This window comes from Collinsella aerofaciens, assembly GCF_015546965.1.
GTDB classification, from domain to species: Bacteria; Actinomycetota; Coriobacteriia; order Coriobacteriales; family Coriobacteriaceae; genus Collinsella; species Collinsella aerofaciens_X.
The window spans coordinates 1-57,671 of the sequence record NZ_JADMUF010000012.1 but is presented as its reverse complement, the minus strand read 5'-3'; the positions used below and the strand labels follow the sequence as shown (position 1 = coordinate 57,671).

The 57,671-nt window shown below is 58.7% G+C and carries 49 protein-coding genes and 7 tRNA genes (1 of these 56 running past the window's edge); 27 read left to right on the top strand and 29 right to left on the bottom strand.

Annotated elements, in window-relative coordinates; genetic code table 11:
• From carA to rpsF, 11 genes are all read right to left on the bottom strand, one after another.
• On the bottom strand, positions 1-131 hold the start of the coding sequence (gene carA, locus I1M21_RS08550) for a glutamine-hydrolyzing carbamoyl-phosphate synthase small subunit (RefSeq protein WP_195193235.1). 1,309 nt of this gene lie to the left of the window's left edge; the window shows 131 of its 1,440 coding nt (coding positions 1-131); the start codon lies at positions 129-131; its stop codon lies beyond the left edge, outside the window.
• 208 nt (positions 132-339) lie between these two features.
• Positions 340-1,305, bottom strand: coding sequence for a hypothetical protein (locus I1M21_RS08545; RefSeq protein WP_138341271.1), 966 nt, complete (start codon positions 1,303-1,305; stop codon positions 340-342).
• Positions 1,306-1,324: 19 nt separating this feature from the next.
• Positions 1,325-3,097: an ABC transporter ATP-binding protein gene (locus tag I1M21_RS08540; protein ID WP_195193234.1), complete on the bottom strand. Its 1,773-nt coding sequence runs from the start codon at positions 3,095-3,097 to the stop codon at positions 1,325-1,327.
• 82 nt (positions 3,098-3,179) lie between these two features.
• Entirely contained in the window at positions 3,180-3,875 is a 696-nt protein-coding gene (locus I1M21_RS08535; RefSeq protein ID WP_171025269.1) for an NUDIX domain-containing protein, read from the bottom strand.
• 21 nt (positions 3,876-3,896) lie between these two features.
• Positions 3,897-5,201, bottom strand: a complete 1,305-nt coding sequence (purD, locus tag I1M21_RS08530) for a phosphoribosylamine--glycine ligase (protein WP_195193233.1) — start codon at positions 5,199-5,201, stop codon at positions 3,897-3,899.
• Between the two features lie 117 nt (positions 5,202-5,318).
• Positions 5,319-6,605 (bottom strand): adenylosuccinate synthase, encoded by a 1,287-nt coding sequence (locus tag I1M21_RS08525; RefSeq protein WP_089572585.1) that lies wholly within the window; start codon positions 6,603-6,605, stop codon positions 5,319-5,321.
• 93 nt (positions 6,606-6,698) lie between these two features.
• The gene (gene dnaB / locus I1M21_RS08520) at positions 6,699-8,096 is read right to left on the bottom strand and encodes a replicative DNA helicase (RefSeq protein WP_006235827.1); all 1,398 of its coding nucleotides are present in this window, start codon (positions 8,094-8,096) and stop codon (positions 6,699-6,701) included.
• Between the two features lie 218 nt (positions 8,097-8,314).
• On the bottom strand, positions 8,315-8,854 hold the full coding sequence (rplI, locus tag I1M21_RS08515; protein WP_022094073.1) for a 50S ribosomal protein L9: 540 nt from the start codon (positions 8,852-8,854) through the stop codon (positions 8,315-8,317).
• 15 nt (positions 8,855-8,869) lie between these two features.
• Complete coding sequence (gene rpsR / locus I1M21_RS08510) at positions 8,870-9,136, bottom strand: 30S ribosomal protein S18 (RefSeq protein WP_006235829.1); 267 nt, start codon at positions 9,134-9,136, stop codon at positions 8,870-8,872.
• A 72-nt stretch (positions 9,137-9,208) separates the two neighbouring features.
• Complete coding sequence (locus tag I1M21_RS08505; protein ID WP_006235830.1) at positions 9,209-9,661, bottom strand: single-stranded DNA-binding protein; 453 nt, start codon at positions 9,659-9,661, stop codon at positions 9,209-9,211.
• Between the two features lie 48 nt (positions 9,662-9,709).
• A complete protein-coding gene (rpsF, locus tag I1M21_RS08500; protein ID WP_006235831.1) occupies positions 9,710-10,003 on the bottom strand; it encodes a 30S ribosomal protein S6 in 294 nt (97 codons plus the stop codon).
• Between the two features lie 504 nt (positions 10,004-10,507).
• Here rpsF and I1M21_RS08495 point away from each other — a divergent pair.
• The 4 genes from I1M21_RS08495 (at position 10,508) to I1M21_RS08480 (ending at position 13,049) form a co-directional block, all read left to right on the top strand.
• Positions 10,508-10,598: transfer RNA gene (locus I1M21_RS08495), tRNA-Ser, on the top strand.
• A 48-nt stretch (positions 10,599-10,646) separates the two neighbouring features.
• Positions 10,647-10,737, top strand: a tRNA-Ser gene (locus I1M21_RS08490).
• Positions 10,738-11,106: 369 nt separating this feature from the next.
• A complete protein-coding gene (locus tag I1M21_RS08485; protein WP_229025710.1) occupies positions 11,107-11,796 on the top strand; it encodes a trimeric intracellular cation channel family protein in 690 nt (229 codons plus the stop codon).
• Positions 11,797-11,903: 107 nt separating this feature from the next.
• Positions 11,904-13,049 carry a DUF8173 domain-containing protein gene (locus I1M21_RS08480; RefSeq protein WP_195193232.1) on the top strand — a complete coding sequence of 382 codons (1,146 nt, stop codon included), beginning with the start codon at positions 11,904-11,906 and terminating at the stop codon, positions 13,047-13,049.
• A gap of 127 nt (positions 13,050-13,176) precedes the next feature.
• Here I1M21_RS08480 and typA read toward each other — a convergent pair whose 3' ends face one another.
• The 14 genes from typA to I1M21_RS08410 form a co-directional block, all read right to left on the bottom strand.
• Positions 13,177-15,015, bottom strand: a complete 1,839-nt coding sequence (typA, locus tag I1M21_RS08475; RefSeq protein ID WP_055287536.1) for a translational GTPase TypA — start codon at positions 15,013-15,015, stop codon at positions 13,177-13,179.
• 117 nt (positions 15,016-15,132) lie between these two features.
• Positions 15,133-15,582 carry a hypothetical protein gene (locus I1M21_RS08470; RefSeq protein WP_089572580.1) on the bottom strand — a complete coding sequence of 150 codons (450 nt, stop codon included), beginning with the start codon at positions 15,580-15,582 and terminating at the stop codon, positions 15,133-15,135.
• Positions 15,583-15,612: 30 nt separating this feature from the next.
• A complete protein-coding gene (locus I1M21_RS08465; RefSeq protein ID WP_195193231.1) occupies positions 15,613-15,969 on the bottom strand; it encodes a hypothetical protein in 357 nt (118 codons plus the stop codon).
• 33 nt (positions 15,970-16,002) lie between these two features.
• Positions 16,003-16,503 carry a bifunctional nuclease family protein gene (locus tag I1M21_RS08460; protein ID WP_195193230.1) on the bottom strand — a complete coding sequence of 167 codons (501 nt, stop codon included), beginning with the start codon at positions 16,501-16,503 and terminating at the stop codon, positions 16,003-16,005.
• 159 nt (positions 16,504-16,662) lie between these two features.
• Positions 16,663-16,739: transfer RNA gene (locus I1M21_RS08455), tRNA-Ile, on the bottom strand.
• Between the two features lie 4 nt (positions 16,740-16,743).
• A tRNA-Ala gene (locus I1M21_RS08450) sits at positions 16,744-16,819 on the bottom strand.
• 67 nt (positions 16,820-16,886) lie between these two features.
• Positions 16,887-16,963, bottom strand: a tRNA-Ile gene (locus I1M21_RS08445).
• Positions 16,964-17,263: 300 nt separating this feature from the next.
• Positions 17,264-19,975 (bottom strand): DNA gyrase subunit A, encoded by a 2,712-nt coding sequence (gene gyrA, locus I1M21_RS08440; RefSeq protein WP_195193241.1) that lies wholly within the window; start codon positions 19,973-19,975, stop codon positions 17,264-17,266.
• A 41-nt stretch (positions 19,976-20,016) separates the two neighbouring features.
• Positions 20,017-22,047 (bottom strand): DNA topoisomerase (ATP-hydrolyzing) subunit B, encoded by a 2,031-nt coding sequence (gene gyrB / locus I1M21_RS08435; protein WP_195193229.1) that lies wholly within the window; start codon positions 22,045-22,047, stop codon positions 20,017-20,019.
• A gap of 105 nt (positions 22,048-22,152) precedes the next feature.
• Complete coding sequence (locus I1M21_RS08430) at positions 22,153-22,716, bottom strand: DciA family protein (protein ID WP_271763342.1); 564 nt, start codon at positions 22,714-22,716, stop codon at positions 22,153-22,155.
• Positions 22,703-23,809: a DNA replication/repair protein RecF gene (gene recF, locus I1M21_RS08425; RefSeq protein WP_195193228.1), complete on the bottom strand. Its 1,107-nt coding sequence runs from the start codon at positions 23,807-23,809 to the stop codon at positions 22,703-22,705. The genes I1M21_RS08430 and recF overlap by 14 nt, the downstream gene beginning before the upstream one ends.
• Before the next feature lie 9 nt (positions 23,810-23,818).
• Positions 23,819-24,922, bottom strand: a complete 1,104-nt coding sequence (dnaN, locus tag I1M21_RS08420; protein WP_006236186.1) for a DNA polymerase III subunit beta — start codon at positions 24,920-24,922, stop codon at positions 23,819-23,821.
• A gap of 238 nt (positions 24,923-25,160) precedes the next feature.
• Complete coding sequence (locus I1M21_RS08415; RefSeq protein WP_324248735.1) at positions 25,161-26,885, bottom strand: DnaA ATPase domain-containing protein; 1,725 nt, start codon at positions 26,883-26,885, stop codon at positions 25,161-25,163.
• A gap of 15 nt (positions 26,886-26,900) precedes the next feature.
• On the bottom strand, positions 26,901-28,325 hold the full coding sequence (locus I1M21_RS08410) for an ATP-binding protein (RefSeq protein WP_229025708.1): 1,425 nt from the start codon (positions 28,323-28,325) through the stop codon (positions 26,901-26,903).
• Positions 28,326-28,598: 273 nt separating this feature from the next.
• Here I1M21_RS08410 and rpmH point away from each other — a divergent pair, with 273 nt between their 5' ends.
• The 9 genes from rpmH (at position 28,599) to I1M21_RS08365 (ending at position 33,638) form a co-directional block, all read left to right on the top strand.
• A complete protein-coding gene (rpmH, locus tag I1M21_RS08405; RefSeq protein WP_019127408.1) occupies positions 28,599-28,733 on the top strand; it encodes a 50S ribosomal protein L34 in 135 nt (44 codons plus the stop codon).
• A gap of 20 nt (positions 28,734-28,753) precedes the next feature.
• On the top strand, positions 28,754-29,092 hold the full coding sequence (rnpA, locus tag I1M21_RS08400) for a ribonuclease P protein component (RefSeq protein WP_195193227.1): 339 nt from the start codon (positions 28,754-28,756) through the stop codon (positions 29,090-29,092).
• A complete protein-coding gene (yidD, locus tag I1M21_RS08395) occupies positions 29,089-29,313 on the top strand; it encodes a membrane protein insertion efficiency factor YidD (protein ID WP_022093804.1) in 225 nt (74 codons plus the stop codon). The genes rnpA and yidD overlap by 4 nt, the downstream gene beginning before the upstream one ends.
• 29 nt (positions 29,314-29,342) lie before the next feature.
• Entirely contained in the window at positions 29,343-30,113 is a 771-nt protein-coding gene (locus I1M21_RS08390; RefSeq protein ID WP_124786671.1) for a YidC/Oxa1 family membrane protein insertase, read from the top strand.
• A gap of 44 nt (positions 30,114-30,157) precedes the next feature.
• Entirely contained in the window at positions 30,158-30,727 is a 570-nt protein-coding gene (locus I1M21_RS08385; protein WP_022093802.1) for a Jag family protein, read from the top strand.
• Positions 30,728-30,823: 96 nt separating this feature from the next.
• Complete coding sequence (rsmG, locus tag I1M21_RS08380) at positions 30,824-31,561, top strand: 16S rRNA (guanine(527)-N(7))-methyltransferase RsmG (RefSeq protein ID WP_229025707.1); 738 nt, start codon at positions 30,824-30,826, stop codon at positions 31,559-31,561.
• Between the two features lie 134 nt (positions 31,562-31,695).
• The gene (locus I1M21_RS08375; protein WP_195193225.1) at positions 31,696-32,496 is read left to right on the top strand and encodes a ParA family protein; all 801 of its coding nucleotides are present in this window, start codon (positions 31,696-31,698) and stop codon (positions 32,494-32,496) included.
• Positions 32,489-33,394 carry a ParB/RepB/Spo0J family partition protein gene (locus tag I1M21_RS08370; protein WP_195193224.1) on the top strand — a complete coding sequence of 302 codons (906 nt, stop codon included), beginning with the start codon at positions 32,489-32,491 and terminating at the stop codon, positions 33,392-33,394. The genes I1M21_RS08375 and I1M21_RS08370 overlap by 8 nt, the downstream gene beginning before the upstream one ends.
• Complete coding sequence (locus I1M21_RS08365) at positions 33,384-33,638, top strand: hypothetical protein (RefSeq protein ID WP_195193223.1); 255 nt, start codon at positions 33,384-33,386, stop codon at positions 33,636-33,638. The genes I1M21_RS08370 and I1M21_RS08365 overlap by 11 nt, the downstream gene beginning before the upstream one ends.
• A gap of 199 nt (positions 33,639-33,837) precedes the next feature.
• On the opposite strand, the gene rlmN is transcribed toward I1M21_RS08365, so the two are convergent.
• Positions 33,838-34,890, bottom strand: a complete 1,053-nt coding sequence (gene rlmN, locus I1M21_RS08360; RefSeq protein ID WP_055287295.1) for a dual-specificity RNA methyltransferase RlmN — start codon at positions 34,888-34,890, stop codon at positions 33,838-33,840.
• Between the two features lie 85 nt (positions 34,891-34,975).
• Here rlmN and I1M21_RS08355 point away from each other — a divergent pair, with 85 nt between their 5' ends.
• Together I1M21_RS08355 and I1M21_RS08350 are read left to right on the top strand one after the other, a co-directional pair.
• The gene (locus I1M21_RS08355) at positions 34,976-35,941 is read left to right on the top strand and encodes a D-alanine--D-alanine ligase family protein (protein WP_195193222.1); all 966 of its coding nucleotides are present in this window, start codon (positions 34,976-34,978) and stop codon (positions 35,939-35,941) included.
• The gene (locus tag I1M21_RS08350) at positions 35,935-38,829 is read left to right on the top strand and encodes a helicase C-terminal domain-containing protein (RefSeq protein ID WP_195193221.1); all 2,895 of its coding nucleotides are present in this window, start codon (positions 35,935-35,937) and stop codon (positions 38,827-38,829) included. Before I1M21_RS08355 ends, I1M21_RS08350 begins: the two co-directional genes overlap by 7 nt.
• On the opposite strand, the gene I1M21_RS08345 is transcribed toward I1M21_RS08350, so the two are convergent.
• Both I1M21_RS08345 and I1M21_RS08340 read right to left on the bottom strand, forming a co-directional pair.
• The gene (locus I1M21_RS08345; protein ID WP_195193220.1) at positions 38,826-39,743 is read right to left on the bottom strand and encodes a helix-turn-helix transcriptional regulator; all 918 of its coding nucleotides are present in this window, start codon (positions 39,741-39,743) and stop codon (positions 38,826-38,828) included. The genes I1M21_RS08350 and I1M21_RS08345 overlap by 4 nt on opposite strands.
• Positions 39,730-40,752 carry a helix-turn-helix transcriptional regulator gene (locus I1M21_RS08340; RefSeq protein WP_195193219.1) on the bottom strand — a complete coding sequence of 341 codons (1,023 nt, stop codon included), beginning with the start codon at positions 40,750-40,752 and terminating at the stop codon, positions 39,730-39,732. The genes I1M21_RS08345 and I1M21_RS08340 overlap by 14 nt, the downstream gene beginning before the upstream one ends.
• A gap of 198 nt (positions 40,753-40,950) precedes the next feature.
• Between I1M21_RS08340 and I1M21_RS08335 the strand changes: the two genes are divergently transcribed.
• Together I1M21_RS08335 and I1M21_RS09860 are read left to right on the top strand one after the other, a co-directional pair.
• A complete protein-coding gene (locus tag I1M21_RS08335) occupies positions 40,951-44,142 on the top strand; it encodes a hypothetical protein (RefSeq protein WP_195193218.1) in 3,192 nt (1,063 codons plus the stop codon).
• Positions 44,143-44,163: 21 nt separating this feature from the next.
• Entirely contained in the window at positions 44,164-44,382 is a 219-nt protein-coding gene (locus tag I1M21_RS09860) for a hypothetical protein (RefSeq protein ID WP_022094153.1), read from the top strand.
• Positions 44,383-44,449: 67 nt separating this feature from the next.
• On the opposite strand, the gene I1M21_RS08330 is transcribed toward I1M21_RS09860, so the two are convergent.
• Positions 44,450-47,881: a SpaA isopeptide-forming pilin-related protein gene (locus I1M21_RS08330; protein WP_195193217.1), complete on the bottom strand. Its 3,432-nt coding sequence runs from the start codon at positions 47,879-47,881 to the stop codon at positions 44,450-44,452.
• Between the two features lie 297 nt (positions 47,882-48,178).
• Here I1M21_RS08330 and I1M21_RS08325 point away from each other — a divergent pair.
• The 10 genes from I1M21_RS08325 to I1M21_RS08280 all read left to right on the top strand — a co-directional run bounded on the left by I1M21_RS08325 (position 48,179) and on the right by I1M21_RS08280 (position 57,127).
• A tRNA-Gly gene (locus I1M21_RS08325) sits at positions 48,179-48,253 on the top strand.
• 424 nt (positions 48,254-48,677) lie between these two features.
• Positions 48,678-50,024, top strand: a complete 1,347-nt coding sequence (gene purB / locus I1M21_RS08320; protein WP_055251306.1) for an adenylosuccinate lyase — start codon at positions 48,678-48,680, stop codon at positions 50,022-50,024.
• A gap of 128 nt (positions 50,025-50,152) precedes the next feature.
• Positions 50,153-50,416 (top strand): TIGR03905 family TSCPD domain-containing protein, encoded by a 264-nt coding sequence (locus I1M21_RS08315; protein ID WP_117848466.1) that lies wholly within the window; start codon positions 50,153-50,155, stop codon positions 50,414-50,416.
• The gene (locus I1M21_RS08310) at positions 50,416-51,627 is read left to right on the top strand and encodes a twin-arginine translocation signal domain-containing protein (RefSeq protein ID WP_195193216.1); all 1,212 of its coding nucleotides are present in this window, start codon (positions 50,416-50,418) and stop codon (positions 51,625-51,627) included. Before I1M21_RS08315 ends, I1M21_RS08310 begins: the two co-directional genes overlap by 1 nt.
• A 153-nt stretch (positions 51,628-51,780) precedes the next feature.
• Positions 51,781-52,503 (top strand): response regulator, encoded by a 723-nt coding sequence (locus tag I1M21_RS08305; RefSeq protein ID WP_006236208.1) that lies wholly within the window; start codon positions 51,781-51,783, stop codon positions 52,501-52,503.
• An 11-nt stretch (positions 52,504-52,514) separates the two neighbouring features.
• Positions 52,515-54,080 (top strand): sensor histidine kinase, encoded by a 1,566-nt coding sequence (locus tag I1M21_RS08300; RefSeq protein ID WP_195193215.1) that lies wholly within the window; start codon positions 52,515-52,517, stop codon positions 54,078-54,080.
• A gap of 118 nt (positions 54,081-54,198) precedes the next feature.
• A complete protein-coding gene (locus I1M21_RS08295) occupies positions 54,199-55,077 on the top strand; it encodes a phosphoribosylaminoimidazolesuccinocarboxamide synthase (protein ID WP_195193237.1) in 879 nt (292 codons plus the stop codon).
• Positions 55,078-55,653, top strand: coding sequence for a hypothetical protein (locus I1M21_RS08290; RefSeq protein ID WP_195193214.1), 576 nt, complete (start codon positions 55,078-55,080; stop codon positions 55,651-55,653). It begins immediately after the preceding gene.
• Positions 55,654-55,742: 89 nt separating this feature from the next.
• Positions 55,743-57,023 (top strand): aminopeptidase, encoded by a 1,281-nt coding sequence (locus I1M21_RS08285; protein ID WP_195193213.1) that lies wholly within the window; start codon positions 55,743-55,745, stop codon positions 57,021-57,023.
• Between the two features lie 28 nt (positions 57,024-57,051).
• Positions 57,052-57,127, top strand: a tRNA-Lys gene (locus I1M21_RS08280).
• Positions 57,128-57,671 lie beyond the last annotated feature (544 nt).

The following is a 57,671-nucleotide window of genomic DNA, read 5'->3' as shown; positions in this document are numbered from 1 at the left end:
ATGGTCCCATCCTCAAGATACAGGATGCAGGGACCGCAGGTGCCCTTGCTGGTTTTGGCCAGCATGCGCTGGCAAAGCTCGCTGGGCGCGAAGGTGCGGGCGGCAGCGCCCGCGGTATGGTTGTTCGCCATAATTCTCCTTCCCGGTCTCACAGGACCGGCTTAAAGGTGTGTAGTTAGGCCTCGCGGTATTGTAACCGCAAGCATGCCTCATGGCGTTAATTTCATCGAAATGTTTACGAAATGATAATTATGACTTTCTATGCATAATGATTTTTTAATCCCCGTCCCAGAAAAATCATCCCGCGTGGGCCTGTGGCTCACGCGGGATGATGGCCTCTTACTTTTTCTTGTCCTGTTCCAGCAGATCGGACGGTGAGCGATCGGGCTTGCCGCCGCGGAAAATCTCGCGGCCATGCAGACGATGTTCCAGGTCACGTTCGTCCTTTTCCTCGTCAATCTTGGTCTGGCTCACCACCTGGTCCTCAATCAACGACGACACCGAGTTCACCTGTTTTTGAATGCGCTCGGCGATGGTGTCATCCATACTCACGATGCGCATCTTCCAGTCGATATTCGTGGCGTTGGATGAGCTCTTGGTCCACACGAACGTCAGGATGGCGCTCTGGTGGCCCTGGGCGGGAAACATGCCAAAGAAGGAATCGTGCTGAATGTTGCTATCCTCGTCGATATAGGCGTGAACGTTATACACCACGCGGTCGATTTTATCGTTAAGCAGCGCGTTGGTCGCAAGCGCCGCGGCCTGAATCTGCCCGTTGGACAGCAGCTCGAGCTCGTTGGCAGACGATGTGTCCAACACCGTCACCTCGACCGTGCCCGTACGCTCATCGGCTTCATCGACGGTAAAGTCGAGCGGGAACTGCGTAAAGCCGTTGCCCCACTCAAGGCCGCCCTTCAGCGCCGTCGAAACGGTATCGACCGAAACGCTCTCGGACAGGTTGGCGGTGTTCAGACGACGCATCACGCCGTAGCCAACCTGCATGCCCACGATCAGCACCAAAATACCAATGACCACGGCCATCGCGGTCTTCGTAATGGTATGGCTCACCTGCGAACCCGAAGGATCGTCCTCGGACAGCGGGTCGATATGTTTTGCCTGGCTCGCGCGGTCCTCGCTGCGCAGCTGCGCTAGCGCAGCTTTGTCACCGCGCTTGGCCGCAGCCTCCTTCTCACGCATGCGCTCGGTTCGCTTTTTGGCAAGCGTGGGATCCAAGACACCGGATGCATCGATTTCGGAGAATAACTCCGTCACTTCTTCCGGAGTCAAAGGGTTCTTGTCAGCCATAAACTTCCTGTCATATCAATCAGTCGAGCTCGTGCGCACGCGCACCTTCGAACTGCATTCGATAGTAACGGGCATAGGTGCCGCCACGGGCGAGAAGCTGTTCATGCGTGCCACGTTCCACAACGCGACCATGCTCAACGGTCGCAATCTCGTCAGCATGCTTAATGGTCGAAAGACGGTGGGCGATGATGATTGTGGTACGGCCGCGTGCCAGCTCTTCGAGCGACTCCTGGACCGCCTCCTCGCTCTCGTTATCCAAAGCACTCGTCGCCTCGTCCAAGATCAGGATCTTGGGGTTCTTGAGAAACACGCGCGCGATGGCAACACGCTGCTTCTGTCCGCCCGAAAGACGGCCGCCACGCTCGCCCACCACGGTGTCGTAGCCCTGTGGAAGCGACTCGATAAAGGCATCGATGTTGGCGCGACGGGCGGCCTCGGCGATCTCTTCCGCTGTGGCGCCCGGCTTGCCGTAGGCGATGTTCTCGCCAATCGTACCGTCAAACAGATAGACATCCTGCTGCACCAGGCCGATGGCGCGGCGCAAGCTCTGCTGCGTCACATCGCGCACGTCCTGACCGTCGATGCTAATGGATCCGGCAGCCACGTCATAAAAGCGCGGCAGCAGCGAACAGGTCGTGGACTTGCCACCGCCCGAAGGGCCAACCAAAGCGATGGTCTGCCCGGGCTTGATGGACAGGTCCATATGGTCGATAACGGGACGCTCGTCGGCATCGCCCTCGCCCAGCTCAACATCCTCGTAGTTAAAGCACACGTCGTGATACTCCACGGCGCCGGCAGTCACCTGCAGATCCGTGGCGCCCGGCTTGTCCTGGATATCCGGCGCGGTCGAGAGCACCTCGTCCATACGCTTAAAGCCGGCGATAGCCTTCTGATACGTTTCGGCCGAATTGACGAGTGTCTCGAGCGGCGTGCAGAACAGCGAAATGTAGAGCGCGAAGGTCGCCATATCGACCGCCTGCAGCTGTCCCTGGGCGACCAGCCAGCCGCCCAGCAGCACCACGATCACATAGAGCACACCCGAGAGCAGGCCATACGTCGCGGTATAGACGCCCATGGCGTGATACATGTTCTCCTTGGACGAAAGATAGCGATTGTTGGAGGCGCGGAACTTGAAGCGTTCGGTCTCCTCATTGGCAAAGCTCTTGACCACGCGCATGCCCGCCAGCGAATCCTGCAGCTGCGCATTGATGCCGCTGATTTTTTTGCGGTTGTCGCTAAAGACCTCGCGCATGCGCATGTTCTGCCAAAACATGATGACCGCAAACGCCGCCGTCACCACGGCCATGGCGAGCGCCAGCACCGGGGCGATGGTAAAGAGAATCACAAACGAGCCGATAATCTCGATGCCGCAGATGATGATCCACTCGGGCACGTGGTGCGCCGCCTCGCAGATATCGAACAGGTCGTTGACCACGCGGCTCATCATGTCGCCCGAGCTGTTGCGGTCGAAGTACGCAAAGCTAAAGCGCTCATACTGGTCGAACAGGTCCTCGCGCATCTTGGACTCCATGCGCGCGCCCATCACGTGACCCCAATAGCTCACAAAGTAGCGGCAGGCGCAGCGGACGGCATACATCAACACCAAGCCCACCGCGATCATGCCGAGCGCCTGCATAATGGCAGCCTGACCCTGAGTAAACAGCCCACCGGTCAAATTGCGCAGAATAATGGGAAACGCAAGGTCAATGGCAGCAAGCACCAGAGCACAAACAGTATCAGCAACAAAAAGCCCCATCTGGGGCTTGTAATAAGACAAAAACCTTTTCAGCATGTGATCCTCAAAGAAATATCAGCAACGTAAGGCCCTGGGACAAAGCAATCAGTAGTACTTGTCCCAGGGCTATCCCCACTCGTTACAGCTCGGCTCCGCCCAAGCGGTGCGCGATGCTATCGCAGGCCAAGGCGCCTACGACGGTCTTGGCGTCTTCGATCTTGCCGTCGAGCACGGCGTCGATCAGCTCGTGCAGCGGCACCAGGTCCACGTTGACAAACTCGTCATCATCGGGGTTGGGCGCGTCGAACTCGAGCTTGGTGGCCAGGTAGATATGAATGATCTCATCGCAAAAACCGCAGGACGTGACAATCGACGTCAAAAAGCGAATACGACCAGCCCTAAAGCCCGTCTCCTCGTGCAGCTCGCGCTTAGCGCAATCGAGCGGATCTTCGCCCGGATCAAGCTTGCCGGCGGGAATCTCGACCGTCACGCGGTCGATGGCGGTGCGGTACTGACGCACCAGTACGATCTTGCCGCTCTCGGTCAGCGCCACAACGGCCGCCGCACCCGGATGGCGAACGATATCGCGGGCGCTGCGGTGACCGTTGGGCAGCTCAACCTCAAGACGGTGGACGTCGAGGATCTTGCCCTTCCAGGCGCACTCCTCCGAAAGAATCTTCTCGTGCAGCTCGGCATCGTGCGGGTCATCGTCGCCCAGCACCAGTGCCGGCTCGTCAGCGACCTCGCCACCAGGCTCGCCCTCGGCGTGCCCATACACGCGGCTGTCCTCTTCGACGATCTGCGCGTCCACGAGCTCTTCGTTCTTCTCGTCCATCCGTCTCATTCCTCTCGGATTTTAGGCATCCCAGGCGTCGCGACCGCGCAGCGCGCGCAGGCCGATGTCGCGACGCAGGGTCTTGCCCTCAAAATCAATCTTCTCGCAGGCCTCGTAGGCAAGGTTGCGAGCGTTCTCGAACGTGTCGCCCAGAGCGGTCACGGCAAGCACGCGGCCACCATTGGTCACGAGCTGGCCGTCCACCACGGCAGTGCCCGCGTGGTACACGGTCACGTTCTCCATGGCCTCGGCATCCTCAATACCGGTGATGACCTTGCCCTTCTCGTAGCTGCCGGGATAGCCCGCGCTCGTCAGGACAACGGCCACGGCCCACTCGTCACGCCAGTCGAGCTCAATCTGATCGAGCTCGCAGTTGGCGCAGGCAAGCATGACCTCAACCAGGTCGTTCTTAAGGCGCGGGAGCACGACCTGCGTCTCGGGGTCGCCAAAGCGGGCGTTGAACTCCAGTACCTTGGGGCCGGCGGGGGTGAGCATAAAGCCGCCATACAGGCATCCGCGGTAGTCGATACCCTCGGCAGCGAGCTCGGCCACGGTCTGCTCCATGACCTTCACCATGGTGGCGTGCTCCTCGTCAGTCACGATGGGCACCGGGCTGTAGACGCCCATGCCGCCGGTGTTGGGGCCCTTGTCGCCCTCGAGCGCGCGCTTGTGGTCCTGCGAGGTAGCCATGGGGCGCACGGTCTTGCCGTCAGTAAAGGCCAGCAGCGAGCACTCGGGACCAACGAGCATCTCCTCGATAACCACGGTGTTGCCGGCATCGCCAAAGGTGCCGCCAAAGCACTCACGCACAGCCTCCTCAGCCTGCGAAAGCTCGGTTGCCACAATAACGCCCTTGCCTGCGGCAAGGCCGTCAGCCTTCACGACCAGCGGAGCGCCCTGCTCGCGCACGTAGGCGAGAGCCGAAGCCTCATCGGTAAACGAGCCGTAGGCGGCCGTCGGGATGTTCGCACGCTCCATGAGCTGCTTGGAGAACAGCTTGGAGCCCTCCATCTGGGCACCCTCGGCGCCCGGGCCAAAGCACGGGATACCCGCCGCGCGGACGGCGTCGGCCACGCCCGCCACGAGCGGAGCCTCGGGGCCAATCACCACGAGTCCGCATCCATGGCTCTGGGCAAACGCCGCCACGGCCGCAGGATCGCAATCGTCGAGAACCACGTTCTCGCCGCAGCTCGCGGTGCCGCCGTTACCCGGCGCGATGTAGAGCTTGCCGGCGCGCGGTGATGCTGCGAGCTTGGCTGCCAAAGCATGCTCGCGGCCGCCGCTGCCCAACAACAGGATGTCGATGGTTTGAGTGTCCGCCTTCAAGGGTGCCTCCTCTATGGATGAATGGCCCGCTCCACGCGAGCCCTTTGCAAGCAAATATGCCCCTCGGCCTCCCGTCTGGGCTGCAAAGGGGTATATCGCAATAACCGTATAAACCGATTACTTCCAGAATCGGTTGATGATCTGCTCGCGACCGGCGCCAACGCCGATGAACGTCACGCGGGTGTGTGCCAGATCCTCGATAAACGCCACGTAATCCTGAGCCTCCTGCGGCAGCTCGTCAAAGCTGCGGCAACCGGTGATGTCGCACTTCCAGCCAGGGAGCTCCTCGTAGATGGGCTTGGCATGCTCAAAGCGCACCTGATGCTCGGGCACGCTCGTGTAGCGCTCGCCATCGACGTCGTAGGCCACGCACACTTTGATGGTGTCGAAGGCCGAAAGCACGTCGAGCTTGGTCACGGCGATGTCGGTGAGGCCGTTGACGCGCGAGGCATAGTTGGCGATAGGGCCGTCAAACCAGCCGCAACGACGACGGCGACCGGTGGTCACGCCGTACTCATAGCCCTCCTCGGTCAGCGTGTGGCCAGCCTCGGACTCATAGGAAAGCTCGGTGGGCATGGGGCCCGAACCGACGCGGGTGATATAGGCCTTCATGACGCCCAGCACGCGGTCGACATTCTTCATACCGACGCCGGAGCCGGTGATGGCGCCGCCGGCGGTACAGTTGGAAGACGTCACGTACGGATAGGTGCCGTGGTCGATGTCGAGCAGCGTCGCCTGGGCACCCTCAAACAGCAGGTTCTTGCCCTCATCGATCATGTTGTTGAGCAGCAGGCTCGTCTCGGTGATGTAGGGACGCAGGCGCTCGGCCATCGGCAGGTACTCGTCGCAAATCTGGTCCACGGTGTAGGTGGGCAGGTTGTAGATGAGCTCGAGCTCGGGGTTCACGCGGGCGAGAGCGGTCTCCAACTTGTCGCGGAACAGCGTCTCGTCCAGCATGTCCTGCATGCGCAGGCCAATGCGGGCCATCTTATCCTGATAGCACGGACCAATGCCGCGCTTGGTGGTACCGATGTTCTTCTTGCCGAGCTTCTGCTCAAAGGCGCCATCCAGATCGATGTGGTACGGCATGATGACATGCGCGTTACCGCTAATCTTGAGGTTCTTGGTGGTGATGCCGTCGGCCTCGAACATGTCGATCTCCTCAAGGACAACCTTGGGGTTGACGACGCAGCCGTTACCGATCACCGACACGTGGTCGGAATACATGATGCCGGAAGGCACCTGGTGCAGGCCGTACTTCTTGCCGTTGACGACGATGGTGTGACCGGCGTTGTTGCCGCCCGAGTAGCGCACGACGGCATCGAAGTCGCCGGCGACCAGGTCGCAAATCTTACCCTTGCCCTCATCGCCCCACTGGGCACCGACCAAAACGGTTGACGGCATGTTTACTCCTTACATTCATGGCCTGTCTACGCGCCATGCCGGCACGCAGAAGCACAAAACATTCCTAGTATACCCGTGCAACGGGCGCCTGTCCTACTCCTCGGCATGTGCCCCATCAAGCTCATAGAACTTGGTGGATGCCGGCAGGAACATCAGGTCGACGTCGCCGATCGGGCCCGAACGGTTCTTGGCCACGACGATACGCGTAACGCCCTCGTCGGGTCGATCGTCGCGCGAGGCTTCGGCCTCGTCGGCGGAGCGGTCCAAGAACATAACAATATCGGCGTCCTGCTCGATGGAGCCCGATTCACGAAGGTCGGAAAGCTGCGGGCGCTTGCCGGTACGGGATTCGACCTGACGCGAGAGCTGTGACAGCGCGATGAGCGGGATCTTGAGCTCCTTGGCCATGATCTTCAGACCACGCGACATCTCCGAAACCTCGACGGTACGGCTCTCGGAGCGGCGTCCCGGCGGAGGACTCACCAGCTGCAGGTAGTCCAGGATGATGATTGCCTTCTCCTTGTTATGGAGCATACGGCGGCTCTTGGCGCGAATCTCGGTCACTGTGGTGCCGGGCGTATCGTCAATCAGAATATCGAGCTTGGACAAGGTCTGCGTGGCCTCATTGATATTGGCCCACTGCTCGGGGCTAATGCGGCCCATGCGGAAGTCACTGATCGAGATCATGGCGTAGGCGCAAATCAGACGCTGGGCAATTTCCTTGCCCGACATCTCCAGCGAGAAGAAGCCGACGGTATAACCGGCAGCGGCAGCGTTAAGTGCCAGGTTCAGAGCGAACGACGTCTTACCTACAGCAGGACGGGCGCCGATGATGATGAGCTGGCCCTCGCGAAAACCCATGAGCATGCGGTCGAGCGACGGAAAGCCCGTGGGCACGCCCGCAGCCTGGCCACCGGCCTGGCACACTTCCTCGGCCTCGTTATAGGCCTCGACCATAAACTCGGTCAACGTCTTGTAGCTCGACTTGACCTCGCGCGCCGTAACCTTGAGCAGCTTGCTCTCGGCTAGCTCCACGACCTCTTTGGTGTCGGTGGGGGCGTTATATGCCAGCGCGTTGATCTCGTTGGTGGCGCCGATCAGCTCACGCAGCATTGAATCGCGGCGAACGATGGCGGCATGGTGCTGCCAGTTCACGAGCGACAGAGTCTGACCCATCAACTCCAAAATGTACGCTTCGCCGCCCACGGCATCGAGTTTGTTGATGCTTCGCAGGTAATCGATCAGCGAGATGGAGTCGATGGGAATGCGGCTGTTGTACATATCGACCATCGCGGTATAGATGGTCTTATGAATGGGCCGGTAGAAGTCATCGGGCTGCAGCTCGACCTGGGCTTCTTCGACCACCTCGGGCGATAGCAGCATAGCGGCCAGTACATTGGCCTCTGCATCTTGGTTTTGGGGAAGACCCAACTTTGAGCCGCGGTCCTCAACCGTCAGCCCGGTCTCCCTATCGTCATATGCCATGAGCATCCTCATTCATATCGCTTGCGAGCATCCATAGTATCAGCCACGGTCCCAAAACGCGCCGCGCGCCGCCAATCATCACCGAACCAAACGGATGAACGGTCCTGTATATAGGACTTCGACGCAACGTTCACCATGACACTCACTCAGCGCAAAAAACAAAAGGGCGCCCTGGTTTCCCAGAGCGCCCTTCTTAGAACAAGATTGTTGCGTTGCAGCAAATGCTACTCGGCAGCAGCCTCAGTCTCGACCTCGGCGGTCTCGGCCTCGGCGACCTCAGCGGCCTCCTCGACCTCAGCCTCGGCAGCGAGCTCCTCGGCGGTAACGCCGACGAGAACGACAACCTCAGCCTTGATCTCGCGGTACAGCGAGATGGCAACGGTGTGGGCACCGGCAACCTTGATGGGCTTACCGAGCTCGACGCGCTTGCGGTCGATGTCCATACCGAGCTGAGCCTTGATGGCGTCAGCGATCATAGCGGCGGTAACGGAGCCAAAGAGGATGCCCTCGTCGCCGACCTTGACGTCAACGGTGACCGTCTTGCCCTCGAAGGCAGCCTTGGTCTCGTTGGCGGTAGCCAGACGGACGGCCTCGCGCTTGGCGATGTTGTTGCGACGCTCGTCAAGCTGCTTGAGGTTGCCCTTGGTGGCGGCAACAGCGAGCTTCTTGGGGAACAGGAAGTTCTCAGCGTAACCCTGAGCGACCTCTACGACGTCACCCTCGCCGCCCTTGCCCTTGATCTCATCGAGAAGAATAACCTTCATGATGCGTCTCCCTTCTTAGCCGCGGTCGCGGTTGCCACGAGAGGAAACCACGGGGACGGTGTACGGCAGGAGAGCCATCTCGCGGGCGCGCTTGATGGCGTTGGCGATGTCATGCTGATGCTGCGTGCAAGCGCCAGTGACGCGACGGGGCTTGATCTTGCCACGGTCGGTCATGTACTTACGGAGAAGCTGAGTGTCCTTATAGTCGATGAACTCAGTGTTCTCCTTGCAGAACTGGCAGTACTTACGACGCGGCTGACGTGCAGAAAAATCATTAGCCATGTCAAAATACCTTTCATTTGGCAACTTCGGCGAACCGAAGCCGCCTCTCACTCAAAAATAGGTGAACAACCCTTAGAACGGGATGTCCTCATCGTAGACGTCGACCGCGGGCGGCGTAGCCACCGGTGCGGCAGGACGTGCTGCGGGCGCGGGAGCTGCGGGGGCGTAACCGCCCTGATCGTAGCCACCCTGGCCACCACGGGAGCTCATAAACTCGATCTCATCGACGATGACCTCAAGCTTGCTCCGGCGCTGGCCGTCGCGCTCCCAAGAGCTGTAGCGCAGCTTGCCCTCGATCGCGACCTTGTTTCCCTTTGCCAGGAAACGGCTCACGGCCTCGGCGCGGGTGCCGAACATGGTGCAGTCGACAAAGTTGGGATAGTCCTCCCACTCGCCAGTCTGCGCGTTGCGGCGACGATCGTTCACGGCGACGCCAAAGGACAGAACCTGGGTTCCGCCGGCGGTGGCGCGCAGCTCGGGATCGCGGGTGAGGTTACCGGTGATGTTCACTCGATTGATGCTCATAACTCACTACTTCCTCTTGGGGCACAAGCCCAGTCCAAAACGACAGTCTTACTCCTGGTCGTCGCGACGGACGATCATGTGGCGGACCACAGCGTCGGTGATGCGCAGGACGCGATCAAGCTCGGCAATCTGGGTAGGATCTGCGTGGAAGTTGATGAGGGTGTAGTCACCATCGGTGAGGTCGTTGATCTCGTAGGCGAGCTTGCGCTTGCCCCACTCGTCAACGGAGTCGACCTTGCCAGCGCCCTCAGCGATCGTGGTATCGATACGCTTCATAACAGCGAGACGAGTCTCGGGGTCGAGCGACGGGTCAACAAAGAACAGCAGTTCATAAGCCTTCATATTGTCACCTCCTCTGGGCAAATGTGGCTTCAGGTCGTGAAGGTGCGCCTGAAGCAGGAAAAGACTTGGTAATAATATCTTTCAACCTCCTAGGCTGCAAGAATTTGCAGCTACAACCTCATGACCTCCACATATGCCCATACTCGCACGACGTTTCATGCGCATTCCAACCAAATGCTGACCAAAAGCTTGACGAATCTGTGGACAAGATACGGTGCCGTGGGAACAAGCTGAGCCAAGCCACAGGTCAACGGGCACAAGGCTGTGGTCGCAAATTGCATACCAGTGGTCCACAGCACCACCCAAAGATTTTTAAATTCATTGCCAAGTCGCTTATGAATACCCCTTTTGAACAATTGAGTTGATCAACCACGCTGGTCGGAAGCCGTTTTTTGGCACCTCAAACCCCGCTGCAACGCCAAGCGCGGCCGAGCGTTTTAAAAAATGCCAACTTTTCTGTTTGCACTTTGCGATTCCTCGTGTATACTGACTTTCGCATTTAACGGAGAGTTGTCCGAGTGGCCGAAGGAGCACGATTGGAAATCGTGTAGGCGTCAAAAGCGTCTCCAGGGTTCAAATCCCTGACTCTCCGCCAGTTAATTCCAAAGCAGGCCTTCGAGCCTGCTTTGTTTTTACCCCACGCGGAGGGGTGGCAGAGTGGTTGAATGCGGCGGTCTCGAAAACCGTTTGGCCTGTATAAGGTCACGAGGGTTCGAATCCCTCCTCCTCCGCCATTTTGGTTGAGAAAGCTCCCGAGAATGGGAGCTTTTTTGTTTTGAGTCCCTAACAAACAAATACGGCGGAGGAGGAGGGATTCGAACCCGACAGGGCGTAAAGCGTAAAGAAAACGCGCCAGTGGCGCGTTTTTAGCGCAGCGCGGTCGGCGTAAGCCGACCGGATAAATTTTGAGCTCCGCTCAAAATTTGGACATCCCTCCTATTCAACCACGCCCCCATCGCGTTCAGCATCAACCCAGATCCCCAAACATGGTGCCTACGCCCGCATCCAGTCCCGACCGTTTGCCGAGCAATAGGGTCGCAATCGGCGCCGAACATGTACTATGTACGGGCATTGTCCAAATCCGTAATCCAAAGGACCCCATCTTGCCCGTCGTCGCCGCTATAACCGTTACCTCACACGCCTCGGATGCCATGGTCGCTATTCCGTTTTGGCTCGAGATGTTCGCTGTTGTCGCTGCATCGATCTCGGGTGTGCTGGTTGCGCGCGAGCACAAGCTCGACCTGGTGGGCGCGGTCGCGCTCGCGGTGGTCTGCGGTCTGGGCGGCGGTCTTTTGCGCGATATGACGCTGCAGGTGGGCAACGTCTACATCCTCAACCAGCCGATGGCGCTTCCGCTTTCCATTGCCACGGCAGCCATCATCTATATTTTCCCGGCAATCGTCGACAAACCCGAAAAACTCATTCCCCTGCTCGATATCATCTCGGTCGGCATCTACGCCGCCACTGGAGCAGACAAGGCGCTGGTCTACGGCTTTGCGCCGGCGGTGTGCATCATGATGGGCTTTTTCACCGCGGTGGGCGGCGGCATGTTGCGCGACGGCTTTATGGGCGTGGTTCCGGGCATTTTCCAACGTACTAACTTTTATGCCATCGCCGCCATCGCCGGATCGACAAGCTATGTGTGTCTCGTTATGAGCGGCATCATGAGCAATGTCGCCGCGCTGGTCGTATGCGTTGTCGTGACCATGGGTCTGCGCTGGCTCTCGCTGCGCTTTGACATCAAAAGCCCCACCGAAGAAGATATCGCGCGCTTCTTGCACCGTAAAAAGTAGGTAGCGCGGGCTCATCCTTCGAAATGCAACCGAGAGGTTCTTTTAGAGCGCCCGCACGTTGGGTACCCTGTTAGGTATATGCCGAACACCTAAAAAAAGGATCAACCATGGCTTTCAATCAAACCGCGGCGGCGCCGTCACACAAGATGCGTCGCTGCCTGCTTATGGCATTCGCGCTCATCGCGCTGGCGATCACCGCGCTTCCCACGGCGTCGTTCGCCGGCACGGACACCGCAGGCAACGTACTTGCGACCGACAATGACGCCAATCCGTCCGGCGTCGAAGGTGACCTGTACTGGGCAGGTCAGGCCCTCAACTTGGACGATACGTCCATCGACCGCGATATCATCGCCGCGGGCGATACTCTCTCGATTCGCGACTGCACGGTGGGCGGTGCCGTCCGTCTGGCGGCACGCACCATCGACATTGCCAAGACCACGGTTGATGGCAGCGTCACGGTCGTTGGTCAGCATGTCGTGCTCAATTCCGACAGCACCTCCAACTGTTTCTATGCGATAGGCGAGACAGTTGCCCTGCGAGGCTCCACCAAGTCGGCAGCACTTGCGGGCGACACGGTGACCATCGATGGCACCGTCGATGGCGATGTCGAGGTTTGGGCCGACAAGCTCATCCTGGGCAAGAACGCCCACATCACCGGCACCGTGAACGCGCACGTCTCCGAGGACCCCGAGCGTGCCGCAGGAGCCGAGGTAGGCGCGCTCAAGATCGACCGCACCGAGAACGAGGATACTTCCACCGTTAACGATGTCATCGGCGGTATCGTCACCGCGGCACTCTCGACCTGCTTTGTCGCTCTGCTGCTCGAGCTCGTCTTTCCGCGCGCGACCGCCAGCGCCGCCGGCATGCTCCACCAGCGCCCCATGCCCCTGTGGGTGAGCGGTCTTCTGGGCACGATTGCTATCATCCCCGCCGTCCTACTGCTGATTATCTCCATCGCCGGTCTGTCGCTTGCCGGAGCCCTCATGTGCGGTGTCATTGGCATCGCGCTGGTGTCGAGTGCCTTTGCAGGGTGCGCGATCGTCCGCATGGTCGGACACAGCCAAAACCGCTACGCCATGGCAGCCGTGGGTGGCATCGCCGCGGGCGCGCTTACGGCAATCCCCCTCGTAGGTGACTTCATCAGCGGTGTAGCCTTTGTCTTTATGCTCGGCTACATCATCCAGATCATCTGGCGCAATGCCCACCTCAAGCCGCAGCAGCCGGCTAACACGCCGGGACTCCCCACCGCTTAGCAGCTATCCGCCACAAAGATGCCAAGCACCTTTGTGGCGGCGCAAACGAACCTGCCCCCTGCACCAAAAAGGGCGCCGACCATTGCAGTCGACGCCCTTTCTTATTGGCGGTTATAAGCCCCAGCGCTTATTTGTTGACCTGGCCGGCGCGGACGGCAGCCTTCTTGCGGTCGGTGGCGTTGAGCAGACGCTTGCGCAGGCGGATGTTCTTGGGAGTAATCTCGACCAGCTCGTCGTCGGCGATGTACTCCAGCGCTTCCTCCAGCGAGAAGGTGCGGGGCGGCACCAGCTGGACGGAGATATCGGAGGTCGAGGAACGCTGGTTGCCCAGGTTCTTGGTACGCGCGATGTTGACGACCATGTCGCCAGCCTTGCTGCGCTCGCCCACGATCATGCCCTCGTAGCACTCGGTGCCCGGCTCAACAAACAGCTGGCCGCGCTCCTGCAGCGTACCCAGGGCATAGGCAACGGCCTTCTCGGTGGTCATGGAGATCATGGCGCCGTTCTGACGGTTGCCGATCTCGCCGGCGTAGGGGCCGTACTCCAGGAAGGTGTGGTAGAACACGCCCTCGCCGTGAGTGACGTTCATGATGCGGTTCTTAAGACCCATGATGCCGCGGGTCGGGATCTTAAACTCGAGGTGCGTCACGATGCCCGAGGTATCCATGCTCGTCATGATGCCGCCGGAGGTACCGAAGACCTCAACGACCTTGCCTGAGTACTCGTCCGGGCACTCGACGACGGCCTGCTCGACGGGCTCCATCTTGTTGCCGTTCTCGTCCTTCTTAAACAGAACGCGGGGGCGGCCGACCTGGAACTCAAAGCCCTCGCGGCGCATGGACTCCATCAGAACGGACAGGTGCAGAATGCCGCGACCCGAGACCTCGACGCCGCTCTTGTCCTCGAGCTCCTCGATCTTCATGGTCACGTTGTTCTCGGCCTCGTTGAACAGGCGCTCCTTGAGCTGACGGGCGCCCACGATGTCGCCATCGCGGCCGACGAGCGGGGAGGTCGAAGCCTCAAAGACGATGGACAGGGTCGGCGGGTCAATCTCGATGGGCTCGAGCTCGACGGGGTTCTCGGGATCGGTGTAGACATCGCCGATATCGGTGCGGTCGATGCCCACGACGGCGGCGATGTCACCGGCGCCGACTTCCTGGCACTCGGTGCGGCCCAGGTAGTCGAAGGTAAAGAGCTGCTTGACGGTAGCGGTGGCGCTGGAGCCGTCGTTCTTCACAACCAGAATCTGGTCGCCCTGATGGATGGCGCCGGAATACACGCGACCGATGCCGATACGGCCAACGAAGTTGGAATGGTCGATGGTCACGCACTGCATGGCCAGCGGGGCGTTCTCGTCGACCTCGGGCGCGGGCATGTCGTCGATGATCATATCGAGCAGCGGATACATGTCCATGTTGCCGTCGTTGGGGTCAAGGCGGGCAAAGCCATTCATGGCGCTAGCGTAGACCACATGCTCCATGGCGAACTCAAGCTGGTCGTCGGTGGCGCCCAGGTCGGCCATGAGGTCCAGGCAGTCGTTGTAGGCCTTCTCGGGGTTGGCGCCCGGACGATCGATCTTGTTGATGACGATCATGATCTTGAGGCCGGTGTCGATAGCGTGACGCAGGACGAAGCGGGTCTGGGGCATGGGGCCCTCAAAAGCGTCGACCAGCAGCAGGGCGCCGTCGGCCATACGCAGCACGCGCTCGACCTCGCCGCCAAAGTCGGCGTGGCCCGGGGTGTCGATGACGTTGATCTTAACGTCCTTGTACTCGATAGAGATGTTCTTGGCGAGAATCGTAATGCCGCGTTCGCGCTCCTGGTCGTTAGAGTCCAGGACGCGGTCCTCGACCTGCTGGTTGGCACGGAAAGCGTCCGTGGCACGCAGGAGCTTGTCGACCATCGTCGTCTTGCCGTGGTCGACGTGGGCGATGATGGCGATGTTCCTCAGATTGTCTACGCGCATGTAGTTCCCCTATCTTCTATCCATATACAAACGGCACGCGTATGCGGCCCGCCCAGCGATACAACGCTCAGCGGGAATATTGAGCCTTTTACCGAAAACTCGTTTATTTTAGCGATTTTAGATAAGAGGGGTTTCCTCACCTGCAGGTTCAGGGTCGCTCCACATAAAACCATCGCCGGCGCCCATGCCCTCATACAGCACATATGCCGAAAAACCACTCTCGAGCGTGGTTTCGAAGAAGCTCACGAGCAGAGCATCGTGATAGCCGCCGTCAATCTCGACGCAGCCAGTATAGCCGATGGCATAGCGGGCGATACGGCCCAGGCCCTCGTCCTTAAGACCCATCTTGTGCTCGGAGATAAAGTTGGTGGCCGCCTCGAGGCACGCCTCTTCGCCATCCTCATCGAGCGCCGCCAGATAACGGTTGGAAGCGGCGTCCTCAATTGCCACGACCACGCCGGGGTTTTCGCCGGCGGCAAGGTCGTCCAAGAACGCACCGATCAGATCGCACACCATGGCGTCGAGCTCGGCGGAGACGTTACCGGCATCCTGCATATCCTGTGCCATCTTTAGACCTTCCCATCGAGTCTGGCGTCGTTACAGTTCTTGCGCCTCGGCGGCGATCTTAGCAGCGGCATCGCGGGCGCGCATCATATCCATCGCGCGCTTGTCGAGCACCTTGATCTGACTGGTCAGCATTACCGCATCGACCACACCCCAGATCACCAGGCCTGTTGAAATCGAAAACCCAAGCGCACCAACTGTACCACGAAGGCGCGAGCAGATTGCCGCGACAAGGGCGGAGATGACAACCATCTTGATAAACGAGCCGCGGCGTTCGCGAAGCGTGCGGGCCTGCGTCACATAGGCAATGCGAGCCGCCTCAGAAGCCTCCAAGCGCATCTGGGCCTCGCGCGCAATGGCAGCCGCCTCGGCCGACATACCGCCGGCCATCAGCGAACGCCCCGCATCCTGGCCGCCCCGCATTTAGAAGTCATCGGGGGAGAGCGTGTGGACGAACTCGTCGAACTTCTCGAACTCCTGCTCGTCGTCAACTTCCTCGGCATGGGCAGAAACGGTGCCCAAGCGATTCATGATGTCGTCCTCCACAAACATGGGAGCATTGCTGCGCACGGCAAGGGCAATGGCATCACTGGGGCGGGCGTCAATCTTGCGCTCGTCACCATCGGCCAGTACGACGATCGTCGCGTAGAACACCGGCGGCTCGGCGCGAACGATCTCGATGCGCTCGAGCTTGGCGCCCAGGGCGCTAACAGTATCGAGCAGCAGGTCATGGGTAATCGGGCGCTCGGCGCGGCCGCTATCGATGCCACGGCTAATGGCAGCAGCCTCAAACGAACCAGTCTGAATGGAAAGAGAACGCAGTGGCGCGGGCGAGTCCGACTTGCCGCAGCGCTCGCGAAGCACGATAAGCGATGGCACGGGACCGGCGGCCATGACGATGGTCTCTATGTCGACACGAACCATGGAACACCTCCGGTACGTAGCGGTTAACACACGGCAGGGTCGCCGCATTGAATAGCTATACTACCCAATCTTTCGCACAGCACACAAAACCAAAATGAGATTTATCACAGACAAGAAAAAAGCCCCGAGGCAACGCCCCAGGGCTCTTCACAGTTTTGATGGTGGACCTGACAAGATTCGAACTTGTGACCTCCCGGTTATCAGCCGGACGCTCTAACCAACTGAGCTACAGGTCCATCATGGTGGAGGTTAGGGGGATCGAACCCCTGACCTCAGGCTTGCAAAGCCCGCGCTCTCCCAGCTGAGCTAAACCCCCACGGAGACAGTAATAAACACCCCAGCGGCGACTCGGCTCTCGCTGGGGTGTTTATTGCGAAAGAAAGTGGTGGACCTGACAAGATTCGAACTTGTGACCTCCCGGTTATCAGCCGGACGCTCTAACCAACTGAGCTACAGGTCCATCGCGCAAGGGATATATTAGACGAGTCGTTACGCGCGCGTCAACAACTTTTTTGAAAATCTTTGGAGGGGTTCGCCCCGGCCGCCCGGCGGCATATGAAGTCGCCTGCTCGGACAGTCCTGACTCGCACGGAGAGCACATTAAGTGCTCTCCGGCTCGTGCGGAACTCGCGATCGACTTCATATGCCGCCGGGCGGCCGGGGCGAACGCGGGTCCCTAGGTTTTCAAAAAAGCGGTCGGCGCGCAGGTGCGCCGACCGCCGATATATGGGGTCTGATAATTTTTACCAGCTAGGGCCTCTTACTCGTCTAGGAGATCTTCTGGCATGTCGTTGCCGTCGCCTAGATCGACTGGGGCCTCTTCGGTGTCGGCTGCGGCCTCGGCACCTTCGCCTTCGGGCTTCTCTTTGGCGGCCGTCATGCGGGCTACGGCGCAGATGCGGTCGTTGTCGTCGACGGTCATCATCTTGACGCCCTGGGTGGCACGGCCGGTCTGACTGATCTCGTCGGTCTTGACGCGAATGACCGTCGCGCCCTCCGTCACGATGAACAGCTCGTGCTGCGGGCCCACCGTCTTCATGGCCGCGAGGTTACCCTTACGCTCGGTCATTTGGATGGTGTAGACGCCCTGGCCGCCGCGATTCTGCTCCGGGTAGTCCGCAACCGGCGTGCGCTTGCCGTAGCCGCGCTCGGTGATGACGAACAGATCGCCGTTGCCGTTAGTGACTTCCATGCCCAGAACGCTCACGCCGTCCTTCATGCCGATACCGCGAACGCCGCTGGTGTCGCGGCCGGTAGCGCGCACCTGCTCCTCGGAGAACATGATCGCCTTGCCCGCGGTGGTGGCTAGGATAATCTTGTCGCCCTCGCGCACGCGGCGCACGTTCAGCAGCGCGTCGTCGTCACGCAGGTTGATAGCGATCAGGCCGTCGCGACGGCTGCGGTCGTATGCACTCATCACGGTCTTCTTGACCATGCCGCTCTTGGTGGCAAACATCAGGTACTCGTCGGCCGGGAACTCGCGGCAGCTGATGACGCTCGCGATCTTCTCGCCCTCCTCGAAGGGCAGCAGGTTGACGATCGCGGTACCGCGCGCCTGGCGCGTACCCACCGGCAGCTCGTGCACCTTCAGGCGATAGACCTTGCCCTTGCTCGAGAAGAACAGCACGTACTCGTGCGTGGACGCGATGAACATCTCATCAATAACGTCGTCCTCTTTGAGGTTGACGCCCGACACGCCCTTGCCGCCGCGCTTCTGGGCACGGTAGGCGGCCACCGGAATGCGCTTGACATAGCCGGTGTGGGTGATAGTCACGACCATATCCTCGTCGGCAATGAGGTCCTCGACATCCAGGTCCTTCTCAACCTGGCTGATCTCGGTGCGGCGCTTGTCGCCAAACTTCTTGGAGATCTCGCGCATCTCTTCCTTGATGACGCCCAGGATCTTCTCCTCATGCGCCAGCAGGTCCTCGTAGTAGGCGATGGCGCGGCGCAGGCCGTCCAGCTCTTCCTGAATCTTGTCGCGCTCCAGGCCGGTCAGGCGGCGCAGCTTCATCTCGAGGATGGCCGTGGTCTGCTCGGGCGTAAAGCCAAAGCGCTCGATCAAGCGGCTGCTGGCCTCGGAGTCGGTCTGCGAGGAGCGGATGATGCTAATGACCTCGTCGATATGGTCGAGAGCCATCAAGTAGCCCTCAAGGATATGCGCGCGGGCCTGGGCCTTCTTAAGGTCGAAGCGGGTACGGCGGGTGACCACGTCGACCTGGTGGTCAATGTAGTGCTGCAGCATCTCGCGCAGGCTCAGGCATTTGGGAACGCCGTTGACGAGTGCCAGGTTGTTGGCGCCAAAGGTCGTCTGCAGCGAGGTGTACTTATACAGATTGTTGAGCACGACCTGCGGAATGACGCCCTTCTTGAGCTCGATGACCAGGCGGATACCCTTCTGGTTGGACTCATCGCGCATATCCGAGATGCCCTCGATGCGCTTGTCGTTGACGAGCTGGGCGATCTTCTCCTGCAGGGTGCCCTTGTTGACCATGTAGGGAATCTCGGTAAAGACCAGGCGGCTGCGGCCGGTCTTGGTGGACTCCACATGCGCCTTGGCACGCACGGTAATGGAGCCGCGGCCAGTCTCGTAGCTCTGCTTAATGCCGGCGCTGCCCATGATGATGGCGCCGGTGGGGAAGTCCGGACCGGGCATGATCTGCATGAGCTCGTCGACGGTGGCGTCGGGGTTGTCGATCAGGTAGCAGGTAGCCTCAATCGCCTCGGTGAGGTTATGCGGGGCGATGTTGGTGGCCATGCCGACGGCGATGCCTTGGCTGCCGTTGACCAGCAGGTTGGGGAAGCGCGCAGGCAGCGCCACGGGCTCGGCGAGCGATTCGTCGTAGTTGGGCTGCCAGTCGACGGTATCCTTCTGCAAGTCACGCAGCAGTTCCATGGCGGGCTTGGCCAGGCGACTCTCGGTGTAACGCATGGCTGCCGCGCCGTCGCCGTCGATGTTGCCGAAGTTGCCATGACCATCGATGAGCGGCGTGCGCATGGAGAACCACTGTGCCAGGCGGACCATGGCCTCGTAGACCGCAAAGTCACCATGCGGGTGGTACTTACCGATAACTTCGCCGACCGTCCAGGCCGACTTCTTGTGCGGGCGGTTAGGGTAGATGCCGCTCTCGTTCATCGCGTACAGAATGCGGCGGTGCACCGGCTTTAAGCCGTCGCGCACGTCCGGCAGGGCGCGCGCCGTGATAACCGACATCGAATACTCGATAAACGACTGCTTCATCTCGCGACCGAACTCCGAAATCTGGAGCTGGCCGCCATTGATATCCTCGCCGGCCGAGGCGCCGCGATCGACTTCGCCAAAGCTCTCCTCGAGCTCGCCGTCGTCGTCCTCTTCCTCATCATCATCGGCATCGGGGTTATAGGCGTCCGGATCGCCGTCCTCGCCCTGCTCAGCACGGGCGAGGAGGCGCTTCAGATCGTCGGGCATACCGGCATCGCCGGCCTCGTCCATACCCTCGTTGTTGTTGATATCGTCTGCCACGTTACCTCCTCTTAAGCGTCAAGGAAACGCGCGTCATGCGCATGTTTTTCGATGTACTCGCGGCGATAGCCGACCTCGGAACCCATCAGCTCGCGCACGGCGCGGTCCGCCACCACGGCGTCCTCAATCGACACGCGCTGCAGGATGCGGGTCTTGGGGTCCATCGTCGTCGAGGCAAGCTGCTTGGGGTCCATCTCGCCCAGACCCTTGTAGCGCTGGACGGTATAGCCCTTGCGCTTTTTGGTGATCTTGCCGTCCTTGGCCTTGCCGTCCTCATCGTTATCGTCGGGGTTCAGGCCCAGGCTCTGGATAGTGTCGCGCAGGATCTCGTCTTCGGGCTGGCGGCCGTTGGGATACACGTAGTGAATCTTGTTGCGCACCTTGATGCCAAAGATGGGCGGGCAGGCAACATAGACGTAGCCGGCATCGATCAGCGGACGCATGTACTTGTAGAAGAACGTCAGTAGCAGGATGCGGATATGCGCACCGTCGACGTCTGCATCGGTCATGATGATGATCTTGTGGTAGCGCGCCTTGGTGATATCGAAGTCGCCGCCGTCGCCGGCACTCGTCGTGACGCCGCAACCGATCGCGGTAATCAGCGACTGGATGGTGTCACTCGAGAACGCGCGATGGTCACCAACGCGTTCGACGTTCAAAATCTTGCCGCGCAGGGGCAGAATCGCCTGGATGTCTCGGCGACGGCCGTCCTTGGCCGAACCGCCTGCCGAGTCGCCCTCTACGATGAAGAGCTCGGTGAGCTCGGCATCGCGCACCGAGCAGTCGGCGAGCTTACCGGGCAGGGACGCCGTCTCGAGCAGGCTCTTGCGGCGGGTCGCCTCGCGCGCCTTGCGGGCGGCATTGCGCGCCTTGCAGGCCTGCTGCGCCTTCTTGACGATCTCGCGAGCGGGCTTAGGGTGCTCCTCCAAGTAATCGGCAAGTCCGTCGGTCACGATCTTGAGCGTCAGCGCGCGCATATAGGAGCTGCCGAGCTTGGCCTTGGTCTGGCCCTCAAATTGCGGGTCGGGCAGCTTGACCGAAATAACGGCCGAAAGGCCCTCGCGCACATCGTCGCCGGTCAGGTTGGCGTCTTTTTCCTTGAGCAGGTTCTGTTTGCGCGCGTAGTCGTTGATCACACGGGTGAGCGCGGTGCGGAAGCCCTCAAGGTGCATGCCGCCCTCGGGGGTGTAGATGTCGTTGGCAAACGACATGACGTTCTCGCCGTAACCGCTATTCCACTGCAGGGAAACCTCAACCTCGCCCATCTTGGTCACAGGCGCGTCCGGGTCCGATTTGCCCTCGATGTAGATGGGCTCCTTAAAGGCCTCGGGGACGTCCTTGCCCTCGTTGAGGAACTTGACGAAGTCGATGATGCCGCCCTCGTAGCAAAACTCCTCCACATGGGGAGTCGCCTCGCGCTCGTCGGTCAGCACGATTTTGAGGTTCTTATTGAGGAACGCCGTCTCCTGCAGACGGTTGTGCAGCGTATCGAAATCGTAGATGCATGTCTCGAAGATCTCGTCGTCGGGCCAGAAGGTGACGGTGGTGCCCGTCGAATCCGAGGTGCCCACGACCTCCATCTTCTTAACGGTCTTGCCGCGCGAGAACTCCATCTCGTAGGTGCTGCCGTCGCGACGAACCTGAACGACCACGCGCTTGGACAGTGCGTTGACGACGGAGATACCAACGCCGTGCAGGCCGCCCGAAACCTTATAGGCCGAGTTATCGAACTTACCGCCGGCGTGCAAGATCGTCATGACGACCTCGAGCGTCGGGATCTTTTTAACAGGGTGCTCGTCAACGGGGATGCCGCGCCCGTTGTCGACGACCGTGATGGAGTTGTCGGCGTGGACCGTCACCTGGATCTCGGTGCAGAAACCGGCCATGGCCTCGTCGACGGAGTTGTCAACGATCTCCCACACCAGGTGATGCAGACCGCTGGCGCTCGTCGAGCCGATATACATGCCCGGGCGCTTACGAACGGCCTCGAGACCTTCGAGAATCTTAATCTCGCCGCCATCGTAATCGTTTTCGTTTGCCACACGTCCTCCTTCAGTCAAGAAAATGTGTACAGCCTTACTAGTTTATCGTAAAAAAATACCCTCGGGAACGAGGGTATTTGGCTCTACAAGGCCACCAGATGCGATTTAAGGCTCTTTTTTGCTTTGCACGCCCTTGGCCCACTCGGCACTGGCTCTCATGGCATTCTCGAGGGCCTCGCGCAGTTTTTGGTCTTCGATGGGCGCCACTTGGCACTCAATCTCGGTGCACTCGGCCTCACTTAGGTCGGCGTGCGGGGCCGACGGGCGCTCGGTCGTCGCCGGGCGCAGGCGCTCCTTGGCGGCGGGCGGCGTGTGACCGGGCGCGGTGGTTTTGAACACCAGGCCGTCCACATGCGCACCGGCGCGCTCCATGCGCGCGCGAATGATCTCGCGCAACAGCGTCATTTCCTGCGTCCACGAGGGCGAATCGAGATATACCAGCAGCTCATTGGACTCGGGCAGGTAGCGCAAGCCCGTCACATGCCGCCCCTCGCGCGTGCCCGAGCACACCGCGTTCCACGCGCGATAGACCGCGCGCGACTCCCCGGCAGCCTCCATCTGCGCGCGGCGCTCAGGTGTCGCGGCCGCCAGGATGCGCTGACGCTCTGCGTTCAAAAATCCACTGAAGGCAACCGTTTCGCTCTCGCGCTCGTAATTAGCACGTCTCACCCATGCTCACCACCTTGGCTCGATCAAGCAGGTCATCGGTAAAGTACCCCAGGTTGGTCGTGGTTATGACCGTCTGGATATCATCGCCGATCAGCCGCAGGAAAGCACCGCGGCGTTCGCCGTCGAGTTCGCTCATCACGTCGTCCAAAAGCAGCAATGGGGCGGTGCCCAGGACATCGCGAGCCACGGCCACCTCCGCCACCTTCCAGGCCAGAACCAACGTTCGCTGCTGACCTTGGCTGGCAAATGAACGGGCGGAGCGACCCGCCACGGTAAACTCAATCTCATCGCGATGCGGTCCCACCAACGTCACGCCGCGGCGAATTTCCTCGTCGGCGTGCTCATCAAGGGCAGCCAGCATGCGCTCGTACGCCCAGCCCTTCAGCTCTTCGCGATCATCGACCTGGGGCAAATCCCCCAGCGTGGACGTATAGGTCACGTTGGCAGCCTCACCGGATGCCACTTGCCCGTAGGCAGTGTGCACATGGCCCGCCAGCCGGTCGAGCAGAGCCAACCGGTGCACAAGCAGGGCCGAGCCCGCGCGGGCAATCGAATCGTTCCACGCGCCGAGCATCTCGCGGCAGCACCAGGTCTCCTTGAGCAAGGCGTTACGCTGGGTCACGCAGCGCCCATAGGTGCTCGCAAGATCGGCATAGCGTGCGCTCAGTTGCATGCCAAAGTCATCGAGGGCGGCGCGGCGCACACTGGCGCCTCGCTTAACCATGTCCAGATGGTCGGGGCAAAACAGCACGCTCGGCAGAACCCCGCGCACACCGGCGGCAGAACATCTCTTGCCGTTGCGGCTAAACGAGCGCTTACCGTCCTCCGCGTTCAATCCCATATCAAGCACGCGGCCGTCGCCCTCGAGCCTCAGCTCGGCCTTGCACGAGCCCACGCCGTCATGGACGAGCTCGGCTGCGGTCGGATGCCTAAACGAGGCGCCGCTCGTCAGCAGCTGCAGCGCCTCTATGAGATTGGTCTTTCCCGCCGCGTTGGGTCCCGCAAGTATCGTCACGCCCTCGTCCAGGGCAAGGCGATAACTATCGAAGCTGCGGTAGTGCGCGACGGAAAGATCGCGGGCGAACATGGTCATGGCGCAGCGCTAGATGCGGACCGGCATGACCAGGTACAGGTAGTTGATCTTGTCGTAGGACTTGAAGATGCCCGCCTGCGAGTAGCTCTTGAGCTCCAGCGTGATCTCCTTCTCCTTGGACAGAGCATTGAGGCACCCGAAGATGTAGTGGTAGTTGAAGGCGATGGTGCCCGACTCGCCCTCGGCCTCGACATCGATTGTCTCCTGCGCAAGGTCCTGGTCATTGGAAATGGAGGACAGACCCATCTGCCCGTTCTCGACATCGATCTCGAACTTGACGGCGGGGTTGGCGCTCGCGATAACGGCCACGCGCTTGAGGGCGGCGTTAAAGGCGGCGACGTCGATCTTGACGCTCGTCACGCACGAATCGGGGATGAGCTGCTTGTAGTTGGGGTACACGCCCTCGATGCGGCGCGACACGTAGGTGGTGTTGCCGGCCTCGAAGACGACCTGGGTGTCGGTAGCCCCGATCATGATGGTCGCCTGGCTGGCCATGATGTTCAGCGCGTCGTTAAAGGCGTCGGCCGGAACGTTGAGCTCAAAGGAGCCCTCGAGGGTCGAGGTCTCGACCTGCGTATCGCACACGGCCAAGCGGAAGGAATCGGTCGCCACCAGGCGAACGGTGTTGTTCTCGACCTTCATGTGCACGCCGCCCAGGATGGGGCGGGCCTTGTCGGTCGAGGTGACGCGCCACACGCGGCCGACCATCTCGGACAAGATATCGGTCGGCAGCTCCACGGCACTCTCGATGGCATAGGCCGGAAACTCAGGGAAGTCATTGGCATCGAGCGTGTTCAGGCGGAACGAGCTCTTCTCGCAACTGATCAGCACCTGGCGCTCGGACAGCTCAAAGGTGACCGGGGCATCGGGGAGAGTCTTGGTGATATTGGAGAGCATCTTACAGGGGATAACCATCTCACCCTCTTCTTCGACATGCGCCGCGATGCGATGACGGATCGAGATGGTGTAGTTAGAGGTCTGGAATTCCAAGATGCCGTCTTGCGCCTTGACGAGCACGCCCGACAGGATGGGAAGGGTGGATGCCGAAGCGACACCCTTCATAACGACGCCGATGGCTTGTGTAAGCGAGCTCTGGCTGACGGTGAACTTCATCTTTTAATACCTTTCTATAGATATAAATATCTTAATAATAGTAATAGCACTGACGAAACTGTTGATTACTCCCAGAGACGCAGGTCAGACCCAGAAAGAGAATCGACAGCAACCTGTGTGCAACAGGGGTGGTTTTCCACGTTCAAAACCTGCGCAAAACTTTTCATCACCGCGGGTTGGGTTTTAGACACCTTATGCCCGTGGTTTTGACAAGTTTTCAACAGGTGTCTCTATTTCCCTACGAGCGCAGTGTAATTTTATCGCGCAACGATTTGAGATCTTCGGTGACGGTGCGGTCTTCCTGGATCATCTTCTGAACCTTTTTGTAGCTCGTGCTGACGGTCGAGTGGTTGCGGTTGCCAAATTCGGCGCCCACCGCCGTGGTCGTCATCTCGCACATCTCGATGGCCAGATAGATGGCAATGTGGCGTGCCTTGGCGATATTGGCGTTGCGTCGCGGGCCGATGAGCTCCTCGTGCGTCACGCCGTACTGCTCTTCAATGACGGACTGAACCGTTTGCACGTTGATCTTTTTGGCCGATGTGTCGAAGTACTGGCTGGCGATGGCGTCGATATCGTCAAAGGTGAGCTCCCCGCCCTCGCGCTCGCGGTCGCCCGCCTCGCCGGCGCAGCGCTCGCAAAAGCTCTCGAGTTCGCGGATGTTGGTGCCCGAGACCTCGGCCATGTGTTTAAAGTGCTCGTCGGTCAGGTGTCCGCCGTCGCCCCCATAGGCCGCCAGCAGCGAGTCGTCGCCTGCCTCGGGAGCGGCGACGATGGTGTTCTCGTAATAGCGCTGCAAGATCTTGTATTTCATCTCGTAGCTGGGCTCTGCGACCAGGCAGAGCATGCCGGCGTTGAAGCGGCTGGTCAGACGCTCGTCCATGCTCAGGTCCTTGGGGGCACGGTCTGCCGCGATGACGACCTTCTTGTTGTTGCGGATGAACTCGTCCATGAGCTGGAAAAAGTAGTCCACGCTCGCGCGCTTGCCGATGATGTTTTGGATGTCATCGATGATGAGCACGTCCACGCCGTGGTACGCCTGCATGATGGGGGCGTTGCTCTTCTTTTGGCGGTCGAACTCGGTCATCAGGTCGTCCAGATATGCCTGGGAGTTGGCATACTTGACCTTGATCTCGGGCGACTTCTCGGCGAGCTCGTTTTTGATGGCAAGCAGTAGGTGCGTCTTGCCCAGGCCCGATTTGCCGTAGATGAACAGCGATGTGCATGTGCCGCGCTCGTCCGCGAGGGCGGCAAACTTGAGTGCCGAGCGATAGGCATGACTGTTCTCGGGGCCGTAGACAAAGTTCTCAAAGGTAAATTTTGAGTTCGCGGCGAGCGGGGCTCCATCCGTATTCTGCTCAGCCGGCACGGTCGGTGCTGGCATGGGTGAAGCGGGGGTCGCAGCTTGCGTTGATTTAGTCGGCGCTCCGCCCTTCATCTGGTTCATCATGCGACGAAAATCATCGGCCGAGAGTGTGTTCTTGATTGCAATGCCCGAATCCGCGCTCGCCGCTGCGTCGTGAGCGATTGGCATGTGCGTGACGGGTGCGTTCGCTGGCGTCGCCGCCGCGGTCGGCAACGGTGCCATGGTTTCACGGGAAACATCGCTGTGCTGGTGCTCGATTGTCGGCACGTCGCCTGCGGAGGCCGACACCGCCGGGGAAGCAGCGGGAGCCGCGGCGGCCGCCGTCGCGGCAGCGGATTCCGTCGCGGCGCCTTGCGGTGCCACGATGTCGAGCGCAATCGGTGCAAAGGCGATTTCTTCCAGATAGGCCTCAATAGTCGGCTGATGCTTTTTGAGCTGCGCGATGGCAAAGCGCGAGGGGGCCTCGATCGTGAGCGTATCTTCGGTCAGGCTTATGGCGCGCGATTGCCCCAGCATGTTGATGAGGCGTGCATCTTGGCCGTCGCGCTGACAAAAGGCGATGGCATCCCCCAGGATGATGCTTGCTTCCTCGTCCACTGTCTCTCCCGTTCTTTAGCTCTGAGCTCGCACGCGAGCGGCGCCGAGTTCGGTCAGATGGTATTTCTGGCCATGCTTGATGACCAAGCCGGCCTGCGCCAAGTCATTGAGCGTGCGTGACCAAGTGGGGGCCGAGTTTCCAAACGCCCTCGCCAGATCGGTTGCACCGCACGCTTGATTTTGCGCCAGATAGCCTAGCGCGGCGTTGCCGCGATCGCTTACGAACACGTCCGGTTGTGGCTGCGCATACTGATTTGCTGCATTAGGATACATCATTTGAGCTGCTGGTTGTTGAGAACTCTGCATCGGCGGCATTTGCTGTTGAAAACTTTGAGGCCACTGTTGGTAAGGCTGCGGAGGCATCTGCTGGGCCCAAGGGTTGTACTGCTGCTGCGGCATCTGCCGGTACGGCTGCTGATATCCCTGCTGGTACTGCTGCGGGAACTGCTGGCCATACCCCAGTGGCGGCATCTGCTGATATGGATATCCCTGTTGGTACGGCTGATAGCCCATTTGCTGGCCACCCGGTGCTCCCGTCGCCTGCTGCATTGCTGCTGCATCCTGATCCGCCAGCGGCATGGTCTCTGGCATGTTTGGCGGCATCGACATCGATGTCGCCTGGGGCTCTTGTGTAGGAAGCATTCCGGGCTGCTGCATCTGTCCCACGGGGGGCTGCATCTGCTGCGTTGCCATGGGCTGCTGCGCAAAAGCTCCCGGCAGGGGATATGTGGGGTGCTCCGTCTCGGGCCGCACGGCAGCACCGCGTCCGCCGGCACGCTCGATTTCCTGCACGCGTTTAGGGTTCAGGCTTACCGTTACCACGGTGCCGTTGCCCATGTTGTCCTCGATGGATACGGCACCGCCGGCGTTTTCCAAATACTCCTGCACCATGGGAAACCCTGCTCCGGTTCCACGGATATAGCGCTTCATCTTGCTGTTTGCGCTGGTAACGCCAAAGTCGAAAGCGCGTTCCTTGTCGTCGATGCCGGGTCCTTGATCAGCAAAGCGGATGGTGTCTCCGCCGTCCAGGATCGAGATGATGGGCTCGGCAAAGTGCGCGTGGATAAAGTTTTCGACAATCTCGCGGATGACCATGAGCGAGATATGGCCACCTTGTTCTTTCATGCACTGGTAGACGGTGTTGGTCGTCTCTTCCAAATACGTGCGGACATCTTGCGGATCAATGACAATCACACGCGGTGTCGACAGCATGTCGTCATAGACGGCGATGCGCGCGGCGTACATGGCTTTTGGCGCCTGCGTGGTCGTCTGCTCGCCTTCCGCACGCTCTTCGCGCACGCCGGTGATGTGCTCGTTGTCGGGTGCCGGGTCTCCGGAATCGACCATGGTGTAAAAGTCGTCAGACATGCCGCTCGCAATCTTCCAAAAGGTTTCGAACAAATAGTAGCTCACCGTGCAATGTTTCTCATCTTTCGACAACTTTTCAAAACCTGTTGAAAACTTTGGAAAACGGGCGAAAAGTTCTCAACATTGCCAACATGACCTGTTGAAAACTCGATGAAATATCGTGAAAAGTTGCCATGCACCGCTAAATCGAGCTTGGCTTATGGGGGAACCGTGTGAACTGCGCAACCTTTTACCTTTGATTTCTTGACATTTGAACATTGATTTCCCTACAATCTTCAAGCTCACGTGTCTATATCTGCGTCCGCGTCCCCGCGGACACTCGAAATGCAGCAGGAGGAACTTAAGATGAAGCGTACGTATCAGCCTAATAAGCGTAAGCGTGCCAAGACCCATGGCTTCCGTGCCCGTATGGCCACTAAGGGTGGTCGTGCCGTGCTCGCCCGTCGTCGCGCCAAGGGCCGCAAGCGTCTCACTGTCTAGCAGCGATACACACATCTCGCATGAAGACTATTAAGTCTCGGCAAGATTTCGAGCATGTGTTCAGTCAGGGGCGTCGTTTCAATCACCCTCTGATTCGAATGACCATATGTGAATCGGTTGGCGAAGGCGACTCCGGAAGGGTCGCCTTCGTTGGTGCTAAACGACTCGGTTGTGCTGTCGTGCGCAACCGATCTAAGCGTGTGATGCGCGAGGCCGCCCGCAGCTGTGGATTTCCCGTTGCGGGTTATGACATCATCTTGTTCGCAACTCCCAAGACGAGGGTTTCCTCGCCGCAGGAGATGGACAAGGCGTTGCGTTCGCTTATTAAACGCGCCGGCGTTGCCGGGGAGGAGCGATGAGCAATCACGTTTTGCGACGTGTTGCCATCGCTCCTATTCGCATATATCAACAGGTTATTTCGCCCTTATTGCCTGACGCCTGCATTTATTACCCAACGTGCTCGCAATACGCCGTCCAGGCGATTGAGAAGTACGGTGTTTTGAGAGGCTGCTGGCTTGCCGTGAGGCGCATCGCTCGCTGCAATCCCCTGCACGTCGGCGGTTATGACCCTGTGCCCTAGCGGGCACTCGCTATCGGAGGAAAACTTACATGTGGGATTGGATCGTTAACATCCTTTTCGAGCTGCTCAAGCTCATCCAGACCTTTGCGGTCGACTGGGGCCTGTCCATCATCATCCTGGTGGTCATCATCCGTCTGCTGCTGACGCCGCTCATGCTCAAGTCGACCAAGTCGACGGCTCGCATGCAGGTGCTGCAGCCCAAGATGCTCGAGATCCAGGAGCGCTATGCCGACGATCCTCAGCGTCAGGCCGAGGAGATGCAGAAGTTCTACAGCGAGAACAAGTTCAATCCGCTGTCCGGCTGCCTACCGCTCCTGATTCAGATGCCTATCCTGTTTGCCCTGTTTACGCTGCTGCGTAACCTGCCGCAGTACTTTAACGAGGGCACGTTCTCGTTCTTCAACATCCTGCCCGACCTGACCACCACGCCGAGCGCTTCCTTTGCCGATGGCTTTATGGTTGCACTGCCTGCGCTGGTCTGCCTGATCCTGTTCGCCGTTCTGACCCTGATTCCGCAGCTCTATATGTCGCGCAACCAGACCGGCCAGCAGGCTCAGAGCATGCGTATGATGGCCGTTGTCATGACGGTCATGATGCTTTGGATGGGCTGGAGCCTTCCCGTTGGTGTTCTGCTGTACTACGACGTCTCGTCTGCTTGGCAGGTTATCCAGCAGATTTTTGTGACGCAGAAGGTCATCGACAAGGCGAAGGCCGATGAGGAGGAGCGTCTTAAGAACGCGCCGCTGCAGGTTGAGGTCACTCGTCGCGAGAAGAAGCCGCGCCCGCACAAGAAGAAGTAGCGGGATATCAATCTTATTTAGGTACCTAACTTTTGGAGCACGTTATGTCTGAAGAGATCATCGAGGATATGCTTGAGGAGGTTGCCCCGCAGGTCGCGGGCGATTATCCCGAGATTGCACAGCGCTACAAGGCTGGTGAAGAGCTGACCGATGAGGAGCTCGACACCATTGCCGATGTTGCGATTTCCATCCTGCGTTCCATCCTTTCGCACTTCGATGCCGCCAACTCTCCTATCGATGAGTATGAGGGTGACGAGGGTGAGCTGATTTTGGATGTAACGGCTCCCGATCTTGCCGTTCTCATTGGCCGTCATGGTCGCACCCTTGATGCCCTTCAGGTTATGTTCTCTTTGCTGGTGAGCCGCAAGCTTGGCTTTAGGTATCCGGTTGTAGTGGACGTCGAGGGATACAAGAGCCGCCGTCAGGACAAGGTTGCCTCCATGGCTCAGTCTGCTGCCGAGCGTGCCATCCGCACTCATAAGAGTGTTTCGCTTCCGCCCATGAATGCCTATGAGCGCCGACTGGTTCACATTGCACTTCGTGGCAATGATGCCGTCGATACTCATTCTGAGGGTTCTGACCCTGATCGCCATGTGGTGATTGTTGCTCGATAATCTACTCGAGCTTATGCTAAGGGGACGTGGTTTCCACGTCCCCTTTTTTTGTCAAAAGTTCTCGATACACTGATTTTTGTCAGAAAGGAGCTTTCGTTGTTAGTACTTACTGATCAGCAGGCTGACGAGATGTTGAGTCGCCTAACTTCCTATTGCAAAGAGTATTCCTTGAGCGTAACTGATGTTGAGCTGAGGAAATGTATTAAGCATTTGGATTTGGTTTTGGAAACAAATAAGACAACCAATCTCACCCGTATTCTCAACGTAGAAGATGCTGCAGTACTTCATATCCTCGACTCACTTGTTTTACTCCCCTATATCAATAAGGCTCCTGAGGGAGCTTTGCTCGATATGGGTACAGGTGCGGGCTTCCCTGGTATTCCGTTAACCATAGCCACGCATCGTAAAGCTACTTATATTGACTCTGTTGGCAAGAAGGTTGATGCTGTCAATTCCTTTGTCCATGCTCTTGGATTGAAACATGCTCATGCGGTTCATGATCGTCTTGAAGAATATGCTCGAAGTCATAAGAAGCAGTTCTCTGTCGTAACCGCCCGCGCACTGGCCCCTCTACCGATTCTTGTTGAGTATGCAGCTCCGTTCCTCAAGGACGGAGGGCTATTTGTTATCACCAAGGGCAATCCATCTGATGAGGAGCTTGCCTCTGGCATGTCAGCAGCTAAGATTTGCGGATTCTCTTCGCTTCTGAATGACGCAATCGATTTACCAGAGGGCCTGGGCCACAGGGAGTTCATTGTTCTTAAGAAGAGTCATCCAGCATCCGTTTCATTGCCTCGTTCAAATGGCATGGCAAAGAAGAATCCGCTTGCCTAGATGTTTCACGTGAAACATAATGGATACTAACAACTTGCAGTGTTTCACGTGAAACATGGCGGTTGATATCGATTCGGAATGTTTCACGTGAAACATCCTCCGTTTGACAGCTTTAATACACACCAGGAGGGACCGTGGGATTTCGCGACGTTAAGCGTTCTAAGAGCGCAAAAGACACGCGTATCATTGCAATCATCAATCAAAAGGGCGGCGTCGGTAAGTCAACGACGGCTGTAAATCTTGCAGCAGCACTTGGTGAGCAGGGTCGTAAGACACTGATTGTCGATTTTGATCCACAGGGAAACAGCACCAGTGGATTTGGAATTGAAAAAGAAGACCTTGATCACTGCATCTATGATGCATTGTTGAATGATGTGTCGGCAGAATCGCTTGTTCTTGATACAAATTGCAAAAAGGTATTCGTAATTCCAGCAACAATTCAGCTTGCAGGCGCAGAAATTGAGCTCGTAAGCGCAATTGCTCGTGAAACCCGCCTCAAAGATTTGCTTGAGCCGATTCAGGACGAGTTCGATTTCATTTTCATTGACTGTCCTCCTTCGCTCGGCCTGCTTACTATCAACGCATTGACCGCAGCAGACAGCGTTTTGATTCCGATCCAGTGCGAATATTACGCACTCGAAGGCGTTACAAAGCTGCTTGAGTCAATGAAGATGGTCAAATCACGTCTGAACAAGGGCTTAGACACCTATGGAGTGCTTATGACCATGTATGACTCGCGTACTTCACTATCGAATCAGGTTGTTGAGGAGGTTCAATCGTACTTTGGTGATAAGGCGTTTAAGACGCTGATCCCCCGTACGGTTAAAATCTCCGAAGCTCCGTCTTTTGGAGAACCGGTAATTACCTATGCACCTCAGAATAAGGGTGCAAAAGCGTATATGAACCTTGCAAAAGAGGTGATCAAACGTGCCTAGTGTAAAGAAACGTGGCGGATTGGGACGTGGACTCAATGCTTTGGTCTCAGAGGCCGAGTATGAGACCGGTGGTTCGGCTGTGTCGGCTTCAAATGCCGCCTCTGAAACAAAGCTACCTATTGAGGATATTGTTCCCAACCCTAATCAGCCGCGAATTCACTTTAACGAAACTGAACTTCGCGAGTTGAGCGAGTCAATCCAAGAACATGGCGTTTTGCAGCCGCTTTTGGTTCGCAAGCATGGAAACGGCTATGAGATCATCGCTGGCGAGCGTCGTTACCAGGCGTCAAAGCTTGCTGGTCTTGAAGAACTGCCTGTCATCATTAAAGATGTTAATGATGAAGAGATGCTAGCTCTTGCTCTTATCGAAAATCTTCAGCGTTCAGATTTGAATCCAGTCGAAGAGGCTAAGGGCTATCGACAGCTCATCGATGCCAGCGGTATGACCCAGGAGGCATTGTCGAAGGCGGTAAGCAAGTCACGCTCTGCAATTACAAACTCACTGCGTCTTCTCGATCTCCCCGAAATAGTTCAGCAGATGATTTTTGAGGGCAAACTTACTGCTGGTCATGCACGTGCGATTCTTGCAGTTCCCTATGAGGACGCGCGAATTCGACTTGCAGAGAAAGTTGTTGCAGAGGGTCTTTCCGTAAGAGCGACAGAAAACCTTGCTCCGTTGTTTTCTGCCGGAGAGACACCTAAGACGCCGAGACCTGCAACGCCTCAATCTTTTAAAAAGGCTGCCCGTGTACTTCGTCAGGTTTTTAATACCAACGTGCGTGTGAAGAGCTCGCGTGGAAAGAATAAGATTGAGATTGAGTTTAAAGACGAGGAAGAGCTCTCTCGTATTCTTGGCGAAATGATTCAGTTTGATCAAGGAGGCCAAGATGAGGAATAAGATTTTAACAGCGATTGCATTGGCTACGACTGTCGCGGCTGGTGCCTTTGCTGGCTATAAGATCGCGACAGACGATGAACTGCGAGGTCGTTTGCTTCGTGGCGCGCAAGATATCGTCGATACTTCCAAAAAGAAAATGGATGTTATGACGGAAGATGTTGCCATGTGTACTGCTCAGGTAACGAAGAATCCCAAGATTAATCAAGGTTGGGTTAGCAACCAATGGGAAAATGTAGGCTATTAGGTACCTAACAATTGTTCAGTATATTCTAAGGGGTCCTTGTCTGATTCATGAGACAAGGACCCCTTATTTTGGCCGTAAAAAATGGGACAGGTAGCAGCAGATTCAAAATTAAGGTCAATAAATGAAACGACCCCGGTTGCATATTCTGTAACCGGGGTCGTTCGATGTTTCACATGAAACGTTTTAGGGTGCGACTCCCCTATGCGTTCTTCTGAACTTTGAAGCGCTGCTTCAGTTGTCCGCAAGCGGCGTCAATATCGTTACCACGGGAGTTACGAATCGTGGTCTCGATGCCACGGGACTCAAGACGACGCTGAAGATCCTCAACCTTATGAATCGGCGACGGCTTGAGCGGGCTGCCCTCGATGTCATTAAGCTGAATGAGGTTAACGTGGCACAGCGTTCCCTCGCAGAAGTCGCAGAGCGCCTGCATCTCGGGATTCGTATCGTTGACGCCTTCGATCATGGCATACTCATAGGTCGGGCGGCGGCCAGTCTTCTCGGTGTAGAGCTGGAGCGCTTCGTGAAGGCGAAGCAGCGTGTACTTCTTAACACCGGGCATGAGCTTATTGCGCGTCGACTGGATGGCGGAATGCAGGGAAACGGCAAGCGTGAATTGCTCGGGGATGTCGGCAAATTTGCGAATACCGGGAATAACGCCGCTGGTAGAGACGGTGAGGTGACGAGCGCCGATACCGATGCCGTCGGGGTCGTTGAGAATTCGCAGCGCCTTGAGGACCTCGTCGTAGTTGGCAAACGGCTCGCCCTGGCCCATAAAGACAACGCTCGTGGCGCGCTCACCAAAGTCGTTGGATACATGAAGTACCTGGTCGACGATCTCTTGAGCGGTCAGAGAACGCTTGAGGCCGTTGAGGCCGGTAGCGCAAAAGGCGCAGCCCATGCCACAGCCTGCCTGGGTGGACACGCAGACGGAAAGCTTGTTGCGACGGGGCATACCGACGGTCTCGACGGAAACGCCGTCGTGGTACTCGAGCAGATACTTGCGCGAGCCATCTTTGGAAACCTGCTTGGTGAGTTCAGTCGGCGTGTCAAAGGCAAAAGCCTCTTTAAGCTGCTCGCGGAAAGCCTTGGGAAGGTTGGTCATGTCGTCAAACGAACAAACGTTCTTCTCAAAGACCCATTCGATGAGCTGCTTTGCGCGGAAGGCGGGCTGGCCAAGTTCGGCCACGAGCTCGCGAATATCGTTTTGGCTCAAGTCGCGAATGTCCTGAGATTTAGTCCTGGGATTCATGGAAGCCTTTCGATTTTGGGGAAACGTAGAGGGTATCGCTACAATATGGTATCAGCTGCAGAAATTATAGAGGAGGAGTCTGCCCATGCCGGGTAAAAGCCTAAAGAACATGCACGTAGCGGTCTTGGCGGGCGGTCATTCCGCTGAGCGCGAGATCTCGCTCAATTCGGGAAAGAACGTCGTGGTGGCACTGAAGGAAGCCGGCTACACCTCGGTGGAGCTGCTCGACACGGCCGCTGATGACTTTATGGTAACCATGGCGACCGGCGGCTTTGACGTGGCGTTTATCGCCATGCACGGTGCCGGCGGCGAGGATGGTGCCATGCAGGGCGCCATGGAGACCCTGGGCATCCCCTACACGGCCTCGGGCGTGCTTGCCAGCGCCTGCGGTGCCGACAAGGAGGTCTCTAAGCTCCTGTACGCCAAGGCGGGCATTCCCATTGCCCCCGGCCTTGCGCTCGAGGTGGGCGATGAAGTCGATATCGATCATATCGTCGAGGTTTGTGGCGAGCGCTGCTTTGTGAAGCCGGCCGTCAACGGTTCCAGCTATGGCATTTCCCTGGTCCATGAGCCCTCCGAGCTGCCCGCGGCAATCGCCAAGGCGTTTGAGTACGGCGACAAAGTGCTGGTCGAGAAGTGCATCGAGGGTACCGAGATCACCGTTGGCGTATACGGTGAAGATGACGTGCGCGCCCTGCCGATTGTCGAGATCCGTAAGCCTGAGGACTGCGAGTTCTACGATCTGGACGTGAAATATGTCGACCCTACGGACATCCATCGCATTCCGGCGCAGATTTCACCCGAGAACTATGCTCGTGCCCAGGAGCTTGCCTGTGCCGCTCACAAGGCCCTCGGTTGCCTGGGCATCTCGCGCAGCGATTTTATCGTGAGCGAGGACGGCCCCGTTATCCTCGAGACCAATACCATTCCCGGCATGACCGATACGTCGCTGTATCCGGATGAGATCCGCCACACCGACGACATGACGTTCCCGCAGGTCTGTGACAGCCTGATCCGTATGGGTCTTCATCGAGCGGGCATTGCATGCTAATCGAGGACGCGGTTTCGTCAGGAACGCCGCAGTTTGTCATCGACTCCTATGCCACGCTAGCCGAACGCGCCAAAACGCAGTCCTTCGGCCTTATCGAGGAAGATGTGATCGTCCTCGATACCGAGACCACGGGTCTTTCGGTGCAGGACAATGAGCTGATCGAGATCTCGGCGGCCCGCCTTTCGGGCCGCGAGGTCGTCGACCGCTTCGATACCTTCGTGCATCCCAAGCAACTGATTCCCGCCGAGATTACCGAGCTCACGAGCATTACAAATGCCGATGTGGCAGATGCCCCGTCGGCCGTTGAGGCCGTTGCCGCTCTCGCCGATTTTGTCGGTGGTTGCCCGGTGATCGCACATAACGCCACGTTCGATCGCTCGTTTATCGAGTCGGTCAAAGGCGGCGTCAACGTGAGCGATATTTGGATCGATTCGCTGGCGCTGTCGCGCATCGCGCTTCCGCGCCTGGCCTCGCACAAGCTGTCTTTTATGGCCGATCTGTTTGGCTGTGACTCGGTATCACACCGTGCCAATGCCGACGTCGACGCCCTGTGTGGCGTATGGCGTGTGTTGCTCGTGGCGCTCACCGACTTGCCCCAGGGCCTCATGGCGCGCCTAGCCGACATGCATCCGGATGTGCCTTGGTCCTATCGTCCTATCTTCTCATTCTTGGCGGGGCAGAACCCTGGTTCTATCTTCTCTCTCAGCGCCGCTCGTGCTGACGTTCTCAAGGCCGATCGCGCCGACGATCGGGTGGACGCCGACGAACTGCCGGTCCTCAAGATGCCGAGTCGTGAGGAGATTGAGGCAGACTATGCGCCGGGTGGCCTGGTCAATCGCATGTATCCCACTTACGAGCCGCGTGATGAGCAGATCGCGATGGCGCTCGAGGTCCGCGATGCGCTGGTCACGGGCACACATCGCGTAATTGAGGCGGGCACGGGCGTCGGCAAATCGATGGCCTATCTGGTGCCTTTTGCCGAGGCAGCACGCCGTAACAACATCACGGTTGGTATTGCGACCAAATCGAACAATCTTGCCGACCAGCTCATGTACCATGAGCTGCCAAAACTTGCCGAGCAACTGGACGGTGGCCTGTCATTTTGCGCTCTCAAGGGCTATGACCACTATCCGTGCCTGCGCAAGCTTGAGCGCATGAGCCGCAGCCAGGTCGAGATTACCACCAAGCGCGATCCGGCGGACACGCTCGCGGCGGTCGCGGTCATTATGGCGTACGTCTGCCAATCAGCCGATGGCGACCTCGACTCGCTCGGCATTCGGTGGCGCAGCGTCAACCGCCCCGACTTTACGACGGCCTCGCGCGAGTGTGCTCGTCGCCTCTGCCCGTTTTTCCCTGATAAATGTTTGGTCCACGGCGCTCGCCGTCGTGCGGCGCATGCCGATGTGGTGGTCACCAACCATTCCCTGCTGTTCCGCAATGTCGCGGCCGAGGGCAGGATTTTACCTCCGATTCGTCATTGGGTAATCGACGAGGCTCATTCCATCGAGCGCGAGGCGCGCCGTCAGTGGGCGCGCGTGGTGTCGGCGGACGAATCACGCGTTCTGTTTGAGCGCCTGGGTGGCTCGAGCACCGGCGCGCTAAGCCAGGTTTCCCGTGATTTGGCAACCTCCGAGGGCTCTACGCTCTATCTGGGCCTTACTGCCAAGGCGACGTCGACGGTTGCGCGCGCGAGCATGGCAATCGCCGACGTGTTCGATGGCGTTCGCGAGCTCGGTCGCCGTGCCCGTGGGGGTTATGACAATGCCAATCTATGGATTGGCCCCGAGTTGCGCGAATCTGACGACTGGCATGATTTCTTGCAGTCGGCCTACACTGCCATCGACGCATTGGAACAGGCTGACAAGAGCGTCGACGCGCTGGTGCAAGCCGTCGCCGCCGACAAGCCCGAGGTTGTTGTCGACCTGGGTGATATTTCGCGCCGCCTGCACGAGCTGGCCGAGAACCTCAAACTCATCATTGATGGCACCGATGAACACTACGTGTATTCGCTGCAGGTCAATCGCAGGCTGCGTGCCGGCGGAGAGTCAATGACCGCAGAGCGCATCGACATTGGCGAGGCCTTGGCAACCGAGTGGCTGCCCGAGGTTCACACGGCTATCTTTGCCTCGGCGACCATGACGGTGTCCAAAAGCTTTGAACACTTTAACCACGCGGTCGGCCTCGATCGCATCGGTGCCTCAACATCCTCATCGTTGCACTTGGACTCGAGCTACGACTTCGATTCGAACATGGCTGTAGTCGTTGCGGGCGATATCCCCGATCCGCGTGACCGCGAGAGCTATCTTACGGCGCTCGAGCGCGTGCTGGTCGACGCCCATCTTGCCATGGGCGGATCGGTGCTCACACTGTTCACCAATCGGCGCGACATGGAAGACCTGTACGCCCGCGTTGAGCCCAAGATGGCCCGTGCGGGTCTGGAGCTCAACTGCCAGCAGCGCAACTCATCTCCTCGTCGCCTGCGCGATCGGTTTATCAACGAGCCGACTTCATCGCTTTTTGCGCTTAAGGCCTTCTGGGAGGGGTTCGACGCCAGCGGCGAGACGCTGCGCTGCGTCATCATTCCCAAGCTGCCGTTCTCGAGTCCCACGGACCCGCTCTCGTGCGAGCGCAACCTGCGCGAAGACCGCGCTTGGGCGCGCTATTCGCTGCCCGAGGCGGTGCTCGAGGTCAAGCAGGCGGCCGGCCGCCTTATCCGCTCGTCGACCGATTGCGGCGTGCTGATTCTGGCCGACCCGCGCCTGGTGACGAAGGGCTACGGAAAGAAGTTCTTAACGTCGCTGCCCACGAGCTCCTGCCAGCGCATCGAATCGGCGCAGATCGGTCACTATCTGCAACTGTGGCGCGCACGCCACGAGCGGCGGCGCTAAAGCGGACAGACAAGAGTTTTTGCCATATCGCACAGGCGCTTTGACAGGGCGGGGTCATCCAAGATGCGGATGGCTCCGCCCGCTGCGATTACCTGGCTCAGTAGCCAACGCTCAGAGCCGTAATGCACGGTTACCGTTGCCATGTCTGCCCCGCTGTGCTCGATTAGAGTGATGCCAGCCCAGTCCAGATGCTCCGCCATATCGAATGGCATCAAGAGCTTTGCGCTGCGCTGCGTCCGGGCAAGGGAATCGCGGAGGGATGCGACGTCCGGTGTGTGAGGCACGACGGAGTCTTCCGTCAAGGCGAGTTCCTCGATTTTATCCATGCGATAGGTGCGCTGCTCATCGACCGCGATGTCCCAGGCAATCAGGTATGTTTGGTCGCCGTTTACCGTAATGCGCAAAGGGTCGACCAGACGCTCGCGTGGCCGCGCATCGTCCATCGAGCGATACGAGATGCGGCAACGAACACCGTCCTGAATGGCGCAGCTCAGCTGCTGCCAGTGCGACCCGTGGTTGACGGTGTCAAAGACGCGCTGGTTATAGCCGAGCTCTTCGGGTAGAAGGGCATGTCGAATCCGAGCTGCCGTTTGCGGCTCGATCCCCAACGATTCAAGTTCATGGTTGAGCACAGCGCCCTCGGCGGTACTCAGGCGCAACGGTAGCACACGCCCGGCGTCACCAGTGAGGGCCACACGCTCGCCGCGGCATTCGCAGATGATGCGCGCGCCCGATTCTCGGTCTGCGAGCGTCGAGACGATCTCGAGAATCTCGTCGAGCGACACCCCCGTGATGTCAAAGCGGCTGCAAATCTCGGTTCGTGTCATGCCGTTCTCGCCGGCGGCGTAGAGGGCCTCCATGATGTCGATGGCGCGCGAGAGTCTCTGCTCGCTGGTGAGTTTACGCACGGGCATGCTCGTGCACCGTCCTTTCAATGAGGTGGTTCCACGCCTGCTTGAGCGATTCGGGGGCCATGGGCCTCATGCCGTCCATGGCGTGGGCCATGCAAAATGAGGCGGCGGCTTCAAGATCGCGCACGCCAACGGTCCAGGTCCATCCCGCATCGGTGTGTGCGAGCTCACCTCGCCCGCGCGTGAGGCCGTTGATCATATCGATCTGCGTCTGAGGGGCGAACGAGAACGTGGCTGCAACGGGCGGTCGGTCGGCGAAATCGAATTCAAAGAACAGATAGTCGTTGAGATTGAAGTCTGCAGGGATGGCGTAGGCCTTCGAAGGACGCCAAGCGCGAACGATACGGTCGCAGCGGAATGTCCTGATGTCGTCGGTGGCATTGTCGAGGCCGCAGAAGTACGCCACGCCCTCGCGCTCGAACATGCCGTAGACGCAGACGGTATGTTCTTTCTGCTCGCCGCGTCCGTTCTGATATAAAAATCGCAGCGCGCATCGCTCGGCAAAGGCGCTCCATACCGCATCGACGGTGGGGGAGCGGCGGATCGGTGCTTCGTCCACCGCCGACATGCCGGTGAGGTAGGCAATTTTGGAGCGAATATCGGCAAGCGGCGCGGCAAAGGTGGAAGAGCCGGCCGCTAGCGTCTGGTCGATGGCGTTGAGTAGGATGTCGGCGTCGTCTGCGGTGATGAGGCCACCTGCTGCAAACGTGTGCTCGCGGTCGATTGTCCACGAGCTTTCCTCGGTCTCCTGCGCACCGGCGGGGCGAACCTCCTTGATTAAGATGCCACGCTCGAGCAGTTTGTCACGATCGCGCCGAAACTTGCGCTTATCCGAGTCGATGTTGCCCGAGCCATATCCCAGGTCAGAATCCAAGACGATCTGCTCGGTCGTCAGCGGTTCGGGGGAGCTGTTGAGCACAAAGAAAAGATTGAGGATGCGCTGGGCAGTTTTATCGAAACTGGGCTCCGGCGTCCCCTTTTTGTTCGTAGCGGTCGTGTCGCTTGCCGTCATAGAGTCCTCGCATGGGAAGGTGGTTTGTTGCCATGATTTTAGTCCGATATGGAGATTAGGCTATATCCTTGTCCGCTCGGGGCGTTAAGATGGCCCGAATTCGGTCGTTTGCGCTCGCTCGGGGTATACTTTCGACTATATACGGTTCTAATGTGCATGCATTGGGCCTATTTGTCGGATTATGGATGTGGAGCGCACATGGCGAACACCCAGAACTATATTAACCACCTGCTGCAGAACACCGGCATTACGCCGGCATGCAGCGAAGAAGAGCGCTTGGCTGCCGAGGATATCGCTCAGATCTTCCGCAACCACGGCTTTGACCCCGAGGTTCAGGAGTTCAATGCCCCGGCGCCCAGTAGATTGGCATTTGCCGTTACCGGTATTCTTGCGTTTGCCGGCGCCCTGCTGATGGGCATCGGCGGCGGTATCGGCTTGGTCGGCACCTTGCTGGCCATTGTCGGCGCCGTTCTTTACGTGCTCGAGCGCACGGGCCACCCCGTGGTTTCGCGCCTGGGCAAGACGGGCGTGAGCCAAAATGTCATCGCCTACCACAAGGCCTCGGGCCCGCTCGCGTCTCCGCGCAACCGCCCGGTGGTCGTTGTCGCACACTACGACTCTCCCCGTGCTGAGCTGCTCGCCCGCGAGCCCTATGCTTCGTATCGTGCGCTCATCGCCAAGCTGTTGCCCGTTGCCACGGTTGCCCCTGCTGCCGTTGCCATCCTGCGTATCCTGCCGCTCCCCGGCGCGCTCAAGGTTCTGCTGTGGATTGTCGCGATCCTCGTTTCCCTCGTTGCACTTGCCAACGCGGCAAACATCATCTCTAACCGCCACATTCTTCCCTATACGTCCGGCGCGGTGTGCAACAAGTCTTCTGTCGCCGCTATGCTCGGCGTTATGGACAACGTTGCTCCCTTCCAGGGCGAGAACGAGTTTCCCGACGATGTTCCGTTCGATACCTATTTTGGGGAGCAGAAACGTCGTGCCGAGGAAATGGCGCGCGCGGCGGCGGAGTATGCCGCGGCCCAGCAGCAAAACGACTACGGCAACACCATCGAGTACGAAGAGCCTACCTACGCCGAGGACGAGTTCGGTCAGCCGATTGCTCCCGACGCTCAAACCGAGCCCGAACAGGGCGAGGCTTTTGACGAGCAGATCGAGGGCTTTGAGGGTGCGTCTGCCGACGAGACGCTGATTGGCGCCATCGTGCCCGAGGATCAGAATCAGGCTGTCCAGGACGAAGAGTTCAATGACGAGGTTCCCGCTGCTGAGCCGGCGGAGGAGCCTGCCGCGGCCGAGCCCGAGCCCAAGCTCTATCGCAACGCCGCCGGCAACATCCGCTTTGGTTCGGATGCCATCCGTGCGCTCGGAATGCTTCCCGAGTCCTGCACGCTCGATTACGAGGAGGGCGAGGAGCCGACGTTTGAGCCCGAGCCTGCGCCCGTCGTGACGGCGCCTGCGCCCGTTGCCACCGTGGATGATGAGTCTGCCGCGGTTACCGCTGCCGAGCCCGAGGCGGTGTCTGCGATCGATCCCGCGGCAGGACTGGACATTTTGGCTCCCGCCGCGCCGGCGCAAGACGTTGCGGACGAGTCTGACGACGATTACGTTGAACAGCCGAGGCGCGTGTCTTACGAGAGCGATACTGATTTCTCTGCCGAGATTCCCGCGGCAACGCCCCATGCCGATATTGCATCCGCGTTCTCTTCGATTGGCGCCAGCGCTTCCAGCTTCTTTAAGGGTGCGCTTGCAAAGGGCAGGAAATTTGTCGACGATTTCGAGGAGAAGCGCGCTGCCGCACGCGAGGCTGCCGAGCAGGAGGCTATCGCTCAGCAGCAGGCAGCCGAGGCGGCACGTGAGCGCGCGGCGCAAGAGTTTGAGCAGAACGAGGCTATGCAGTCCGGGCCCGTCGACGCTGCCGAAGCTACGACGTCCTTTGAGTCCCAGCAACCGACGTCAGCGGATGTTGTTGAGGCAACAACGTCTTTCGAGGCTCAGCAGCACGTCGATAGCACCATGTCGTTTGATGCCGCGCAGTTTGATTCCACGATAACGTTTGAAAAGCAAGGCACCGCAATTGCCGAGCCCCTTCCTGTTTCCGATGAGCAGGGCGACACGGCAGACGATGACGAGCCCATTGATGCTGCCGAAATCCAAGATGCCGCCGAGGACGAGTCCGTCGAGGCCAACTCTGACGAAGAGCAATACGCGGCAGCCGATCAAGGTGATTCGACCGAGGTCGAGCAGGAGGAAGTGCCTGCGGTTTCCGAGACTCCCGAGACGGATGAGTCGAGGCCTTACTCCACGCAGATTTTCACCATGCCGACCCCGAGTGGTTCCGGTGCCACGGTTGCCAATGTCGCTCCCACCCAGGACGAAACGGTCGATTCCCTTATGGCCCAGATTTCCTCCCAGGCATCGCCGCGTCCGCAGATGAATGTTCCCGATCCGGCGTCGGCACCGTCGCCTGCACCTTCCTCGTCTCCGCTGGCTTCGGTCCCCGATCCGTCGCTGCCGTCTATGAAGCAGGCAAACGTTGCGTCTCGCACGTCGCTGTTCGACCTTCCCGATCCCTCTGCCCAGGTCAACGACCCCTTTGCTACTGCCCAGGGTCCCGAACCCACATCGGCACCCGTTGCGCCTTCTATGCCCGTTGCGTCGGGCGCGCAGCCGATCGAGACCATTTCGGCTCCCGCCCCAGCGGCACCCAAGTCTCGCAAACGCGGCCTGGGTGGCCTGTTCGGTCGTAAAAGGAAAAACGAGCAGGACAGCATGAGTGATTGGCTGGGCGTCGAAGACGATTACGATGCCAAGAAGTCCGGTCGCGGTATCGGTTCATGGGATAACTTCGAGGACGATAACGATGGCTGGAAGGGCGGCGCTACGTCTTCCGATGGCGCTTCTTCCGAAGATATGCTCTCGGCTGTCGCCTCTATGGGCGATGATGAGCTGCTCGGTCACGATATCTGGTTTGTGGCAACGGGCGCCTCGGATTGTGATGGCGCCGGCATGAAGGCCTTCTTGGCTTCGCATCGCGATAAGCTCCGCGGCGTATTCTTCATCAATCTTGAATCCGTCGGCGCCGGTAGGCTTTCGGTGGTGACGGTCGAGGGCGAACAGCAGCTGCTCAAGGGCGATCGCCGCATCATGAACCTGGTCAGCAAGGTGTGCAAGTCGTTCCATGTCGATTGTGGCGCGCTCGAGATGCCCTATGCCAAGACCGATGCCTATGCCGCGCTCGAGGCGAGCCGCCGAGCCCTCACCATCGCCGGCGTGGACGGCACGCGTCTGGCTTGCGCTCGTACCGAGGACGACCTGCCCCACAATGTCAACCCGACGAACATTGCCACGGTATCCGAGGTCGTGACCGAGGTTATCCGCCGTTCGTAGACGGAGCTCTAAGGAGTCAACGTGTTTTCGTATATTAAGCGCCATTGGCCTGTCTACGTGATTTTGACCTTGATTGCCATTGCGTTAGGATTTGGGGCTGCCTACATCGTGGGTGCAAAGGGCTCGACCCCCGCCTCCGCAATCAGCGAAGAGGTGGAGCAAGAACAGAGTACGGGTGCCGATGGGATTCCTGAGTCCGAGCAGGCAATCGTTGATGGTGGATCTTCGTCTGCAGAGTAGATACGGCGATTTACATGATTGAAAGCGGGCGAGCCAGGGGGACTGGCTCGCCCGCTTTTTCATCGCGCTAGCGCTTCTTTGGGGTCGACCTAAGGCGAGCGAACCATAGGGCTGCGGCACCCGAGGTCAGGAGCGCGGTGATGCAAGCGGCGATGGGAACTGATCCTGTTGCCGGTAGGTCCTGCGGTAGGGTACAGCGTTGAATGACACGGTCCTCGTCATGTGACTCAAGTTTATCGCCGCCGCCGTTGCGGCAAAGATCGACGCGTGCGCTGTTGGTGAGTGCGGTTTGGGGCGTATAAGCCGACGTCGCCTGCATGTGCACGATTGCGCCCCGAGCGTCTGTGCCAAGGATTGCTTTGGCATCGTCAAGGTCGTCGTGCTCATCTTTGAGATCATCGCGGGTCCAAGAATCCGCATCGCTTCGAGTCGTAAAGCCGGCGGCTACCGCACCGTATTCAATGCGAATGCCCGTTACGACGGTATTGGACGCAAGGTCGAGTTCTTTCGCCTCGAGTGTGGTGGATTCCGTGGTCGAGACATCCGCCTTCCAGAGGTGCCAGCCGTCGTAATCGACGAGGCGGCAATCCTCACCCAGACTTTCCCTTACTTCGTCGGACTCAAGCCAAGGATTTTCGTGCCCATCGTCAAGTGTCGCGTTTGCCGGCTCATCGACGTCTGTCGAGTCCAACGGCGTCGTGCGATACCACACGTTGCACAGACCATTGAGGTCGCCGATGGCGACGGGGGTTTCGATTGAGACGAATCTCGCCGTATCGTCCTCGGCACACTCAAGATCATCGGTAATTGTAAACTCATCAACCCAGGTAGTTGAATCGTTTCGAGCGTCGATGGTATAGGAGAAAAGCCCATCCGTATTGGTTTGCATCGCGGCACGGTTTTTACCATCGCCGTTAGCCAACAGGCCCTTTTCGATAGGTTGGACAAGTTCCTGACGCTTGTCGACCTGCCCCTTGATCTCGATGGGCGCATCCTTCATCGCGACGGATTGGACTTCTCCCGTATCCTTTATTTCAAACGTTATCTCCTCGGCAAGGTCATAGGTCCGCGGAGACATCATTTCGCGCAACGAGTAGGTGCCGGGTGCAAGATGTTCGACGCGGTGTGGCTTGTCGGATGAGGTCCAGGAGTCTATTTCGGTTTTATCGGGACCATATAAGGTGAGCCGTGCGCCTTCTACTTCCTGCTCACCGCTTGCATCGACCTTGGAGATATCAACCTTGGTGTAATCGTCGGATACGTTAAGCCGTGCTTCTACAACGGGTGTTTTCTGGTCGGCATAAGTAAGGTCGACAATATGGGTTGTCTGATCGAGCAAGAAGCCTGCCGGCGCTTGAGTCTCGACAACCTCGTAGCGTGCGGTGCCAGATCCCAGTGGGAGGTTGTCCGCGCGTGCTTCTCCAGTTTCATCCGTCGTGACGGTCGCGACAGTCTCACCGTCGAGTGCGGCAATGCTACCGTCGGGGCGCACGATATCACCCGAGGCACGGATCTCAAAGATGGCGCCCGCGAGGCTGCTGCCGTCTACGGCATCGGTTTTAACGATCCTGATATTTCCGGTCGCGGCGAGGTCATAATACGAGGCGATTGCAACGGGCGTTAGGTTCATGTCGGCGGGTATGTTTACCTCGATTTCTTCGCTGACAAGATAGGGCTCTTTGGCCGAGGTTTCGCGTACATAATAGGTGCCCGGCACGAGCGATTCGGGCAGTGTGACGGTCCCGGTCGCGTCAGTCGTAAAGGTGTCCATTACGTTATGTGCTGGATACCAGCAAGTTTGTGAGACAGGTTCGTGATTGCTGTCGAGGAGTTGGAAGGTGAATCCGGCTAGGGGAACAGAAGCGCCTGTTTGGGCATCGCGTTTTACAATCTGGAGATGCGTCGACAGAGCGTGGTTGTCCACGATATATTGAAGCTCGGCGCCGTCGGAAATCTGATTTGCCCCGACGGTCCATTCCCCTGCACGTTTAAAACCCTCGGGGACGGTTTCCGGAACCTCGCGAACCGTGTAGCCGGCACGGTCGTATGGGACGGCTCCGTGGACACCGGCGGGTCGCTTGCCTGTGCCGAACCATGCTTCGGGCTGATCTTCGGTGGAGGCAAAGCCATAGATGTTTGTGGTCAGTGTGCCAACAACCTGCTGAGAGCTGTTGCTGACAACCTCAAAGACAACACCACCCGCCGGCTGCTCCAGGCCGGATTGGTCGCTATTGCCGTAATCCTTGAATTTGGAAATCTCAAGGTTAAACGCAATGGGGATATCGGAAACGCGAGATTCGATCTCGACCACGCCTGAATCGCCGAGCTGGTCGGCTCCAACGGTATAGGTCCAGCTGTCGTTGGATGGCAGGTAGCCCTCGGGGGCTTTTGATTCGTAGATGGTAAAGGTTCCTAAGGGGACATCGGCGAGGGTGGCCCGACCGCTTTCGTCGGTCGTGAGGATTTGTGCCCATCCAGGGGCTGATTGCGACACACACGTGAACTCTGCTCCTGCGAGCGAAGCTCCCACCTGGTGGCCGGCATTCGTCGCGGCATCGAGTTTTACGATACGCAGGTTGATGGTGCCGGGCTGTTCATCAATGGCGACCCGCCCGCCGTCATTCCCCGTGGTAAAGGCAATACGATCGTGGCGGGGGACATAGCCGGCCGGCGCCTTCGTTTCAACTAGGTAGTATGCCGTGTTGGGCAGAAGTGTTGCTTGCGCTCGACCGTTGCTGTCCATCTTGATGGTGCCGACACGCGCGCCGCTGGCGCTCTCAAAAATATCGAATGTTGCCCCGGTAAACTGATAGGTATTGTTTCCGCTGGTAATAACGGTGTTAGCAGACTGCTTTTGGAAGGAAACAGACACCGCCGGCAGTACATAGAGCATGTCTTGACGTTTGCTGCCGCCCGATACGGCCCCTAGATAGCGTCGCGCGCGGTGCGGAGCGGCTTTGATGCGTCCTGATTTTGCGCTGTCGTGGAGCCACCGCGCAGCCGCCACGACTTCATTGTCGGCGGTAAAGTGTCCGCTCTTGGTTTTACCCTGAGCGGTCGTGTAGGAGTAGGTGCCGTCGACATGGGTAGTGCCGTTGAGCATCCATACGGCAAGCTGGGTGGCGGCGCGGGCGCGATCGGGTGAAAGATGGTAACCGCCAAACGACGTGGTGGTGGGATATCCGTGACAAACGATTGCCGCGAACTCGTCGTCGAGCCACACCCAGCCTTGATCAAAGTTGAGCCATGGGCCGCCCGGTTTGGTGGGGCCGGGGCGCTCCTGGTTCATGCAGTAGGCAATCGAGGTGTCTTGAGCTTCATACTTGCCGATGAAGAAGGGTCCACAATCATCGCTAATAGTGCGGAAGCCGAGCTGGTCGTAGCCATCGACGGCAAATGCGGCTCCCGGTGCCAGGCAGCCGAAAAGCAGGAAGAGGAGCAGGAGCAGCGGACCTGTTGCGATTGCGCTGTGGACAGAGTGCGTGGGTGCGTTGGACATGGCTGCTCCTTATCCCTCGTGCGTCGCACGGGGAGGCTGCGACGCGTAGGATGAGGCTACCCCCGAGGTTCATGCGGGTAAGTACCGGAGCCTGACCAAAAGCTTGCCCAATTCCTGACAAATTGAGCTCAAATACAACAATCAAGCAAAAGCGCAGGTAGAAGATAAGGGGAACAGGAAGTCAAAGGTCCTCGTCTCCACAATTGACGCGATTTTCAAACGAATCTCCACAGCTAAAACAAGCATTGCCACCCTTGTATCGAACAAGACAACCGCGTTATACTATCCCCCACATATGCGGGCATCGCCAAGTGGTAAGGCATCAGCTTCCCAAGCTGACACTCGCGGGTTCGAGTCCCGTTGCCCGCTCCATTCGAATTTCAGGCACGGTAACGTTTCGTTACCGTGCCTTTTTCAATAAAGTGCCGGGACTCGAACCCGACGGGGTGCGAGCGTTAAATAAACGCGAAGCGTTTATAGCGAGCAGGCAAGGTCGCCGATAGGCGGCCGCAGCCGGTGCGGATTTGCGAAGCAAATACGCGGACGTCCCGTTGCCCGCTCCATCAGCAAAGGAAGACGTGGGGACGGACAATTCGGCGGAGTCTTCCCCTTCGGCTTCGTGAAGCTGAGGGGCTCGCCTGAAGCCGGTGCGGATTTGCGAAGCAAATACGCGGATGTCCCCATGGCTGCTCTTGCGGCAAAATGTTAGGTTAATGCCTACTGCCCATACTTGCACCTGCGCACGGTACAATGGTTGGGTTACGACCAACGTGCCAATAACCAAAAGGGAGCCGCTATGATCGATCGCTATACCCGCCCGGAGATGGGACACATCTTCTCCCTCGAGAACAAGTACGCCATTTGGCAGGAGATCGAGGTTCTGGCCTGCGAGGCCCAGGCGGAGCTCGGCAAGATTGGTATTTCCAAAGACGAGGCCCAGTGGATCCGCGACCATGCCAACTTTGAGAAGGCGAAGGTCGATGAGATCGAGGAAGTCACGCGCCACGACGTCATTGCCTTCCTGACCAACATGAAGGAATACATCGATGCCGATGTTCCCGAGGGCGACCCCAAGCCCAGCCGCTGGGTTCACTATGGCATGACCAGCTCCGATCTGGGCGACACGGCCCTGTGCTACCAGCTCACCCAGGCCTGCGACCTGATCATCGAGGATGTCAAGAAGCTCGGCGAGATCTGCAAGCGTCGCGCCTTCGAGGAGCGCAACACGCTCTGTGCTGGCCGCACTCATGGCATCCACGCCGAGCCGATGACCTTCGGCATGAAGTTTGGCTCTTGGGCCTGGGAGCTCAAGCGCGATCTGGACCGTCTTGAGGACGCCCGCAAGAATGTTGCCTTCGGTGCCATCTCGGGCGCTGTCGGCACGTACAGCTCCATCGAGCCGTTTGTCGAGGAATATGTCTGCGAGCACCTGGGCCTGGTTCACGACCCGCTGTCCACGCAGGTTATCAGCCGCGACCATCACGCCTACCTCGCCGGCGTTCTCGCCACCACCGCGGCCACCTGTGAGCGTATCGCTACCGAGGTCCGCAACCTGCAGAAGACCGATACGCTCGAGGCCGAGGAGCCCTTCCGCAAGGGCCAAAAGGGCAGCTCCGCCATGCCGCACAAGCGCAACCCCATCACCATGGAGAAGGTCTGCGGTCTGTCGCGTGTCGTGAAGTCCAACGCCCAGGTTGCCTTCGATAACGTCGCCCTGTGGCACGAGCGTGACATTTCGCACTCCTCTGCCGAGCGAGTCGCCCAGGCCGATAGCTTCATCGCGCTCGACCACATGTTCCAGTGCCTCATCCGTGTTATCGACGGTCTGCAGCTGTATCCCGCTCGCATGATGGCCAACCTTAACAAGACACGCGGCCTCATCTTCTCCTCCAAGGTCTTGCTGGCCCTCGTCGATACGGGCATCACCCGCGAGGACGCCTACGCTATCGTGCAGGAGAACGCCATGGCAACCTGGCACGAGGTACAGGATTGTGTCTCCGGCCCCACCTTTAAGGAGCGTCTCGAGGCCGACCCGCGCTGCACCGTCAGCCAGGAGAAGCTCGACGAGATTTTTGATCCGTGGGACTTCCTCACTCGTATCGACACAGTCTTTGATCGTCTGGAGCAGCTGAGCTTCGAGTAGGTTCGAGCATAACGTTAGCTTTTTAGGGCGCTTTGCTGGTAATGTGTGTTGCCGGCAAAGCGCCTCGTTGCATTTAGGGAAAGACGGGGATAATAGTCGTCTCGAATAACATTCTGAGAGGGGATCGCATGATTTCGTTTGATTACAAGCCTCAGGGCGTGTGTGCTCGCAATATTCACCTTGACCTTTCCGATGACGGCAACAAGGTGATGGGCGTTGAGTTTACCGGTGGCTGCGACGGCAATCTCAAGGCAATCTCCAAGCTGGTCGAGGGCGCTCCTGCCGATCGCGTAATCGAGGTTCTCGCCGGTAATACCTGCGGTATGAAAAAGACCTCCTGCGCCGACCAGCTTACACGCGCTATCGAGGCCGCTCGCGCCGAGATCGCCTAATGGGTATCGCCGATCACAACAAGAACGGAATATCGCGTCGCGGCTTTGTGCTCGGTGGGGCTGCCGCGGGCGCTGCCACGGTGCTTGCCGGATGCTCGAAAAAAACGGGCACCAGCGATGATGCCACCGGCGAGCCGCAGGTTATCAAGGACGATTCCAAAATCATCTCGATTACGGATGAGTACGAGGCAGTCGACATCGATCTTGAGCCGGCGGCGTCGTGGACGCTGCCTCTGGGTACGCTGCTGTACTACTGCGACGGCGATTACGCCGCGGCGATGATGGCGCCCGCATCGGCACTGCACGCCAACACACTCGGTGTGCTTAACCTGGGCGATGGCTCGCTTACCACATTAATCGAGGATCCTATCGAGGGCACGGGATATGCATTCTACGATGTCCGTGCCGGCGACGGCGTATTCGCGTGGGTTGAGATGAACTTTGCCAATTCATCGTGGAAACTCTACGCTCAAAATCTATCGGGCGCTTCGCTCTCTGGCGATGTGGTTGAGCTCGATCGAGGTGGCAAGGACTATGATCCGCCCCTGTTTACGGCGTTTGGGTCATCGGTTATCTGGTATAAAATGCCTTCGGCAGGCGGCAATAAAACGAGTAGTGATTCGTTTTGCTATCGTCGCTCGCTTGATGAATCCAAGGCCGAGGCAATTTGGAAATCGACGGGCCGCTTTGCATCGGCCCCGCGCGCGAGCGACGGCATTTTGACCATCTCGCCGCGTGTCCGCAACGACGAGGGCGTCTACTACGGCATAACGGCAATTGATCTGACCGACGGCAACAACACCAAGCGTGCCCAGCTGGTCCTCCCTTCGTCAGTTTCGCCTTTCGAGGCCGTGTATATGGGCGATACCTTCGTGTTTTCTATCGAGGCGGCCTATAGTGGCGTGGGCAGCCTGGGCAATATGGGCACGTATATCGGTAATGAGGGAGGGCCGTACCTCTTCCTGTCACGCGAGCCGCTCGCATGTGCGGCTGGCAAGAAGAATAAATACCTTGTTAAGGTACAGGCGTCGCATTTCCTGATCGACACCTCTGCCAAGACCTATGGCTCGCTGCTGTCGCCCGACCGCGCTTTGGAGTATGGCGATTATCCAGCTACGGCGGGAAAATCGGACTCATTCCTTACGTACGCCACGGTGCGCAACAGCCAGGGTATACCAGAGACGGTCGCTGCACGCCTATTTTCTCTTTAAGCTTAGAGGGGTTAAAAAGGCGCCAACAGGGGAATAAACGCGTTGTAATTGTGAGTACCGCCCGCCGAGCTGCCGCGTCATAGCGGCATCCGGCGGGCTCAGGTGCGTTAAAATGGGCTTGTTCTTAGCTAATTGAGACAGGGGGGCCGTGTTATGGCTTCAGATGCAAAAAAGATTCTGCTGGTCGAGGATGAGAAGGCAATCCGTGACGCCGTCGCTGCCTATCTCGAGCGCGAAGGCTACTGGGTTGTGGGCGTCGGCGACGGCCAGTCCGCGATCGAGGAGTTCGAGAAGCATCAGTTCGACCTGGTCGTGCTCGACCTTATGCTCCCCAAGATCCCCGGCGAGCGCGTTTGCCGCACCATTCGCGATACCTCGGATGTCCCCATCATCATGCTGACGGCTAAGGGCGAGATTGAGGACCGTATTATCGGTCTTGAGCTCGGCGCCGACGACTATCTGATTAAGCCGTTCTCGCCGCGCGAGCTCGTCGCCCGCGTTCGCGCTCTGTTCCGCCGTGCCCATCAGGCCGACGAGCCCGCCGTCGAGGTACTCGACTTCGGCGATCTGGTCATCGATATCTCGGGCCACAAGATCTTGGTCGAGGGTAAGGAAGTCGATCTGACGGCTTCCGAGTTCAAGCTGCTCACCACGCTTGCCCGCCATCCCGGCCGTGTGTATAACCGCATGGAGCTGGTCGAGAAGGTGCTCGGGTACGACTTTGAGGGCTATGAGCGCACCATCGATAGCCACGTGAAGAACCTTCGCGCCAAGCTGGGCGATGATCCCAAGAAGCCCAAGTGGCTCTACACCGTCCATGGTGTCGGCTATCGCTTCGAGGCTCCGGCTAAGACCGATAAGTCGGACGAGAAATAGGGAAATCACATATGACACCTGCGCGCTTTGAAATCGGACAAAAGCACAAGCAGGAGAGCGAGGCGGGTTCCAAGGCTAGTTGGAACACGCCTCGTTCCGATTCACGGCCAACGATGAGCTATCCCTCGCGCATGGCACTTGCTTTTGCTCTGACATCGCTCATGACAGTATTGGTGCTGGTGGGCGTTGTCTCTGTTGTGTGGGGCACGGTCTTTTCGGATTACACACGCTCCAATATCGTCGAAATCGCAAATTCCGCTGCCGAGAAGTTGGCGACCTCATATGAGGAAAACGGCTCTTGGACCGCGGGAGAACTGCGCACGGTCGCAACATCGAGTTTGGTTTCCGACGATCTGGGCATGCAGGTCGTCAATAAAAAGGGCGTGATCGTTTATGACGATTCCTGGCCCTCGGCAAGCGCCACCGCCGATGTACGCGAAAACCAGGCTACGACCGACGACACGAGCGGCAAGAGGGCATCGCATAGCCCGGTCTCGTCTGCTCCAACCGACTCCGATAGCGTTGCTAACGTCGAGATTGTTACGTCTTCCGGCGAGCATGTCGGACAGGTAAAGCTGTGGGCCATCGGCTCCGATGCCCTGCTCACCAGGGCAGATTCAGCATTCAGAGAGAAGACCTTTAACGCCATGGCCCTTGCCGCGGTTGTGGCCGTCTGCATCTCGGTCGTTATCGGAGCGCTCATGTCGCGCATGCTCACCAAGCCGATTCATCGTATTACCAGCACCGCCAAGCAGATTCGCGATGGAGACCTGTCCGCTCGTACGGGCTTGCGCGGCGATGATGAGATCGATCAGCTGGGAGAGACCTTCGACGAGATGGCCACCTCGCTCGAAAAGGATATGAAACACGAGAAGCGCCTGACCTCTGATGTTGCCCACGAGCTGCGCACGCCGCTCATGGCCATGCTTGCAACGGTCGAGGCCATGCAAGACGGTGTGTATCCCACCGACGACGAGCACCTGGAGACAGTCGCATCGGAGACGCGTCGTCTGGCCCGTCTGGTGCAGCAGATGCTCGACCTGTCGCGCATGGAAAACAGTACCGCGCCGCTCAACCTGGAGCCGGTGGACATGGTGCCGTTTGTGCGTTCGATTGTGAATGGCCAGGAGCGCCTGTTTGCCGACCGTGACCTGCGTCTGCGCTTTGCAGATGAGACGCAGGGCCACGATGACGTTGTCGAGGCGGATCCCGACATGATCACGCAATGCGTCATCAACCTCTTGAGTAACGCCATGCGCTATACCCCCGAGGGGGGTTGGGTCGTGGTGTCGGTGCTCAGCGACCGCAAGCACGTCGATATCGCGGTTTCGGATACAGGCATCGGTATCGCCAAGGATGATTTGTCGCGCATCTTCGGTCGTTTTTGGCGTGCCGACGCCAGTCGCGCCCGCGAGGCGGGTGGCCTGGGCGTGGGCCTCGCCGTGACCAAGCAGATTGTCGAGCGTCATCACGGCTACATATCCGTGGAGTCGGAGCTTGGAAAGGGTACGACTTTTACGATTCATCTGCCTCGCGAGCACACGGCGGACGCGGCATCTACTACAATGGAGCACTAGCTTTTCGCTATTCGGTGAAGGAGGGGTTTCGTCCCTGCCGCTCCGAGTTTGCGAAAACGTGCGGGAAAGAACCCGCATTACTGTCGTATTTTGGTAAGGAGTGACTCACGTGACTACGATGGAGCGTCGTCCGGATTCCCGTGGCAAGGTTCGTGATATCTACGATGCCGGTGAAAACCTGCTGATGGTCGCCACCGACCGCATTTCTGCGTTCGACTTCATTCTTCCCGACGAGATTCCGTTTAAGGGAGAGGTGCTCAACCGCATCTCGGCATTCTGGTTCGATAAGTTTGCCGACATCGTTCCCAACCATCTCGTCTCCATCGATCCGGCGGATTTCCCCGAGGAGTTTGCCGAGTATCGTGACTACCTCGCAGGTCGCGCCATGCTGGTCAAGAAGGCCCAGACGATTCCTATCGAGTGCATCGTCCGCGGTTATCTGACCGGTTCGGGCAAGAAGACCTATGACGAGAACGGCACCGTCTGCGGCATCCAGCTGCCCGAGGGTCTGACCGAGGCCTCCAAGCTTCCCGAGCCGCTGTTCACGCCGTCCACGAAGGCCGAGATCGGCGACCACGACGAGAACATTTCGTTCGAGCGTTGCTGCGAAATCGTGGGTGAGGACATCGCCACGCAGATTCGCGACCTGTCCCTCAAGATTTACAAGGCCGCTGCCGAGTATGCCGCGACTCGAGGCATCATCATCGCCGACACTAAGTTTGAGTTTGGTGTCATCGATGGCAAGGTTTCGCTGATCGACGAGTGCCTAACGCCCGACTCCAGCCGTTTCTGGCCCGCCGCCAGCTACGAGGAGGGCAAGATTCAGCCCAGCTACGACAAACAATTCGTCCGCAATTGGCTCAAAGCCAACTGGGATATGACGGGGGAGACCCCGCACCTGCCCGCCGAGGTCATCGATGGCACGTCCGAGCGCTATCGCGAGGCCTTCCAGATCATCACGGGCTCCCAGTTCACAAGCATGAAGGAGAACGCATAAGTGAGTACCCGTAGCGCCACGAACAAGCGCACGCAATCCCACGAAGTTACCGGGGTTGCGCGCAAGTCCGCCGCATCTGCTAAACCCGCCCGCCAGGCAGCGAGCTCCGTTCGCGTCGTGCCAGCATCATCCAAGGCACGCCGCAAAGAGCTCGAGAAGGGTGAAAACCTGGACGGCCTTTCCAAGGAGGAGAAGCGCGCCCGCAAGGCTAAGCAGCGCGCCAAGGAGGACCGCATCTATACGGTGTCGAATATCCTCCTTAAGCAGGACGAGGACTACACCAAGCGCCGCCGTATTTGGTGGGCTGTGCTCGCTATCGGCATGGTACTCGTCGTGGCAATTTGGGCTTCGCTCTACTTCGCTCCCGGCGGTACGGTGTCCAGTCCTGTTCAGATGGTCGGCATCGTTTTGTCCTATGTCATCATCCTGGGTGACTTTATCTACGACTTCGTTCGTATTCGTCCCTTGCGCAACATGTACCGCGCGCAGGCCGAGGGCATGTCCGAGAACAAGCTCAACGCTCTTATCGAGCGCTCGGCTGCCGAGGAGGACAAGAAGGACTCCAAGAAGAAGTAGCGTTTGTATCCATACATATCGCTAAGATATAAGGCGCGTCGTTTTAGCGGCGCGCCTTTTTACTGTTCTATAGATAGATGGAGTGGCACATGATTCGAGCTGCCCTGACGGTCGAAGAAGCTCTGGAGGGCATGAAGGCCCTGGAGCCCAAGATTAAAAACTATGCGCGCCTGGTTGTCCGCAAGGGCGTAAACGTCAAGCCCGGCCAGGAGGTTGTCGTTCAGTCTCCGGTCGAGTGCGCGCCCTTTGCCCGCGTGGTGGTTGCGGAGGCTTATGCCGCCGGCGCTGGCCACGTGACGGTCATTTGGGCCGATGATGCCGTGACGAGGCTCACGTACGAGCATGTCGAGAAAAGCTATTTTGAGCAGACGCCCGAGTGGAAGCGCCTGCAGCTGGATTCCCTGGCCCAGGACGGTGCCTGCTTTATCTTTATCGAGGGTGCGGATCCTGCGGCTCTCAAGGGTATCGATCCCGCCAAGCCCGCTGCAGCTTCTAAGGCAAGGAACACGCAGTGCAAGGTCTTCCGCCGTGGACTGGACTACAACATCAACCCGTGGTGCATCGCCGGCGCTCCGGTCGTGGCTTGGGCGCGCGAGGTGTTCCCGGGAGACGCCGATGAGGTTGCAATCTATAAGCTGTGGAATGCGATTCTGCACACCGCTCGCGCCGATGGCCAGGACCCGGAGAGCGACTGGGAGCTTCATGACGCAGCGTTCGAAAAGAACTTGCGCTTCCTGAACGACAATCGTTTTGACCGGCTGCATTACACCTCGGCAAATGGAACCGATCTGACGATTGGCATGACGAAGGGTCACGAGTGGGCCGGTGGCAAGGGCAAGACGCCCGATGGACACCCCTTCTTCCCCAACATCCCCACCGAGGAGGTTTTCACCTCGCCCGATCGCATGCGCGCCGACGGTATCGTGTACTCGGCCATGCCGCTCATCCACCACGGTAACAAGGTTGACGATTTTTGGATTAAGTTCGAGGCCGGCCGCGTAGTGGACTACGATGCCCGTGTGGGCAAGGCGACGCTTGCGAGCATTATTGACACCGATGAAGGTGCCGCTCATCTGGGCGAGGCCGCGCTCATTTCCAAGAACACTCCGATCCGCGAAAGTGGCGTTCTGTTCTATGACACGCTCTATGACGAGAACGCCAGCTGTCATCTTGCGCTGGGAGTCGGCTTCCCCGAATGCATCGAGGGTGGGTATGACATGTCCAAGGAGGAGCTCCTGGAGCATGGTGTTAACGTCTCGAGCGCGCACGTCGACTTTATGATTGGCACGGACGATATCGATATTACGGGCATCACACCTGATGGACGTGAAGTTGTGATTTTCCAGAACGGCCAATGGAGTTGGGAATAGTCCCAGACCGTGGTACAATGCCACCCGCGGGCCGTTAGCTCAGCTGGCAGAGCAGGGGACTTTTAATCCCAAGGTCCAGGGTTCGAACCCCTGACGGCCCACCATAGAATAGAAAAGCGACTGGCGGATGCCGGCCGCTTTTTTATTGCCGCGCCACGGGTTCGAACCCGAAAGGGCGCGGAGCTGAGTAAACGCGCGAGCGTTTGCCAGCGCAGCGCGCAAGGCGCGAAAGCGCCGCAGCGGCCGCCTGCGGAGCAGGCTGAACCCCTGACGGCCCACCATAGAATAGAAAAGCGACTGGCGGATGCCGGCCGCTTTTTTGTTGCCGGTGCACGGGTTCGAACCCGAACTTCTCTATATATAAGAACGCTCGGCGAACAAAACCTGCCTTTTACCGACGGGAAACAAATAGCTGATGCTTTTGGAGTAAAGTGGCGCTCCAGAGATGACCGATGCCTTAACACCTATAAAACAGCTGGTCATCGCCAATATCAGAAGCCAATGCTTCAGTTTTAACCCCAGTGATGCGACTGAGGGACCTATTCATTTGTGAACAAAATATGGAGTGCGGGATTCCCGCCCGCGGGGGCCCTCCGGTCTGGCAATATATCTCCTTGCCGCGCGGCCCGGTCGAACCGGATGGACCGC

What these genes read in the sequence shown, in the direction of transcription:
- I1M21_RS08545 (WP_138341271.1), bottom strand. Translation starts at nt 1,305, where the DNA reads ATGGCTGACAAGAACCCTTTGACTCCGGAAGAAGTGACGGAGTTATTC.
- I1M21_RS08540 (WP_195193234.1), bottom strand. Translation starts at nt 3,097, where the DNA reads ATGCTGAAAAGGTTTTTGTCTTATTACAAGCCCCAGATGGGGCTTTTT.
- I1M21_RS08535 (WP_171025269.1), bottom strand. Translation starts at nt 3,875, where the DNA reads ATGGACGAGAAGAACGAAGAGCTCGTGGACGCGCAGATCGTCGAAGAG.
- I1M21_RS08525 (WP_089572585.1), bottom strand. Translation starts at nt 6,605, where the DNA reads ATGCCGTCAACCGTTTTGGTCGGTGCCCAGTGGGGCGATGAGGGCAAG.
- dnaB (WP_006235827.1), bottom strand. Translation starts at nt 8,096, where the DNA reads ATGCTCATGGCATATGACGATAGGGAGACCGGGCTGACGGTTGAGGAC.
- rplI (WP_022094073.1), bottom strand. Translation starts at nt 8,854, where the DNA reads ATGAAGGTTATTCTTCTCGATGAGATCAAGGGCAAGGGCGGCGAGGGT.
- rpsR (WP_006235829.1), bottom strand. Translation starts at nt 9,136, where the DNA reads ATGGCTAATGATTTTTCTGCACGTCAGCCGCGTCGTAAGTACTGCCAG.
- I1M21_RS08505 (WP_006235830.1), bottom strand. Translation starts at nt 9,661, where the DNA reads ATGAGCATCAATCGAGTGAACATCACCGGTAACCTCACCCGCGATCCC.
- rpsF (WP_006235831.1), bottom strand. Translation starts at nt 10,003, where the DNA reads ATGAAGGCTTATGAACTGCTGTTCTTTGTTGACCCGTCGCTCGACCCC.
- I1M21_RS08480 (WP_195193232.1), top strand. Translation starts at nt 11,904, where the DNA reads ATGGCTTTCAATCAAACCGCGGCGGCGCCGTCACACAAGATGCGTCGC.
- typA (WP_055287536.1), bottom strand. Translation starts at nt 15,015, where the DNA reads ATGCGCGTAGACAATCTGAGGAACATCGCCATCATCGCCCACGTCGAC.
- I1M21_RS08470 (WP_089572580.1), bottom strand. Translation starts at nt 15,582, where the DNA reads ATGGCACAGGATATGCAGGATGCCGGTAACGTCTCCGCCGAGCTCGAC.
- I1M21_RS08465 (WP_195193231.1), bottom strand. Translation starts at nt 15,969, where the DNA reads ATGGCCGGCGGTATGTCGGCCGAGGCGGCTGCCATTGCGCGCGAGGCC.
- I1M21_RS08460 (WP_195193230.1), bottom strand. Translation starts at nt 16,503, where the DNA reads ATGGTTCGTGTCGACATAGAGACCATCGTCATGGCCGCCGGTCCCGTG.
- gyrA (WP_195193241.1), bottom strand. Translation starts at nt 19,975, where the DNA reads ATGGACGAGGCCGGCGATGCCGGTATGCCCGACGATCTGAAGCGCCTC.
- recF (WP_195193228.1), bottom strand. Translation starts at nt 23,809, where the DNA reads ATGACCATGTTCGCCCGCGATCTTTCCGTCGCGCACTACCGCAGCTTC.
- dnaN (WP_006236186.1), bottom strand. Translation starts at nt 24,922, where the DNA reads ATGAAGTTCACCGTCAGCCAGAGCTCGCTTACACAAGCCATCGGCGTC.
- rpmH (WP_019127408.1), top strand. Translation starts at nt 28,599, where the DNA reads ATGAAGCGTACGTATCAGCCTAATAAGCGTAAGCGTGCCAAGACCCAT.
- rnpA (WP_195193227.1), top strand. Translation starts at nt 28,754, where the DNA reads ATGAAGACTATTAAGTCTCGGCAAGATTTCGAGCATGTGTTCAGTCAG.
- yidD (WP_022093804.1), top strand. Translation starts at nt 29,089, where the DNA reads ATGAGCAATCACGTTTTGCGACGTGTTGCCATCGCTCCTATTCGCATA.
- I1M21_RS08390 (WP_124786671.1), top strand. Translation starts at nt 29,343, where the DNA reads ATGTGGGATTGGATCGTTAACATCCTTTTCGAGCTGCTCAAGCTCATC.
- I1M21_RS08385 (WP_022093802.1), top strand. Translation starts at nt 30,158, where the DNA reads ATGTCTGAAGAGATCATCGAGGATATGCTTGAGGAGGTTGCCCCGCAG.
- I1M21_RS08365 (WP_195193223.1), top strand. Translation starts at nt 33,384, where the DNA reads ATGAGGAATAAGATTTTAACAGCGATTGCATTGGCTACGACTGTCGCG.
- rlmN (WP_055287295.1), bottom strand. Translation starts at nt 34,890, where the DNA reads ATGAATCCCAGGACTAAATCTCAGGACATTCGCGACTTGAGCCAAAAC.
- I1M21_RS08355 (WP_195193222.1), top strand. Translation starts at nt 34,976, where the DNA reads ATGCCGGGTAAAAGCCTAAAGAACATGCACGTAGCGGTCTTGGCGGGC.
- I1M21_RS08350 (WP_195193221.1), top strand. Translation starts at nt 35,935, where the DNA reads ATGCTAATCGAGGACGCGGTTTCGTCAGGAACGCCGCAGTTTGTCATC.
- I1M21_RS08345 (WP_195193220.1), bottom strand. Translation starts at nt 39,743, where the DNA reads ATGCCCGTGCGTAAACTCACCAGCGAGCAGAGACTCTCGCGCGCCATC.
- I1M21_RS08340 (WP_195193219.1), bottom strand. Translation starts at nt 40,752, where the DNA reads ATGACGGCAAGCGACACGACCGCTACGAACAAAAAGGGGACGCCGGAG.
- I1M21_RS08335 (WP_195193218.1), top strand. Translation starts at nt 40,951, where the DNA reads ATGGCGAACACCCAGAACTATATTAACCACCTGCTGCAGAACACCGGC.
- I1M21_RS08330 (WP_195193217.1), bottom strand. Translation starts at nt 47,881, where the DNA reads ATGTCCAACGCACCCACGCACTCTGTCCACAGCGCAATCGCAACAGGT.
- purB (WP_055251306.1), top strand. Translation starts at nt 48,678, where the DNA reads ATGATCGATCGCTATACCCGCCCGGAGATGGGACACATCTTCTCCCTC.
- I1M21_RS08315 (WP_117848466.1), top strand. Translation starts at nt 50,153, where the DNA reads ATGATTTCGTTTGATTACAAGCCTCAGGGCGTGTGTGCTCGCAATATT.
- I1M21_RS08310 (WP_195193216.1), top strand. Translation starts at nt 50,416, where the DNA reads ATGGGTATCGCCGATCACAACAAGAACGGAATATCGCGTCGCGGCTTT.
- I1M21_RS08305 (WP_006236208.1), top strand. Translation starts at nt 51,781, where the DNA reads ATGGCTTCAGATGCAAAAAAGATTCTGCTGGTCGAGGATGAGAAGGCA.
- I1M21_RS08300 (WP_195193215.1), top strand. Translation starts at nt 52,515, where the DNA reads ATGACACCTGCGCGCTTTGAAATCGGACAAAAGCACAAGCAGGAGAGC.
- I1M21_RS08295 (WP_195193237.1), top strand. Translation starts at nt 54,199, where the DNA reads ATGGAGCGTCGTCCGGATTCCCGTGGCAAGGTTCGTGATATCTACGAT.
- I1M21_RS08285 (WP_195193213.1), top strand. Translation starts at nt 55,743, where the DNA reads ATGATTCGAGCTGCCCTGACGGTCGAAGAAGCTCTGGAGGGCATGAAG.